General features: G+C 48.8%; 50 protein-coding genes and 3 pseudogenes (1 of these 53 running past the window's edge). 14 read left to right on the top strand and 39 right to left on the bottom strand.

Annotated features, from left to right (window positions below; genetic code table 11):
* Both B5F78_RS03185 and B5F78_RS17750 read left to right on the top strand, forming a co-directional pair.
* Nucleotides 1-23 (top strand): annotated as a pseudogene (locus B5F78_RS03185) (hypothetical protein) (its annotated part extends 1,153 nt beyond the left edge of the window); the annotation flags it as partial.
* 39 nt (nt 24-62) lie between these two features.
* Nucleotides 63-1,097, top strand: a pseudogene (locus tag B5F78_RS17750) (hypothetical protein); the annotation flags it as partial.
* A gap of 257 nt (nt 1,098-1,354) precedes the next feature.
* Here B5F78_RS17750 and B5F78_RS03180 read toward each other — a convergent pair.
* Nucleotides 1,355-1,705 (bottom strand): winged helix-turn-helix transcriptional regulator, encoded by a 351-nt coding sequence (locus tag B5F78_RS03180; RefSeq protein WP_021928858.1) that lies wholly within the window; start codon nt 1,703-1,705, stop codon nt 1,355-1,357.
* A 171-nt stretch (nt 1,706-1,876) separates the two neighbouring features.
* Between B5F78_RS03180 and B5F78_RS03175 the strand changes: the two genes are divergently transcribed.
* Genes B5F78_RS03175 through B5F78_RS03165 form a run of 3 tightly spaced genes read left to right on the top strand, consistent with a single transcriptional unit; the run spans nt 1,877 to nt 3,449 of the window.
* Entirely contained in the window at nt 1,877-2,260 is a 384-nt protein-coding gene (locus tag B5F78_RS03175; protein WP_021928857.1) for a nuclear transport factor 2 family protein, read from the top strand.
* A 12-nt stretch (nt 2,261-2,272) separates the two neighbouring features.
* Entirely contained in the window at nt 2,273-2,812 is a 540-nt protein-coding gene (locus B5F78_RS03170) for a flavodoxin family protein (protein ID WP_087405978.1), read from the top strand.
* Nucleotides 2,813-2,816: 4 nt separating this feature from the next.
* Nucleotides 2,817-3,449 carry a flavodoxin family protein gene (locus B5F78_RS03165; protein ID WP_021928855.1) on the top strand — a complete coding sequence of 211 codons (633 nt, stop codon included), beginning with the start codon at nt 2,817-2,819 and terminating at the stop codon, nt 3,447-3,449.
* A gap of 137 nt (nt 3,450-3,586) precedes the next feature.
* On the opposite strand, the gene mobV is transcribed toward B5F78_RS03165, so the two are convergent.
* The 26 genes and pseudogenes from mobV to metG all read right to left on the bottom strand — a co-directional run bounded on the left by mobV (nt 3,587) and on the right by metG (nt 33,215).
* Nucleotides 3,587-4,957 carry a MobV family relaxase gene (mobV, locus tag B5F78_RS03160; RefSeq protein WP_087207703.1) on the bottom strand — a complete coding sequence of 457 codons (1,371 nt, stop codon included), beginning with the start codon at nt 4,955-4,957 and terminating at the stop codon, nt 3,587-3,589.
* A gap of 160 nt (nt 4,958-5,117) precedes the next feature.
* Nucleotides 5,118-5,447, bottom strand: coding sequence for a hypothetical protein (locus B5F78_RS03155; RefSeq protein ID WP_140400013.1), 330 nt, complete (start codon nt 5,445-5,447; stop codon nt 5,118-5,120).
* A gap of 90 nt (nt 5,448-5,537) precedes the next feature.
* Nucleotides 5,538-6,731, bottom strand: coding sequence for a primase-helicase family protein (locus B5F78_RS03150; RefSeq protein ID WP_072530732.1), 1,194 nt, complete (start codon nt 6,729-6,731; stop codon nt 5,538-5,540).
* Nucleotides 6,732-7,026: 295 nt separating this feature from the next.
* Nucleotides 7,027-7,398: a hypothetical protein gene (locus tag B5F78_RS03145; protein WP_072530733.1), complete on the bottom strand. Its 372-nt coding sequence runs from the start codon at nt 7,396-7,398 to the stop codon at nt 7,027-7,029.
* 11 nt (nt 7,399-7,409) lie between these two features.
* Complete coding sequence (locus tag B5F78_RS03140) at nt 7,410-8,606, bottom strand: site-specific integrase (protein ID WP_087405976.1); 1,197 nt, start codon at nt 8,604-8,606, stop codon at nt 7,410-7,412.
* Nucleotides 8,607-8,919: 313 nt separating this feature from the next.
* A complete protein-coding gene (locus tag B5F78_RS03135) occupies nt 8,920-10,116 on the bottom strand; it encodes a multidrug effflux MFS transporter (RefSeq protein WP_087405975.1) in 1,197 nt (398 codons plus the stop codon).
* Nucleotides 10,117-10,323: 207 nt separating this feature from the next.
* Nucleotides 10,324-11,688, bottom strand: a complete 1,365-nt coding sequence (locus B5F78_RS03130; RefSeq protein ID WP_013618447.1) for an ammonium transporter — start codon at nt 11,686-11,688, stop codon at nt 10,324-10,326.
* 44 nt (nt 11,689-11,732) lie between these two features.
* Complete coding sequence (locus B5F78_RS03125) at nt 11,733-12,089, bottom strand: P-II family nitrogen regulator (protein ID WP_013618448.1); 357 nt, start codon at nt 12,087-12,089, stop codon at nt 11,733-11,735.
* Nucleotides 12,090-12,163: 74 nt separating this feature from the next.
* Entirely contained in the window at nt 12,164-12,868 is a 705-nt protein-coding gene (locus B5F78_RS03120) for a hypothetical protein (RefSeq protein WP_022040779.1), read from the bottom strand.
* A 457-nt stretch (nt 12,869-13,325) separates the two neighbouring features.
* Nucleotides 13,326-13,547, bottom strand: a complete 222-nt coding sequence (locus B5F78_RS03115; RefSeq protein ID WP_087405974.1) for a lipocalin family protein — start codon at nt 13,545-13,547, stop codon at nt 13,326-13,328.
* A gap of 210 nt (nt 13,548-13,757) precedes the next feature.
* The gene (locus B5F78_RS03110; RefSeq protein ID WP_022040777.1) at nt 13,758-14,474 is read right to left on the bottom strand and encodes an outer membrane beta-barrel protein; all 717 of its coding nucleotides are present in this window, start codon (nt 14,472-14,474) and stop codon (nt 13,758-13,760) included.
* A 21-nt stretch (nt 14,475-14,495) separates the two neighbouring features.
* On the bottom strand, nt 14,496-15,491 hold the full coding sequence (locus tag B5F78_RS03105) for a TolB family protein (protein ID WP_022040776.1): 996 nt from the start codon (nt 15,489-15,491) through the stop codon (nt 14,496-14,498).
* A 106-nt stretch (nt 15,492-15,597) separates the two neighbouring features.
* The gene (locus tag B5F78_RS03100) at nt 15,598-15,807 is read right to left on the bottom strand and encodes an XRE family transcriptional regulator (RefSeq protein WP_191763348.1); all 210 of its coding nucleotides are present in this window, start codon (nt 15,805-15,807) and stop codon (nt 15,598-15,600) included.
* A 657-nt stretch (nt 15,808-16,464) separates the two neighbouring features.
* A complete protein-coding gene (locus tag B5F78_RS03095) occupies nt 16,465-19,869 on the bottom strand; it encodes an ATP-binding protein (RefSeq protein WP_022040773.1) in 3,405 nt (1,134 codons plus the stop codon).
* Complete coding sequence (locus B5F78_RS03090) at nt 19,853-20,428, bottom strand: DUF4194 domain-containing protein (protein ID WP_022040772.1); 576 nt, start codon at nt 20,426-20,428, stop codon at nt 19,853-19,855. The genes B5F78_RS03095 and B5F78_RS03090 overlap by 17 nt, the downstream gene beginning before the upstream one ends.
* A gap of 93 nt (nt 20,429-20,521) precedes the next feature.
* A complete protein-coding gene (locus B5F78_RS03085) occupies nt 20,522-21,985 on the bottom strand; it encodes a DUF3375 domain-containing protein (protein ID WP_022040771.1) in 1,464 nt (487 codons plus the stop codon).
* A 183-nt stretch (nt 21,986-22,168) separates the two neighbouring features.
* Nucleotides 22,169-24,316 carry a ribonuclease R gene (gene rnr, locus B5F78_RS03080; protein ID WP_087405973.1) on the bottom strand — a complete coding sequence of 716 codons (2,148 nt, stop codon included), beginning with the start codon at nt 24,314-24,316 and terminating at the stop codon, nt 22,169-22,171.
* 353 nt (nt 24,317-24,669) lie between these two features.
* Nucleotides 24,670-25,578: a glycosyltransferase gene (locus tag B5F78_RS03075; protein WP_087405972.1), complete on the bottom strand. Its 909-nt coding sequence runs from the start codon at nt 25,576-25,578 to the stop codon at nt 24,670-24,672.
* Nucleotides 25,579-25,622: 44 nt separating this feature from the next.
* Nucleotides 25,623-26,519 carry a glycosyltransferase family 2 protein gene (locus B5F78_RS03070; protein ID WP_087405971.1) on the bottom strand — a complete coding sequence of 299 codons (897 nt, stop codon included), beginning with the start codon at nt 26,517-26,519 and terminating at the stop codon, nt 25,623-25,625.
* A gap of 267 nt (nt 26,520-26,786) precedes the next feature.
* Nucleotides 26,787-27,782: a hypothetical protein gene (locus B5F78_RS03065; protein ID WP_087405970.1), complete on the bottom strand. Its 996-nt coding sequence runs from the start codon at nt 27,780-27,782 to the stop codon at nt 26,787-26,789.
* A 196-nt stretch (nt 27,783-27,978) separates the two neighbouring features.
* Nucleotides 27,979-28,893 (bottom strand): hypothetical protein, encoded by a 915-nt coding sequence (locus B5F78_RS03060; RefSeq protein WP_087405969.1) that lies wholly within the window; start codon nt 28,891-28,893, stop codon nt 27,979-27,981.
* A 26-nt stretch (nt 28,894-28,919) separates the two neighbouring features.
* A complete protein-coding gene (locus B5F78_RS03055; protein ID WP_022039230.1) occupies nt 28,920-29,138 on the bottom strand; it encodes a hypothetical protein in 219 nt (72 codons plus the stop codon).
* A pseudogene (locus B5F78_RS17745) lies at nt 29,135-29,284 on the bottom strand (DUF3990 domain-containing protein); the annotation flags it as partial. The pseudogene B5F78_RS17745 and the gene B5F78_RS03055, both read right to left, overlap by 4 nt.
* A 31-nt stretch (nt 29,285-29,315) precedes the next feature.
* Nucleotides 29,316-29,546 carry a DUF3791 domain-containing protein gene (locus tag B5F78_RS03050; protein ID WP_022039229.1) on the bottom strand — a complete coding sequence of 77 codons (231 nt, stop codon included), beginning with the start codon at nt 29,544-29,546 and terminating at the stop codon, nt 29,316-29,318.
* A 62-nt stretch (nt 29,547-29,608) separates the two neighbouring features.
* Nucleotides 29,609-31,063 (bottom strand): lipopolysaccharide biosynthesis protein, encoded by a 1,455-nt coding sequence (locus tag B5F78_RS03045; RefSeq protein WP_087405968.1) that lies wholly within the window; start codon nt 31,061-31,063, stop codon nt 29,609-29,611.
* A 109-nt stretch (nt 31,064-31,172) separates the two neighbouring features.
* The gene (metG, locus tag B5F78_RS03040) at nt 31,173-33,215 is read right to left on the bottom strand and encodes a methionine--tRNA ligase (RefSeq protein WP_087207672.1); all 2,043 of its coding nucleotides are present in this window, start codon (nt 33,213-33,215) and stop codon (nt 31,173-31,175) included.
* A 148-nt stretch (nt 33,216-33,363) separates the two neighbouring features.
* Between metG and B5F78_RS03035 the strand changes: the two genes are divergently transcribed.
* The 5 genes from B5F78_RS03035 to B5F78_RS03010 all read left to right on the top strand — a co-directional run bounded on the left by B5F78_RS03035 (nt 33,364) and on the right by B5F78_RS03010 (nt 38,962).
* Entirely contained in the window at nt 33,364-33,882 is a 519-nt protein-coding gene (locus B5F78_RS03035; RefSeq protein WP_140400009.1) for a hypothetical protein, read from the top strand.
* Nucleotides 33,883-34,714: 832 nt separating this feature from the next.
* On the top strand, nt 34,715-34,867 hold the full coding sequence (locus B5F78_RS17030) for a hypothetical protein (RefSeq protein WP_162608469.1): 153 nt from the start codon (nt 34,715-34,717) through the stop codon (nt 34,865-34,867).
* Nucleotides 34,868-34,879: 12 nt separating this feature from the next.
* Nucleotides 34,880-36,190 (top strand): TolC family protein, encoded by a 1,311-nt coding sequence (locus B5F78_RS03020; RefSeq protein ID WP_087248668.1) that lies wholly within the window; start codon nt 34,880-34,882, stop codon nt 36,188-36,190.
* A 158-nt stretch (nt 36,191-36,348) separates the two neighbouring features.
* Nucleotides 36,349-37,380, top strand: a complete 1,032-nt coding sequence (locus B5F78_RS03015; RefSeq protein WP_087405965.1) for an HlyD family secretion protein — start codon at nt 36,349-36,351, stop codon at nt 37,378-37,380.
* 1 nt (nt 37,381) lies between these two features.
* Nucleotides 37,382-38,962, top strand: coding sequence for a hypothetical protein (locus B5F78_RS03010; protein WP_087207663.1), 1,581 nt, complete (start codon nt 37,382-37,384; stop codon nt 38,960-38,962).
* Nucleotides 38,963-39,123: 161 nt separating this feature from the next.
* On the opposite strand, the gene pafA is transcribed toward B5F78_RS03010, so the two are convergent.
* The gene (pafA, locus tag B5F78_RS03005; protein ID WP_162608468.1) at nt 39,124-40,764 is read right to left on the bottom strand and encodes an alkaline phosphatase PafA; all 1,641 of its coding nucleotides are present in this window, start codon (nt 40,762-40,764) and stop codon (nt 39,124-39,126) included.
* Between the two features lie 207 nt (nt 40,765-40,971).
* Between pafA and B5F78_RS03000 the strand changes: the two genes are divergently transcribed.
* From B5F78_RS03000 to B5F78_RS02985, 4 genes are all read left to right on the top strand, one after another.
* Complete coding sequence (locus B5F78_RS03000) at nt 40,972-41,874, top strand: cation diffusion facilitator family transporter (protein ID WP_022038624.1); 903 nt, start codon at nt 40,972-40,974, stop codon at nt 41,872-41,874.
* Nucleotides 41,875-41,884: 10 nt separating this feature from the next.
* On the top strand, nt 41,885-42,907 hold the full coding sequence (locus tag B5F78_RS02995; protein ID WP_239473452.1) for an NAD-dependent epimerase/dehydratase family protein: 1,023 nt from the start codon (nt 41,885-41,887) through the stop codon (nt 42,905-42,907).
* Nucleotides 42,898-43,872 carry a phosphatase PAP2 family protein gene (locus B5F78_RS02990; protein WP_022038622.1) on the top strand — a complete coding sequence of 325 codons (975 nt, stop codon included), beginning with the start codon at nt 42,898-42,900 and terminating at the stop codon, nt 43,870-43,872. The genes B5F78_RS02995 and B5F78_RS02990 overlap by 10 nt, the downstream gene beginning before the upstream one ends.
* Before the next feature lie 135 nt (nt 43,873-44,007).
* On the top strand, nt 44,008-44,928 hold the full coding sequence (locus B5F78_RS02985; RefSeq protein ID WP_087405963.1) for a GIN domain-containing protein: 921 nt from the start codon (nt 44,008-44,010) through the stop codon (nt 44,926-44,928).
* Nucleotides 44,929-44,937: 9 nt separating this feature from the next.
* Here B5F78_RS02985 and B5F78_RS02980 read toward each other — a convergent pair whose 3' ends face one another.
* The 11 genes from B5F78_RS02980 to B5F78_RS02930 all read right to left on the bottom strand — a co-directional run bounded on the left by B5F78_RS02980 (nt 44,938) and on the right by B5F78_RS02930 (nt 57,442).
* The gene (locus B5F78_RS02980) at nt 44,938-47,550 is read right to left on the bottom strand and encodes a carboxypeptidase-like regulatory domain-containing protein (RefSeq protein ID WP_087405962.1); all 2,613 of its coding nucleotides are present in this window, start codon (nt 47,548-47,550) and stop codon (nt 44,938-44,940) included.
* Nucleotides 47,551-47,704: 154 nt separating this feature from the next.
* Nucleotides 47,705-48,589 (bottom strand): cysteine peptidase family C39 domain-containing protein, encoded by an 885-nt coding sequence (locus B5F78_RS02975; RefSeq protein WP_239473451.1) that lies wholly within the window; start codon nt 48,587-48,589, stop codon nt 47,705-47,707.
* Nucleotides 48,590-48,627: 38 nt separating this feature from the next.
* On the bottom strand, nt 48,628-49,449 hold the full coding sequence (locus B5F78_RS02970) for a GLPGLI family protein (RefSeq protein WP_087248681.1): 822 nt from the start codon (nt 49,447-49,449) through the stop codon (nt 48,628-48,630).
* A 9-nt stretch (nt 49,450-49,458) separates the two neighbouring features.
* Nucleotides 49,459-50,292, bottom strand: a complete 834-nt coding sequence (locus B5F78_RS02965) for a GLPGLI family protein (protein WP_087405960.1) — start codon at nt 50,290-50,292, stop codon at nt 49,459-49,461.
* A 529-nt stretch (nt 50,293-50,821) separates the two neighbouring features.
* Nucleotides 50,822-52,159: an MATE family efflux transporter gene (locus B5F78_RS02960; protein WP_022038851.1), complete on the bottom strand. Its 1,338-nt coding sequence runs from the start codon at nt 52,157-52,159 to the stop codon at nt 50,822-50,824.
* Nucleotides 52,160-52,268: 109 nt separating this feature from the next.
* A complete protein-coding gene (gene folE, locus B5F78_RS02955) occupies nt 52,269-52,862 on the bottom strand; it encodes a GTP cyclohydrolase I FolE (protein WP_022038850.1) in 594 nt (197 codons plus the stop codon).
* Nucleotides 52,862-53,308 (bottom strand): SPOR domain-containing protein, encoded by a 447-nt coding sequence (locus tag B5F78_RS02950; RefSeq protein ID WP_022038849.1) that lies wholly within the window; start codon nt 53,306-53,308, stop codon nt 52,862-52,864. The genes folE and B5F78_RS02950 overlap by 1 nt, the downstream gene beginning before the upstream one ends.
* Before the next feature lie 119 nt (nt 53,309-53,427).
* Nucleotides 53,428-54,183 (bottom strand): triose-phosphate isomerase, encoded by a 756-nt coding sequence (tpiA, locus tag B5F78_RS02945; protein WP_022038848.1) that lies wholly within the window; start codon nt 54,181-54,183, stop codon nt 53,428-53,430.
* Nucleotides 54,184-54,280: 97 nt separating this feature from the next.
* On the bottom strand, nt 54,281-55,585 hold the full coding sequence (locus B5F78_RS02940) for a BT_3928 family protein (RefSeq protein WP_022038847.1): 1,305 nt from the start codon (nt 55,583-55,585) through the stop codon (nt 54,281-54,283).
* The gene (locus tag B5F78_RS02935; RefSeq protein WP_087207642.1) at nt 55,575-56,117 is read right to left on the bottom strand and encodes a DUF1599 domain-containing protein; all 543 of its coding nucleotides are present in this window, start codon (nt 56,115-56,117) and stop codon (nt 55,575-55,577) included. The genes B5F78_RS02940 and B5F78_RS02935 overlap by 11 nt, the downstream gene beginning before the upstream one ends.
* Before the next feature lie 152 nt (nt 56,118-56,269).
* Nucleotides 56,270-57,442 carry an iron-containing alcohol dehydrogenase gene (locus tag B5F78_RS02930; protein ID WP_022038845.1) on the bottom strand — a complete coding sequence of 391 codons (1,173 nt, stop codon included), beginning with the start codon at nt 57,440-57,442 and terminating at the stop codon, nt 56,270-56,272.
* Between the last annotated feature and the right edge of the window lie 229 nt (nt 57,443-57,671).

The following is a 57,671-nucleotide window of genomic DNA, read 5'->3' as shown; positions in this document are numbered from 1 at the left end:
TGTCATGGACAGGCTATCAGTTCCCGGGCGAAACCGAAGCTCCGGAACCTGCTACGGCAACCCTTTCAGGCGATATCGCTTCGGATATGACTCTCGATGCAAATACTGAATATACACTCGAAGGTGCTGTAGTAGTGAAAGAAGGTGCTACGCTGACCATCCCTGCCGGATTGACCATCAAGGCAAAAGAAGGTTTTGGCAATTACTTGCTGGTAGAACGTGGCGGTAAGATTATGGCAGAAGGAACTGCTGAGGCTCCCATCACCTTTACGGCAGAAGATGAAGCCAATGCCGGACCGGGTTACTGGGGAGGATTGATTATCAACGGTTATGCCCGTATCTCAGGCGTAGAGGGAACTGTAACCGAAGGTGCTACCGAGATTGATAACAACCAACCCTACGGAGGCGATGACAATGCCGACAATTCGGGCGTATTGCGTTATGTCAAGCTGCTTTATACCGGAGCGCGTTCGAGTGCCGATATCGAGCACAACGGACTTACACTGAATGCAGTAGGAAACGGAACGGTGATTGAAAACATTTATATTGCTGACGGTGCCGATGATGCCATCGAATTCTTCGGAGGCTCGGTAAACGTAACCGGACTGCTTGCCGTAAACTGCGATGACGATATGTTCGACTTCACTCAAGGCTATTGCGGTACGCTGAAGGACTGCTACGGACGTTGGGAAGCCGGATTCACCAGCACCGAAGAAGACCCGCGTGGTGTAGAAGCTGACGGAAATCTGGACGGAAACGGTGCAGACCACGCTCCGCAATCCGACTTCACCATCGAGAACATGACTATCGAAAACTTGTCTGAAGCAGCCGAAATGGTAGACGCTATCAAGATTCGCCGGGGTGCGAAGGCTACCATTACCAATGCGTTGGTCATCGGTACGGGTGCGGTAGATGACTTGGTTGACTTGACCGATAGCAAGGGCGATGCACAGGCGACTACAACTATCTCTGTAACCAATGAATTGACTTCGACGCTTACAGGCGATGAAATACACGGAACAGGTGAGGTTACCGTAGCCGATGGCAATACCGGAGCTTCTGCCGACCTCTTCGGATGGACAGGATACCAATTCTGAAAATTATCCACATTCTCGTAAGGAGGATTGTCACGTAAAAAAACGCGGAGAGCATACAACCAACAAGCTCTCCGCGTTTCTTTTGTCGTAAAAAACGATATTGAAATAGGAATATATTAAAAATAAGCTACTTATAAGCATTTCTCAAAAAACGAGGTAATGACTTGGAAACAGTCACAAATTCTGCAATATGCGGTAAATTTCTGTCAAACAACTCTTGTCTTAGCGCAAAGATACGGAAAAGCAACCAAATTCTATTACCGTTTCCCATATTTCTTTTCAAATAATTCTGTATTCTTCTCTCCCCATGCAATCATAGCATCGATGATGGGAATAAGCGTCATCCCCAACGGAGTGATAGCATACTCCGAACGAGGAGGCAGTTCAGGGTAGATGGTCTTCGATACGAGCCCGTCCTCTACCAGTTCCTTCAGTTGCAAGTCGAGCACACGAGGCGTGGCTTCGGGAAATATCTTGTGCAATTCACTGGGACGCAGGGCACGGTGGCGCAGTTCGTCCAAGATGCATGACTTCCACTTGGAATCAATCAGGCTCATGGTCAGCCGCAAGGGACAGTCCAAATCTACGGGTATCTTTCTTTCGTACATGGTTTTATCTTTATTGAATGTTACGCCTGCAAAGGTAAGGATAATATATCGTAACGGGTATATACCGAATAATTTTTCAGTATATGAATAATTTTTCGGTACTTGTGCAAACTGGAGGAATCACCTACCTTTGTAGCATCAAAACAAGATAATCAATTAAACATTAGCATCATGAGAGCAAATATCGAAGAGTACAAGGCAGTGGAAGAAGCTGCCATGAAGTTTGTGAAAAGTGTGGCAGAAGGCAACAGCAAGTATGCCCGCGAATTGTTTATTGACGAAGCCGTCTTATTCGGCTACTTGGACGGGAAGCTGGAGCACGGCAGCATCGAGCAGTTCTACCACAATGTGGACACCGTAGGCGCAGGCGATGACTTCAAGGCACGCATCGACGTGGTGGACGTAGAAGAGACCCTCGCCGTGGTGCGCGTGCTGGAAGAGAAATGGGGAGGCCGTATCGACTTCACCGACTACCTGCTGCTGATGAAGATGGACGGCGAGTGGCGGTGCGTGGCGAAGGCGTACAATCAGAATTCGAATACCATTCAAAAGTAAGGAGGAAGCGTCATGAAGATAACAGTTATTACGGGAAGTCCACGCAAGCATGGCAACAGCTTTGCCATGACGGACGCATTTATCAGGGAAGCGGAGACACTCGGCCACACGGTGCGACGATTTGATGCCGCACTGATGAAGATAGGCGGTTGCCGTGCCTGCCAGACCTGCTTCAAGACGGGCAAGGCTTGTTCGTTCGACGACGATTTCAACCTTATCGCACCTGCCATTATGGAAGCCGATGCTGTTGTATTCACCATGCCAACCTACTGGTATTCCATCCCGGCACAGATAAAGGGTGTGATTGACCGCCTGTTTTCATTCGTGGTGGGCAGAAAGGATATCGCCGGAAAGAAATGCGGACTGATAGCCTGCTGCGAAGAAAACGACGTGACGGTAATGGACGGCATCCGTATGCCGCTGGAACGTTCTGCCGCTCTGCTGAAATGGGAGATGGCTGGCGAAGTGCTTATTACCGGAGTATTGAACGAAGGTGACATCAACAAGACGGACGGCTGCAAGCAAGCGGCTGAACTGGCGCATAAATTCTGAACGTATGAAGGTATTGTTGATTAATGGCAGCCCGAATCAAACGGGCTGCACCTATACCGCCCTGCACGAAGTGGAAACCACCTTGCAGGCAAACGGCATTGAGACGGAATTGCTGTATTTAGGCAAGAAGCCCATAGCGGGCTGCATCGCCTGTGGAGCCTGCATGAATACAGGACATTGTTTCCGCGACGACCTCGTGCAAGAGATACAGAAACGGCTGGATGAATTTGATGCCATCGTCATCGGTTCTCCGGTTTATTACAGTGCACCAACGGGGCAACTCGTTTCGTTCCTGAACCGCCTGTTCTTCGCCACGGAGAACCGCATGGCGGGCAAGCTCGGCGCATCAGTAGTATCGTGCCGCCGTGGTGGAGCCTCTGCCACCTTCGAGCAATTGAATCAATATTTCACTATTGCGAATATGCCTATCGTAGCATCGCAATACTGGAACTCGGTACACGGCTTCACACCCGACGATGTGCGCAAGGACAAGGAAGGCTTGCAGACCATGCGCATCTTGGGGCAAAATATGGCGTGGTTGCTAAAGTGCATTGAAAGCGGACGGAAGAACGGCGTTCGCAAGCCGGAATATGAACCGAGAATGCGGACGCACTTCATCCAAGACAAATATGAATAACCAAACTTAACAAGAAAACTTATAGATTTTTGAGTAGAGGATGTTTCCTGTCCGATTTTGAATTTAACCAATGGGAGGATAGCAAGCGGTTTTGGTCTGCCCCAAACACAAACTTGCTACCCTCCCGTTGGCATCGTTTATAATCTCATGCCCTTGTCTCTCCTAAGCGGCTTAACAGTCCTTTTAATGGATGAGAACAGCCTGCCAAACTGTTCCTTGAACCATTCGCCAATCAGTTGCCCATTGATGGCAAGCGCAAGTTTGGATTTGTCTTTCGGGTCTTTCACCACTTGGAAGCCTGCTTCCTCGGTCGTGAACTTCCGCCTGTGCTCCTCCGAATAGAGTTCGCCCTCATAGAACAACGGCTTGCCGCTGATGAGCGTGGCGGTCTGCCGCTCGTTGAAGCCGACTTTAAGGCAGAATTTCTCCATGTACACCAACTCTTGGAACAGCGGAAACCATTTCTTGGCTTTTTGGATGATGGATTTCAGGAATGACACTTCCCTTTGGTGTTCCGCTTCCTTGTCCGCCATTTCTCTGCGGTGCTTGGCTTGCAGTTCCATCAGTTGACGGCTGTGTTCATCCTGCTGCCGCTGCATCTGTTGTTGCAACAACTCGATGCTTTCGTCACGGGCTGCAACCTCATTTTGCAGGGTGCGGTTGTCGGCTTCAAGTTCTTTCAGCTTGCCGCTTCCCAAAAGAGAACCGACCTTTGCCACAAGTGCCGTTTTCGCTTCGGTCTTGGCGGCTTCCAGCTTCTCCGACTTGATTTCCTTCCTGACTTCGGCAAGCAGCCGTTCCGCTTGTTTCTGTTCGGTCTGCAACTGCCTTACGTTGGTTTCAAGCTCTCCCGTCTGCCGTTTCAAGTCACGGTAGTATTGGGCTGTGGTGGTATGCCGTGCCTCTGACCCACGTATGCCACGATGCAAGCCGTACTTTGCCATCGCTTCAGCATAGCTATCGTGGTAGGCAACAAGCCGTTCACGGGTCAAGAGGTCATCTGCGCACAGGCGCACGGCGTTGGCTTTCTTGCGGTAGGTGCGTTTGCCCTCCGCTTGCTTCTTCCTCGCTTTCCTGCGCTCTCCCGTCACTATCGGAACGACCGTGGCATGGATATGTGGAGTGTGTTCGTCCATGTGCAGCACTGCCGAAACGGTGTTCTCCCTGCCGAACGTGCGGTGCAGCCATTGCAGGTTGTCATCGCACCATTCGGATAGTCTACCCTCGTCTTGTACTTTCACCATATCCTCATGCGTACCTGAAAGCACGATGCGGATTGCCCTCACTTGGTCGGACGTTATCTTACGCCTGATGCCAGCCGTGCGGATGCGGTGGCTTATCGCTTCGGTACGGTCTGCCACGCCATCGGGGAATTGCACCAGTTCACGGTTGAGATGGGTGCGTGTGGGGTCTGTGTTCTTGGGCGTGGTCTTGCGTTCTATGTGGTCGGATGCGCCCGTGTCAGCCGACCCTTTCGCCTTGTTGATTTGAATGCTTATGTATCCCATGTTCGTTTCTTGTTTTTGAGGTTCTACAAACTTGTTTGTCAATGTTCGTCCGCCTGCGGTCATGCCGCACAGGACAAACGGGGGTGTCCAGAGGGGTGCAACCCCATTGGCTCATCAGGGTGTTTTTAGCATGAGCGAAGCGGTGCGTGAAGAAAACGCCCTAATGAGCTATGGCTTTTTGTTTCCCAAAAGCCTGCGGTGGTGTCAGCGGTGATGTTGGCGGACATTGGTTGCTTTTTCTTTTCGCCAGCGACATCGGCTTTCCCTTGTCGGTCAGCAGGACGGAAGTCCGTCCGACCAGCCTACGGATGGCGATATTCACCTTTGTTGCTTTCCCGGCGGACTTGATGAGGGGTGAAAATCCGATGAATTGATGATTGGATAGTCTAATATACTGACAACTAATGCAATAACCTTTCATCAGCGTTTCATCAAACCGCTCGCCAAAAGAAAAGTGATGTGTGAGGCTGCATCCGCTTTCTCTTTTCATCAGCCAAATACTTTTGTTGAGGGTTTGATGAGCATGTAAGTCGCTGTTATTTTTTATGTTTACATATACTTTCATCATTTCATCAAAATATCAGAGTGTTTCCAACTGCACTTTGCTTACCGTATAGTAGCGTCCAATCCGTCTGACAGGTGAATAGTGACATTCGTGGTTGTAATCGTATTGGTAGGTGGTGTAAGAAAGCGAATTGGATACAGGAGCCAGCTTCCAGCATTCCTGCACCACTTTCCGAACCTGCGACTTCTCCACCTTGACTTGCGAGCAGACAAGCAACGGGATAATGTCATTGAGGCAAAAAGAAACAGAACTGACACCCGTGCTTGCCATGATGTCGAGCAGCAGTTCCGCCATCTCTATCTCCAAACGGTTGCGGTTGCTTCGGATAATCTTCCGCAAGGCATCTGTTTCCAGCTGCTTCGGGTTGAACCACATGCGGCTTTCTTTCTCGGTGGAGAGTTGCCTGTGTTGCAGGAAATGGAGAAAAGCTGGGATTTCCGCTTTCAGCTTTTGCAGGAAGTCTGTATCGTCATTCTTGAGCGGCACAATTTTCCGCACCCAATAGCGTGTCTCGCCAATGTCAATGATGACGGGCAGATGCTCGTTGTTGGAACACAACACGAACTTTGCGAAGAAGCCTATCTCGTCACGGTCTTTTCCTTTCGCCTCTACCTTGTAGGAAAGCGTGGTACTGAGATTCTTCAAACGCTCGCTGTCCTCACGGCGGTTGAGCAATACCTCGTCCACCATGATGAGCAGCTTGCCAGCCCAGTCGGAATTGAACTGGCTGCGGAAGTCCTCGTTGGTATTGAACGTCACGTTGTTTTGGAATACGGCTTTCAGGAAGTTCAGGAACGTACTTTTGCCCGTATTCCGTTCTTCGGACACGAGCAGGAGGATGGGGAGTTTCTGAACGGGATAGAGGTAGAGCAGCTGCAAGTAGTCCATGCCCAACTCGTACTGTTCGCCGAAGATGTGTTCCACCAACGAGCGGATGCAGGGAAAGTCGCCCTCCTGCGGCTGGTGGTTTATCGGCTCGTAGAGGTTGAGGAACTTGCCGACAACGGGCTGGTAGCCCACATGGTCGGGTACGGTGCAGAAGCCGTCATACTTCGGGACACTTGCCATGTAATCCTTGCCGTAGTCCTGCCGCAGGGTCTCGGAGTTCCATGCGATGCGCTTTCTCACATAGCCGCCGTCAATGCGGGGCTGGTCCACAATCTTGTAAAGCGTTGTGCCTACTCGGATGAATGTTTCTTTCTTTTCCATGTTTCAAATATAGGTTTTAGTGCCGCCGACACCCTGTCGGCAGGCGGATTAAACATGGCTGCAAAGCTACGGCATGACGGTTAAAACCTTGATACGTAAAACTATGCAGAACGGCGCAAAAGAAACCGACAAACAAGAAAATGCAGCGAAACGGGCAATGCCAGCCATCAAAAGGTGAAAAGAAAAAGCCCGAAGAAGCAAAACCGCACTTCTTCGGACTGATATGATAGTGGTATGGATGTGTAACCACACAGGCGTATTGACGAATGGATATATTGACGAATAATCGCACCCATTAACATTTACATGGCTGTCTGTCGCTTAACGAAAGCCACAGCATTTGTCTGTCTTTTCGCAAGCACATCCTTTCCAAAAGGGCATTGCGCACCCTTGCGGCATTGGGTGTGTTGATATGGAAGGCAAGTGCAACGACCATTGGCAGGGCATACGCTTCCGCATAATAGCCATTAGGCAGCCTGATACGCGTTTCCACCTCGCAAGATTTCAACACTCCGCTCTTATACACGGATCGGACGGTGGCACGGAGTGTAGGAACGATTACATTGAAAAGTTCCACCAGTTCCATTTCGCTCATCCATACGCTGGCGGCATCGGACGGTACAGCAACCCTGCCGTACTCGTCCATCGTGATTGTTGTCCGTTTCATACCCTGTGCGTTTATATGGCGAAACGTCCGCTTACCTTGCTCTCGAAATCGGATATGTCGTTTTCAAGTTTTTTGTTCGTCACTTTCGCGTAAATTTGCGTGGTGGTGATATTGGTATGTCCTAAAATCTTGCTCACGCTCTCTATCGGCATACCGTAATTCAATGCCAAAACAGCGAATGAATGGCGGCTCAGATGGAATGAAACCGTCTTTTCTATACCGCATCTTTTAGCTATTTTCTTGATGCGCTTGTTCACCATGTCAAGCGAGCCGATATTGAACAGCCGCTTGTCAGTCCTGAACGCTTCATGCCGCTTGATAATCTGCATCGGGATGTCCATCAACTTGATTTGGAACGGTACGCCCGTCTTTTGGCGTTTCGACACAATCCACGATGCACCATTCATTTCAATGATGTTGTCGGTGGTCAGGTTCTTGATGTCCGTGAACGAGATTCCCGTCCAACAACCGAACAGGAACAGGTCTCTTGCCAATGCAAAGTTGGGATTGTCCAGCTTGATTGCACTCAACGCCTGAATTTCATCCTCCGTGAGAAAGCCACGCTCCTTGTGGTTAGGGTCAAGATGGTACATCGCAAACGGGTTTCTCGCTATCTTCCCGTTATAGTGGGCTGCGGTGACGATGTGTTTCAACGGTATGGAGTATACACACACGGATGATTGTTCCAGCCCGACTTCGTTGCGCAGGTACAGGCAGTAGTCACGGATGAAGTCCTCGGTCAGTTCGTTCATCGCTATGTCCGTCCGCTTGTATTTCTTCTTGATAAACTCCGCAACATATCTCCTGACAATGACATATTTCAGATATGTGCGTTTGGAACGGTCTTTGCCCACCCGTTTGGCGAATGCCTCGTTCTCCTTATCAAAGGCACGCAACAATGTTTCATACTCCGTGCCTACACCTTGATAGGCATTGCGTACCATTTCTGCCGTGACAAACGCCTCACGGTCGGAAAGCCGCTGGTAGTGCTTCGTTATCTGCGCCTTGATGTTGTCAAGGGCATAATTGACCGCCACCGCCTCTCGGCTCTTGCCTTTCGCCCCATCCCAAAGTTCTTTTGAGATGCTCTGTTTGCAACTGAACTGTGCGATAGTCCCGTTGATTGTAACCCGTCCCATGATGGGGACAATTCCGTTCTTCTCTTTGCTTCCGTTTACATAAAAAACGGTCTTGAATGTACTCCTCATAATCCTTGCTTTTTGTTTGGTGCAAAATTAGTTTACGGGAGTTGTAAAGGCAGAATGTAAACCTACGCAGAACGCAGAAATAGAGACCGTTAGTGTTAAATGTGCATCAGGTGTCGGGTAATGATTTGGAAGTGCATCTATTTCTGCAATCTGCCTAAATCCGTTTTCCCGACCTTATGCCAATTTGTTCCATCCAAAGTCAAACTCTCTGACTGTCAGCGAGAATACTCAAATTTGCTTTATTCTGCGTTTTATCCTATTATTTTGTCGTAAAATCAGATACTTTTGTCATCCAGTACGATTTTTTTCGGTATTACTTGCCGCATGCTACAGCAACCTTACGTCTTATCAGTCTGCGCATGGGGATACGGGCACATGTGAAAGCCCCCAGTGAGCTTGCGGTAAATACGATACCCGTAGAAAGCATGATGTCGCCGATACCCACCAACGGAGAAACAATGCCGCCAAAAGCAAAGCCTAACGCACCCAATACCGCGGATGCCGTTCCGGCATGTTGGCGTTCGGCGTTCATGGCTAAGGTGTTGGACGATGTGAATGTCAGCCCCAGCATCACCAACAGGCAGAGCAACAATGTTTCGTAAATCCAAAAGCTGCACGAGGAACCCATCGCTGCCAGCAGGAGGATGGAAACGGCCAGCATGCCCTGGCTTCCGCGATAGAGTACCAGCTCCGGATGGCGGAACCTGACAGATAATGCCGCCGAGAAGACAATTGCCAGCGCATTGGCGCCGAAGCATACGCTGAACGTCATCGGCGAGAAGCCATAATGTTCTTGCATGATAAACGGGGCGGACGATATGTTGGCGAATAACACGCCCTGGGCAAACCCGAACTGCAGGATGTAGCATAAGTACTGGCGGTTACGCAAGACCGCGCCGAAACCGCGGAACACATCTGCCCAGTCTGTTTTTCTCCGGTTAGCTGCCGGAAGTGACTCGGTCAGGTGGAAGCTGCCTGCCAGAAGCAGGATGCCTATGCAGAACAAGCACCAGAAAATGCCTTGCCAGCCGATGCTTTCCGCCAGCATCCCTCCTCCCATCGGAGCAGCTACCGGAGCCACTCCGTTGATGGCGCCTATGATGCCTAACATCTTTGCCAGTTCGCGTCCGGCATATTTGTCGGCGGCTATCGAGCGCGATATCACAATCCCGCTTGCCCCGGCTATCCCCTGCACCAGCCGCCAGCCTACAAACTGCAGGGCGGTCTGCGAATATACGCATCCCAGCGTAGAAATCAGGAACAGAAACATGCCGGCAATCAGCAACGGGCGTCTCCCGTACTTGTCGCTCAGCGGTCCGAAGAACAATTGTCCCGCCGCCAGGCCTATCATGCTGGCGGTCAAGCCCAGTTGGACCATCGAAGAAGATGTGTGAAAAAAATCTGCCATCTCGGGGAAAGTAGGCAGATACATATCGGTGACAAACGGCCCGAAGGCGGTAAGCATACCCAAAAAGATTAAAATAAATACACGTGAGTTTTGTCTAGCCATAAATTATCCTTTCTTTTACCGCTGCAAAAGTACCAAAAATGTCGCGTGTACCTCTCTTGTTTGTCACACCCTTTGGCATAAAAAAACATTCTATAACAATATGAGGGGAACGGGCTTTCCCAAGCATGCAGAGGACACAGAACTCCGAGGCTTGTGCGAAGCCTTGGAATTCTGTGTGCCCTTAAAACCAATTCTCCTTGTCAGCTATCAATGATTGTAAGCCGACTCGCCGTGTTCGTAGATGTCAAGCCCTTCTTCTTCTACGCGCTTGTCTACGCGGAGCCCGATGGTAGAGTCTACTATCTTGAACAGGATGAAGGTAATGACCGCGCTGAACACGATAGATACCACGGTTGCTACAATCTGAACCCAAAGCTGGTGCCAGTCGCCGTAGAGAGCGCCTTGAACGCCGTCTTCGCCCGAGATGAAGCGGGTAGCGAATACACCGGTCAGGATAGAACCGATGATACCGCCTATGCCGTGTACGCCGAACGCATCGAGTGCATCGTCATACTTGAATTTCGGCTTGACCGCAGCTACCATGAAGAAGCATACTATCGGCGTGATGATACCGATGCAGAACGCGCCCAGCAGGTCTACCGTGCCTGCCGCCGGAGTGATTGCCACCAGTCCGGCTACGGCTCCCGTACAGGCGCCGATGGTGGTGGGTTTCTTGTTGCAGAGCCAGTCGATGACCATCCACGTGATAGCCGCCATAGCCGTTGCCACATGGGTTACGAGGAAGGCGTTTGCGGCAAGCCCGTCGGCGGCAAGCCCGCTTCCGGCATTGAAGCCGAACCATCCCAGCCACAGGAACGAAGTGCCCATGAAGACGAAGGTCACGTTATGCGGCGTAATGGGATGCCCTACCTTATAGTCCATGCGCTTGCCCAGCATAATCGCCATGATTAATGCCGAAATCCCGGCATTGATGTGCACCACCGTACCTCCGGCAAAGTCGATGGCTCCCATTTGCTGCAGGAAGCCTCCGCCCCATACCCAGTGTGCCATCGGGAAGTAGGCAAGGATTACCCACAACGTGATGAACACGATATAGCCCGAAAACTTGATACGTTCGGCAAAGGCACCCAATATCAGCGCGGGGGTGATGATGGCAAACATGCACTGGAACATCACGAATACCAGTTCGGGAATGTTGCCCGCGGTCAGCGTATCCAGGGTGATGCCGTGGAGGAACGCCTTGTCGAATCCGCCTATCACACACGCCAGCGGGTTTCCAGACTCGGCAAAGCTGGTATCGAACGCCCAGCTATACCCGAAGGCTATCCATAAGATGCTGACCACGCCTACGATGAAGAGGGTTTGCATAATGACACTCAATACATTCTTCTGGCGCACCAAGCCGCCATAGAACAGGGCAATGCCCGGAATGCTCATCAATAACACTAAGATGGAAGAGGTCAGAATCCACGCTGTATTGCCCGAATCGAGTGCGGGCATATCCGCTCCGCTTGCCTCCTGTGCCAGCAGGGAAGGCGTGGAAATCAAAAGCATAAGAATCGCCGCGGCATACCTCATCCAGCATCTGCCGCCTTTTGTATATGTATCCATAATAAAATCTCGTTTAGATATTGTATTTGTATGACTTATGTGGCTTATTTCTCTTGTTCGGCGTTATAGAGCGCAATGTCCCCCCGTTCGCCGGTACGGATGCGGATGGCGTCCTCTACCGGGATGACGAAGATGCGCCCGTCGCCTATCTCGCCCGTCTGGGCGGCTTTCAGTATCGCCTGGATGGTTTTCTCTACATTCTTTTCGCGCACCACGATGGAGAGCAGGATGCGCTCTATCGAGCTTGTGTCGTACACCACGCCGCGGTAAATACGGCCTTCGCGGGTCTTTCCTACGCCCCGCACGTCGTAATAGGAGAACCACTCGATGTCAGCATCCAGCAATGCTTGTTTCACATCGTCGAACCGTGTTCTCCGGATAATCGCTTCAATCTTTTTCATCTTGTATTTGTATTTTGTAGTTAGTACTTTGCCAGAAATGTTATCCCTCAATCTTTTACCTCTCGTTTATCCTATCAAAAACTTAAGCCTGCCACGAAATAGGCGCCTTCTGTTGCCGGGTTCCATATCGCCTGCGCAAAGACGGGAAGGGTCCACGAATCGGTGATTTTCAGTTCCTTGGTGGCTTTAATGCCTACCTCGCTCACGGCAAATCCGTTCTTGCCTCCGTTGTAGAAATCGTTCTCCCAGGGCGTGGCGCCTACCGTGGCTTCCCAGTCAAGCCCGCCCAGACGGAAAGGAGCCGAAAGGGCGATGTATGAAGCATACGCGCGGTCGCCGTCCGAATTATACCCTACATTGCCGGCGAAATTGGTGTACCAGTTTACGGCAAGCACGCCGAAATCATATCCCACTTGCGCCTCGAACGTGTGGTTCGTGTCGTGTGCTCCGTAATGGAAATACGCCGGCCCGTTGTTGAACCAATAGTCCGTTACAGATACGCTGAACCCGCCGATGCCATACCCCAGCGTAAGGTCGAACTCTTTCGTATCTGACTTCTCGAACCCTACCGACCCCCAAGCCGAGAGCGAGAACCCTTTGTAGGCGATGGAGAGCGAGGGTTGGATGCTGACATTCCCCAAATCTTGCCCGCGCCAGATATATCCGCTCACCAGGTCGGCTCCCACACTTGCTTCCACTTTGTCTTGTGCCATCAGCACTGCTGGAGATAGTATTGCAACTGCAATCCATGCTCCTCCTTTTTTAAGTAATCCTTTCATAGTTTCCTGATTTAATCATTCATACCATTTAAACTAACACATTTACAGTTGTTATCCCGGATAAACATCTTTTTGTTTTATTACACTGCAAATTTATGTCTTTTTGTTTTTGTTTTAAGCTGAATGAGTGCACTTTTTAAGCATAATAGCTTGTTGTGTTTTAAATTGAAAGGATTTTCTATATAATGTGTTGCAAAATGAAAAATATTTTGATGAATTGTGGACGAAATGAAATCAAATAAAGATTTAATGTAAGTAAAAAGATTCAGTATTCCTTGTTTTGTTTTCTTTTTGCTTCTTGTGGGTGAGATTTTGTGTGCAAAAAGAAATGTCAGAAACTGTTTTGAATTTATTGTGTACTGATTTGGAATATGTTTTTGAGAACCCTTCACGACCTTCCATTATGGGGGGAGGCTGGGAAGGGATGTAATGAGGAAGATAGCGGGTTGTTTGTTTTTTACCTGTTTCCCATATTTATTCGTCGGTAAGTTTCCGGGTCATCATGAGCTATCCCTTCTTCGTCCAATTCGTCAAGAATCATTGTGTCGGATGTTAATTCAACAATTAGAAAAGCTTCCTCATAATTACCGTATTCGTCTGTCCATGAAATATACAAACGGTCTCCATTTAGATAGTAAGTGCCATACTCATCTTCAGAAACAACCTGTCTATCGCTCATAAATATCCATATGCGGGAAGTATGAATTTCAGATTGCCATGCGCCTACAATCGAACTTTCAAGGTCATTATCATCATCCGATCAGCTTACTGCCATCAATGCCATAACAGTAAATAGCCAAAATAATCGAATTGTTTTCATAAGTATTAAGATTAAAGAAGGTGTGCCGAAATAGGATTTGGCACACCTTACTCTTTGTTTGGTTTATTATCAGAAGTTTAGTCCCAATGTAATGGAAGTGGTTGCGAATTTTGTTTTTTCGGCTATCTCGTTGAAGTCGGTTCCATATTCTACTCCTACATGTAGTACACGGTAATCAAATCCTACACCAAGATGCCAGCCGGCTTGGAAGCGTCCCCAAGCTTCGTTGTCCATATCGTCATCGTCAAACAAATTCCAATCTTCCGAATCTGTATTACCGTCATAACTTATCTCGTATTTGTTTTTACCAAGCAAATTAATGCGAAAATCCAATCCGAAATAAGGACTGATAGAAAAATCATCTGTGATGTTGAACCGATACAATAAATTTACAGGAATATTCAGCGACAACATGTTGTATTTGTCAGAATAGCTGGCTTCATATCCGCCATAAGAATCAGATTCTTCGTCCTTATAGCTTCTGTACTGAACGCCTGCACCTACCTCCATGTACAAGGGTAACTTTTGGGTAAGCCCGAAGCCTCTTAACCAACCAACGGTCAATCCTTTGAATTTTATATCATCCGCATCGTCATAATCAAATTTCAACTTTGAAGGATTGTACGATACATAGATGCGATTCCATCCGCTAGTCTTTACGGAAGTGACATCAAATGAACTGCTGTTTGATGTGCTACTGGATGTGCCTGAATTAACGAACTGTGCAGAAGCACTGGTTGCCAAGCCTATAAAAGCCAACAACACAAATAACTTAAACTTTTTCATGATACATAAATTTAAAAGGTATTAGTAATTAAAGTTCATTCGCCAGATATTGGCTGTACCTGAGGTACTTCCACGTTGGGAAATAAAATAGATGTATTTCCCGTCTCTGCTCCATACGGGGCTGAGGTCATCGGCGGCATGGTAGGTGAGTTGTGTCATGTCCGTGCCGTCTGTTCTTGCTACAAATATGTCGGTATTCAAATAAGTGAATGTCCCTGATGTTATTTTGCTGCTTCCTACAAACAACAGCCATTTCCCATCGGGTGAAATTATTGGAGAAGTGAAACTTCGTTCGGGGTCAGAGATAATGCATTCCTCTGTGCCTGTATGATAATTTATTTTCCATATTTCGCTTTTTCCTGCTGCATTGGGACGGGTACATACAAATGCTTGTTCTGATTTTACAGGATACGGATTCATGCCACTGGTGAATGTTGAAAGGAAATTGTTTTGTACATTATAACTCCAGATACTGACACTTTTCAGCTCTTGTCTGGCAAAGAATATTTGTGTCATGTTTGTTGAATAAACGGGGGAATAATCTTGACTTCCACTGGTGATTTGCCGACACACATATCCCTCTTTGGCATCGGTGCGGAATATCTGGTTTGTTCCCCCGCGAGTTTCTGAAAAACAAATGTATTTTCCATCGGGTGAATAAGAAAAGTCCAGCACAGCCGAACGATTGGTTCGTTGTACAGAACCTCCTTGTTTGTTTAAATCTTTTATAAAGATGTTGGTCGTGTTGTTGCGTGCTGAAAGATAGGCGATATGTTGCCCGTCGGTTGAAGTGTCTAATATGCGATTGGAGAGCCAGTCAATGCGTTTGTTCCCGTTCCGTTTTACGATGGGCATACATACACAATCGGCATCTGATGTGATACGGATGAATTGGTTACTGGATTCTTCTGGAACTGAAACTACGGAGTAGTCTACTTGTTGTGCTTGGATATATCCGCCGAATCCGGTGAAAATGCATATGCCTGTCAATATAATTTGCTTTACTTTGTTGTTCATATTTTGTGTGTTTGACTGTTTAGATATACAAAGAAAAAAATATATATTAACAAAATGAAGTAAAAGTGTCCCCAATAAGTGTATATGTTTATATATTGGGGACATTTTACTTTAATTCATTCGAATAGCAGGCAAAGAAATCGTGCTTTAATAAAATGGAAATGCGCAATAACAAATCAGTGTCGATGGATTTCTTGTCGTATATTTTGTATACATTTGTTCTGCAATACGACAATTCTCTGGCCAGCCAAGATACTGTTTTTCCTTGTTTGTCCATTTCTTGTTTGATGAGTTGACCGATATGCATTGTTTTCATATATAATTAAGGTATAACAAAAATATAGGTAAACATTAAAAAAGATATGGGAATCTGTTTTCCGGTTTGTCTTGTTTCTTGAGAGTTTGCGTTATTCCCTTAGGAAAAGACAAGTATGAATGTCTTCATTCCGGAAAGATTGACATATCTTCATTTTGTTATCTTTTATCAGTTATGTTTTGCAATTATACTCTGCGCGGTATGGATTTGTGCATTTTTGTTGATGTTGTCACAGAACACAAGGGCTCATAGGCAACACTGCAAAGACAATTCCTTTTTTGTTTTTACAATATTCAGGAAGTAAAAGATAAACGCATGAAAAATATCTTTCTTTACATGTAATACCGTCTGCCATTATTCATAGTAATTGGTTAGACATAACAAAGATATAAGTAATCATGGAAAATTCAAAATTTTCATACATGCAATTTGTCAAAAACGGAATTTTTTTCATACATTTTTCCTATATGCTGGAGGAAATGTATGATAAGATGGTGTGCTGAAATAGGATTGAACTATCAAAAAGTATGTCTGGAGGAGCATAGCGAAGGATTTCGTATGCATCGGTTTATGTTTTCGAAATCCTTCACTGTGCTGGCAGTGATAAAATGAAAGCAGACTTTTATTTTGGTGCGGCTTCATGTCAGTAGTTCGGTTTCAGGTCCTACTTGGTTGTTCGTGGGTCTCGCGTTTCCATTGTTCTATCGGCATGCTATAGAGCCAGGAGGTTTTCTCCTCTTTGCGTTCTACGAAATAGACGTACGAGATATCGTTTTCCACAATATGGATGTTGTCGTTGGGCGTCACTACAAGGAGTTGGAGATGGAGTTGCTTGCACAGGGTGATGAGGTAGCGTGCCTTGTCTTCGTCCTGTGCCTTGAATGCCTCGTCGATTGCCACGAACCGGAACGAATCACTTTGCAATCCACTTTTGGTAAGTCCGAACTGGTAGGCAATGGCGGAACCGAGGATGGTATACGTCAGCTGCGCTTTTTCTCCTCCCGAAAGGTGTCCCATATTCTCATAGGTGGTTTCCTTGTGTCCGTTCTGGCGGTTGAATTCTTCTGCTTTGTAGGTGAACCAGAAGCGTACGTCCATAACTTTGGCTCGCCATTCCTCGTCTGCCAGACGGCTCATAAACGGTTCTACGTGTTCGTAGAAGTGTATTCGCCTGCCGTCGGATGTGGCATTGATTTTCTGTACATTCGGAACCGCTTCGTCCATAAGCCGTCTGAACTCGCTGGCTTCTTCACTGATTTGTGTAAGGGCGGTAAGCTGGATGTAGGTAACGGGACGCATCCGGTAATCGATGGCTTTCAATGAGTCATTGAGCATATCGATGTTGCTCTTGATGGTATGCATCCAGTTGATGAAGAACATCCGGAACTCGCCCACTTTATCGGTGAGTGTCTTTTGCAGATAGCCGTCGAATTGCTTTTCGTACTTGGGCAGGTTTTCTTTTTCCAGCCTTTCCAGCATTTGCCGGTAGGCGTCTATCAGTTCGATATGAGTGGCATCAGGCAAAGTGTCTACATCGGCACGCCAGTCTTTAAAACGAGTGAGGATATCCTCATCGGGATGCTTGAAGGCGGTAATTTTCACTTTTGCCTCGTCTTCGTATCCGCGTTTTTCCGTTTCCAGTTTTTTGCGCTCACGTTCGTTCTTTGCCTGGAACTTGCCGCGCTCTTGTTTCAATTGGTCGTAAGAAAGTTCGCACAAGTAGGCATAATTCTTTTCGAAATCAGTGAAGAGTAATGACCGGATGGACGAAATTACCCGTTGGTTTTCGTCTATTTCCCGTTGCAACTGTTCGATGCGGTATTCGGCATGAATCATTTTCCGGGTGTGTTCCGGAATGTCAGTCACCGAGAGGCGGTGCTGTTCTTCGTGTACATTTTCCAGTTGTGTCTGGAGGGTGTGCAGATGGTCATTCCCTTTTTCCAAGGCTTCTTTTTCTTCCTGTTTGCGTTGGATTTCGCCTACGAAGCTTTGCCAGTCTATTTTCTTGAAGTCAGGGAATAAGTCTACCAATCGGCGGTGCAAGGCACACCGGGCTTCTCCTTCTGCAGCTTCTTGCCGGATGCGGTCTATCTCTCGTGCAAGCGTGGCGTCCTGTTCCTGAAGTTGGAGCAATTCTTGTTGCAAGAGACGTATCTTTTCTTTATTCTCCCAGCCTAGGACAAAATTCTCACGGCGCAAGATGTGTGGACGATCGTCTTTCTCGTGGCGTTCGCCGGCAAATTTGACCAGTCCTTCGCGGGTAACCACTTTTTCTCGGTAACGCTCGAATGCGGACAGTGTATCGGCACATGTGTAGTTGTATTTTTCCAGAATCATGTCGCGCACCCATTCTTCGTATTCGCTATCGGGACGGATTTCAATCTTGTCGATGACTTGTCCTTCTTCGCCAGCGGAAAGCTGGTACGTCTGCATACCGGCAAGCGAACCTGAGGGCGTATAGCGGTAGAACATCACCCGTCCTTTCAAGTTGGTGGTATTTACGTATTCGTTGACCTGATGGTAATATTTGTCGGGCACAATAAGGTGGAGTGCGAAGTGGTGCAGGATTTTTTCCAGTGCTATTTCCCATTCTTTTTCGTCTTCAGCCACCCGGCATAATTCGCCAACGAAAGGAATTTCTTCTTTCGAAGCTCCTGTATGCGCTAAAATGGCGTCACGGATTTCGGTTTCGCGTAAGGGAATGTTGTTCTTGTTTTTCTGGAGCATTTCTACTGTGTGTACCAGCTCTTCTACCTGCTGTGCCAGTTTTTTTTGTTCATTTTCTGTCTGGACTTGTTTTCGGATACATGTTTCCTTGGTTTCCGTCCATTCTTCAATCTGTTGTGCAGCCTGAGCCCGCTGGGCATTGAAGGTCTTTTCGTCGGGGTTGGGTGAGAATCCGGATTTGCTGGCAAGTTCGTTGTAAGTGTCCATTGATGCCATTCGCTCGTTGCGCACTTTTGAGAGGCGTTCGATGTCGGTTTCCAATTCTTTCAGTTTACGTCCGACTTCGTCTTTCTCGATGGCAAGCGAGAGTGTGCGTTCTTCCTGCTTCAGTTTTTCTTCACGCTGGCGCAGGTGTGCGATTTCGGTTTCCAGTTTTTCTTTTTCCTTCATTGCCACATCGAGTTTCTCCTTGGCAAGGTCTATCAGTTGTTTGGCAAACCAATAGACAGCTGTGTCTTTGTCGGTCATCAGCTGGTGAAGCCGTTCGTCGGCACTTTCTATTTGGGATGCCAGGCTGGCTATCGGCTGGAGCATCTCTATTTGGGTGCGTGCTTTCTCAATGTTGACTTTGGCGTCTATCAGGGTAGTAAAACTATCTTTCAGTTGTAGGTACTGGGATTCGGCATCGTGTTCTTCCAGCATATTGATGCGGATAAATTCATCGAGGTCGTCAAGCACTTTCACGCCCACAATCTGGTTGAACAGGCTCAGTGCCTTGACCGAACGCATACCGAACAGTTGGGTGATGCGCTCGGCATAGCCTACTGGTCCGTCGAAGAACTCAACCAGCGTGCGTGCTCCTTTGTAGGATGCCTCCAGCCTGCGCCGCCATACACCTTTGCCATCGAAGGGCTGAAAGTCTTTTTGTATTTCCAGGGGGACATGGGCAAGCCCGAAACTACGTCTCAGTTCTCCACCCGAGAACCAGCGCACCTGGAAGATGGTAACTACCCGCTGGTCTGTATTCGAAAACGAGGCGAGCAGCACCGAGTAGGCGCTTTTGTCACGCAAGGCTTGCGTGGTGACTCCCCGTTCGCCTTCCTTCTGTATATTACCGTAATGTCCCAGTACATAGGTTTCTTCGGTACGGTTCCCTTTCTTTTCCACGCCCGAAGACTGATTATAGAAACGGTCTTTCTTAGCTGGCACCAGTAAAGTGAGCAACGCATCGATGATGGTGCTTTTGCCTGAAGCATTGGCTCCGGTAAGCAAGGCATTGTTGCCTTGTGGGGCAAGTCGGAAGATGCGTTCGTGGAATGTGCCCCAGTTATAGATTTCCATATAGTCGAGGCGGAACCCCGCCGTATCCGAAGATGTACTAAACAGATTCAACATAGCTTTCGAGTTTCTTTTTAAATTCTACCAATTGGTCGAGTGTGACCTTTTCTTTGATAATGCGGTGGATTTGATAAAAGGTACGCCCTTCTTGCTCTCTTTCTATCAGGAACCCCAGTTGCACCATACGGGCGATGTACGAGTCAAGTTCGTTTAAGAGCTTGACACGGTTGAAGCGTTCGGGGAGGAACAGTTCGATGCGTTCTTTCAGTTCCTTGCCGGTGATGTAGCATGCGGTGGTATATAGCTCGTCAAGGTTGCTGTCGAATTCTTCGAGCACCTCGCGGAGGATGATGGCGAGCACTGAACATTCGAACCCCAGCGGCTTGCGGGGCACCAGTCCCAGGGTATTGCCACTCTCGTCGGTCATCTGTTTCAGGTAAGCGAATCCTTCGTCGCGTTTTACAATCAGTTCCAGCCCGATTTGTGAAATATATTTCTGGATTTCTGTCTGGTAATGTAACAGGTCGTTCCAGCATCGGTCGGTGGTATTTACCGGACCTTTCAACAGGCAGACCACTGCCCGTGCGTATGGGGAGATGTAAGATTCTAAGTTCATTCGTTTTTGAGTTTTAAGTTCTTGGGTTTTGGAGTTTGGGCTTGCCACAGAGGAAATAATTGAAATACTCAGTGTCCTCTGTAAACATGCACTTCATCGCACGACAATGATTTCGGGAATAACAATTGCTTTGTGCTGTGTTTCGTCGAACGTTACGGTCTGTGTCCGCTCGGCATGGATGATATGCCGGAAATCGCGTATTACACTGATGTAGCCGAATAATTCCGACAAGCCCTGCTGCAAGCCACCATTTTCCTGGATGACATCGCCTAATGTAGTCTGACGCTTGTGTCGCAAGGCATGCTGAATGTGTTGTTTCAATGTGCGTCGGTCTATACGGTTTTGCACGAACAGGTTCTCTGCCGAATGGGCTTCGCTGATGTCCGAACTTGCCATTTCCAATGCTTGTCGATAGATGACTTCTACGTTTCGTTCCAAGGTAAGTTTCCGTTCCAGAGGCATATTGATGTCAGGTAGTGTTTCTACTTCCAGCGATACATCGGGCGTGATGCCTTTTTGTGCCAATGCTAACAGGGACGACTGGATGTCGGTTATCACCCGTTGGGTGGCAATGGTAGGTATCGTTCCGTTTTCGCAGATGATGCGGCTTAGTTTCTCTGCCATCTTGTCATTTGCCTGATATACTTTTTTCCCGGCGGAATAGAGGTATTGCTTCATATTTTTCAGGAAGGTGTCGTTCACCTCCAACCGCTTGTCGTCCAGCGTGTCGTAGAGGTGTTCCACCAGTTCATCCCATGTGTGTTGTAATGAAGGGGTCAGCAGGAAATCCCAAAAGGCATAAAAGCTTTTGCCTTGCGGACTCTGTTGTAGGTTTGCCAAGGCATCGAAGGTAAAGCCCAGGATGTCACCTTTTGAATATGCTCCATCGGCATGTCGGCGGTAGATGTCCTTGGTAATGCTTTTAAAGTTTTCTTCTACCTCTTTGAAGTCGGAAAGCAATTCTTTTGCCGACTGGCTGATTTGCTTGAAGCGAGGCAATATCTGGTATTCCTCGAATATCTGTGCGTCACCTCCTGCACGGATGGACTGAATTTGGTGTTCTATCTCGCGCTTTTTCTCTTCCAGCATCCGTATGCGCTCTTCCTTGTCTTCGTTGGTAAACTCTACCAGTTCCTTCAGTTGTCCGAAGAGATTCATGAATTTCGATTCCGTGCCCACGAATTCCTCACGTTTCAGGCTCAGCAGCCAGTCGATGGTTTTGCTGGTATAGAGTGATAGCTCGTAAAATACTTCGCCTGTTTCTTCCTGATAGTTGCGCAAGAATCCTTTGTCGGTCCACCGTTGGATGTATTTGCCTGCCTTTTCCTCGAATGAATCGAATTCTGTGATGCCGCTTTCTTCGTCCTGTTCTAGTCGTACAGCGCTCAGGTAGTCGGCCAGTTGCATGCGTAAGGATTCGAAAGGTACGGCGGTCTGCCTATGATAGAACATTTTGAAAAGAAATAGGATAATCAGTTGCCGGTTGCGCAAGCGGAGCAGTTCCACGCAAGGCGAAGTTCGCAGGATTTCGGATAACACTTCAGTTTGTAACGCCATTCTTATTTTCAATTAGTGTGCAAAATTACAAACTTCTTGTGGAAATCAATAGCAGTGCTTGTGGAAAATTTTAAGGACTTCCGGAGAATATCCTATTCATATATCACCACAGAGGCCATGGGTAAAATGATTTCAGTGTGTCCTCTGTGGTGAATCGGTGTATCAGATACAGTTGAGGCAGGGTTATTCCGCCAGCGTGAAGTCGAGCTGCTTCTTCTCCAGGTTGGCGCGTGCCACCTTGATTTTCACCGGGTCGCCCAGGCTGAACTTGCGGTGATGGCGGCGTCCGATGAGGCAGTAGTTTTTCTCGTCGAACTCGTAGTAATCATCGCCCAGGTCGCGCATCGGCACCATGCCTTCACACTTGTTCTCGTTGATTTCCACGTAGATGCCCCATTCGGTGACGCCCGAGATGACACCGTCGTACACGTTGCCGATACGTTCGCCCATAAACTCTACTTGCTTGTACTTCACGGAGGCGCGTTCGGCGCTTGCCGCGGTCTGTTCCATGGCAGAGCTGTGGTCGCACAATTCCTCGTACTTGTCGGCTTGGGCGGTGCGCCCTCCGGCTTCGTAGCGGGTGAGAAGGCGGTGCACCATCAGGTCGGGATAGCGGCGGATGGGCGAAGTGAAGTGGGTGTAATAGTCGAACGCCAGCCCGTAGTGCCCGATGTTATGGATGGAGTAGCGGGCTTTCTGCATGGCGCGGAGCGATACCGTCTCGATGAGGTTCTGCTCTTTCTTGCCCGACACGTCGCTGAGCAGGCGGTTGAGCGAGCGCGACACTTCGGTCTTGCTTCCCCCCGTGCGTATCTTGTAGCCGAAGCGGGCGATGAACTGGCTCAGGTTTTCCAGCTTCATCGGGTCGGGTAGGTCGTGGATACGGTAGGGGAATACTTTCGGCTTCTTGTTTTTGGGCACTTTGCCGATGTGTTCCGCCACGGTGCGGTTTGCCAGCAGCATGAATTCCTCTATCAGCTTGTTGGCTTCTTTCGATTGTTTGAAGTACACGCTCAGCGGCTTGCCTTTTTCGTCGATTTCGAATTTCACTTCCACGCGGTCGAAGTCGATGGAACCTGCTGCCATGCGCCGTGCGCGGAGCTGCTGGGCGAGGCGGTTCAGTTCCAGTATTTCGTAGGTATAGTCGCCCGTTCCGGTCTCGATGATGGCTTGCGCCTCTTCGTAGGTGAAGCGGCGGTCCGACTTGATGACCGTGTGGCGGATGCGGTAATCCTTCACTTCGGCGTTGTCGTTGAGGGTGAAGATGACCGAGTAGGCGAGCTTCTCCTCGTTGGGGCGGAGCGAGCAGATGAAGTTGCACAGGCGTTCGGGAAGCATCGGGATGGTGCGGTCGACCAAGTATACCGAGGTGGCGCGCTTCACGGCCTCCTTGTCGATGGCGCCGCCTTCCTTCACGTAGTGCGACACGTCGGCGATATGCACGCCCACTTCCCACAGCCCCGGCTTCAGCGGGCGGATGGAGAGGGCGTCGTCGAAGTCTTTCGCGTCCTTGGGGTCGATGGTGAAGGTGGTCACGGTGCGGAAGTCCTCACGCTCGGCATAGTCCTCGGGGGTGATTTCCGCCGAGAGCTTCTCCGCCGCGGCTTCCACCGATGCCGGATAGGTATAGGGCAGCCCGTATTCCGCCAGGATGGCATGCATCTCGGTATTGTTGTCGCCTGCCTTGCCCAGCACGTCCACTACTTCGCCGAAAGGATTCTTCGCCTCATCGGGCCACTCGGTGATGCGCACCACCGCCTTGTCGCCGTTCTTTCCGCCTTTCAGCTTTTCCTTCGGGATGAAGATGTCGTTTGCCAGCGTGCTCGATTCGGTGAGCAGGAAAGCGTAGTTCTTGGTCACTTTCAGCGTGCCTACGAAGGTGGTCTTGGCGTGTTCCAGGATTTCGATGACCTGCCCTTCGGGTTCTTTGCGCTTGCGGCGTGCACAAAGGCTCACTTTTACCCTGTCACCGTTCATGGCGTGTGCCGCGTTGCGTTCGGCGATGAAGATGGGTTCTCCTCCGTCATCGGGCGTAAACGAGTTCTTACCGTTGCTTTTGCGCTGGAAGATACCGGTCAGCACTTGTCCTTTATCGTTCAGTTTATATTGTCCGTCTTCGGTTTTGATGAGGAATCCGTCCTCAGCCATTTCTTGCAGGATATCCGTGCAGAGCATTTTCAAGGGGTGTGTAGTGAGTTTCAACCCCCTGAACAATTGTTTCAGCCCGAAGGCCTGTCCTGCCCGCAGTTGGAAATAACTGATGAGCAGTTCGGCGAGTTCTTTTTTCTTCATGCGTTTCCCGCCTTTTTTTTCTTTCTTCTTCTTAGCCATAGTCGGTAGTTTTTTTTCTTCCTACAAAGTAAAGAAAATAAATGGAATCTTGTTTGTTTTGAGGCATTTTTATTTAGATAGTCTTCAATCGTGGCAGATATTCATGAAGGCTAATTGTAATTGTAATGATTGTAACGGAGGCAGAAGCGTTACAATTGTTACAATTACAATTAATTGAAAACGGCTTTTTCTGTGTGTGGCATAAAAAGGAAGAGTGTATTGATTATTATATATATTATAATATAATATATAATATAAATTTTATGTTCACTTTTTCTCCTCCCATTGAAATCGCTAAAAAATAATTGTAATTGTAACAATTGTAACGCCTTTTGTGTAATCTGTGGTGAGAACTAAGCTCCGAAGTCTCCCCGCAACGTCCGCTTGATGCGCCGGATGGCTTTCGCCCAAAAGCCGTTGGTGCGGTGATAATAGCGGGCGAAGGCACGGCGGGCTTCTTGGTTCTCCGCGATGGGGGAAATAGGGACGACGGGGAGCGGATGCATCCACAGGTCGGAAGCATAGAGGCCTCCGCCTCCGCAATTCGTGCCCGTGCCGTCGAATCCGGTGTTCTGCACCAGCGATTTGCCCACGTTCAGCGAAAGGATACCGGCGAGGAACAGGCTGGCGTTCCAGCGTATTGCCCACGAATTGTTCTTGCCGGCTATCTGGCGGCGCAGCATGCGGGTGAAGGGATAATTCCCGTTGAAATCAAAGGTGTGGGTCAGGCGGCGTTCTTCCAGCTGGGCGAGCAAGGCTTTCCCGTCGGGATTGAAATGCCGCCAGGCACGTGCCCACGTTGCCCAGCCCCAGCTTCCGGTCCACTTGATAAGGAAGGTGTCGGGCAGCGAAGGGTCTTTCGTGAAGTCGCACGCCTGGATATGTCCTACCCGCTCTTCGTCCTTGTACGTTTCCAGCGCATCGTTCATAAAGCGCAGGAAGTAGGGCGACACCACCAGGTCGTCTTCCAGCACAATCACACGCCCGTAGGCATTGACCTGCGTGCTTACGCCATCGATGATGTTGCGGGCAAGACCCCAGTTCTCGGAGCGTTCGATAAGTGTAACCTGTTTAAAGCCTCCGATGCTCCGGATGTACCGGCGCACTTCGTCCACATTCGGACGGTCTGCCTCGTTTCGGGCTTGGTCGGCATAGATAAAGAGGCGGCTCTCTATTGCCTCAGCATTGGTTTGCAAAGATTCGATAACCCGGTGTGTATGTTCGGGGCGGTTGTAGACGAAAAGGAGAATCGGAGCGTACATGCTTTAATGAATAATTAATAGTTAATAATTAATAGCGGGTTGTTTCATTCAAGTAAGAAGTGCGGCGCTTCCATGCGGGTTCGCCGGCGGATGCATATAACTTCGTGCGTCTTTCCACTTAGCTTCAAGGCGAGATGCAGATAGGTGCATCCGTCTTTCCACTTATGATGCATGAAGGCGAGCAGGCTTTTCTTCACGCAGGCAAGGACGCTATAGGCGAAAGCGTTTCCGAAAGTGCGGTTCAGGTTGGTGTATTCGGAGAGCAGATACACGTACTCGGTGCGGAAAAACACCTCACGCGTAACGGGGCGCGACTGGCGGTCATGGCAACCGAATGCCGTAGGTACGTAGCCCACTTTCAATCCGTGGCGGTGCAGGCGGTTCACGTAGTCCTTGTCTTCGCCATAATGGTAGAAGAGGGGCGAAAATCCGCCCAGCCTTTTCAGCGTGCGGACGGGGATGAACCAGAATGCCGCGTTGATGAAAGGGGCTTCTATCACGTCCTGGTCGTGCGGAATGCGTGCAGGGTCGGTCTGATGCACATAGCTGGCGAATCCATGGTCCAGCCGGTTGCCCGTTCCGTTCAAGTGTACAGGCGAGAGGATGCCGTATTCGGGGTGTTTCTCTGCCTGGGCAGCCAGGAATCCGATGCTGTCCGGTGCCATCCATGCGTCTTGGTTCAGCAGGAATACGGCATCATAGCCTTCTTCCAGCGCAAGGCGCATGCCGATGTTGTTCGCCTGTCCGAAACCTAAGTTCTCTCCGTTGGCGATGAGGCGCACATGCGGGTAAGCGTCCCGGATGGTTGGCACGGTATCGTCTTGCGACCCGTTGTCGATAACCAGCACATCGGTGGGATAATCCGAGTGGGACAGGCTCTCCAGACAAGGTTTTATCCATCGGGTGAAGTTATAAGATACAATGATAGTCAGTATTTTCATGGTTTTATTTTTATATTTTACAATTTACGATTTACTATTTCTCCATGCGGCATTGTAAATAATGCCAATCAGGAGTTAAAAGGGAGTTATAGGTAGTTATCGCCCGCCAATGCGGCTGGGAGTTAGAAGCCAATACCTTTTGCACCGCTTTCAGAAGTAAAGCTATTGGCTTTTAACTCCTGAACGAAGTGATAACTCCTGTGAAACATAACTACGTTTAACTTCTGATTCGCATAAATAGTAAATCGTAAATAGTAAAATCGTAAATCAATCGAATCGCATCCGCAAGGTTGTCCACCGGTCGCGCAGACGCTTGACGAGGCTCACGGCAGGCACGCCCGTCCACGCTTTTGCCTTTTCCCAAAAGCGGGTCTCATCGCCCAGTCCTTTTTGCTTTTCGAGGAGTCGGAATAGGCGGTACAGCCCCCGCTTTTTCTCGTAAGGCAGATGCCATACGGCAAGATGCTCGTCTCCGGGACGGACGTTGTTGAATTGCGGAGAAGTCCACATCCGCTTTACATAACGGTTTGCTATGGCATTGCGTAAGTCCAGCCGTTCGGCAAACATGCTGAGCACATGCGCTTCTTCGTTCAGTTTGGGAGCTTGGAGGCCGGCTCGGGCAAGGTTGAACGCCCAAAGTTCAGGATATGCCTCATTGATACGGCGTACGTTGTCGCCTCTCAGCCCGATGAATTCCCCTCCGTAGTAAGCAAGTGGCAAACGGGGAGGTTTGCTGTAGCAGGCTTCGTAGAACGCTTCCATCTGCGGCAGGGTGATGCCGTTAATAGTAGCGGAACGGTCGGTGATAAACTCATAGAGTGCACTCCCATTGTTGCGGATTTCATCGAAAAGTGGGTCAAGCGGCATACGGCACAAACAATCAGCATCGCACACCAGCAACGTATCATCCGCCTGCATCCGTCCGTCCATCCCGCTAAGAATATCGTATAGATAGAATTGGTTCTGCCATGCTTCGTACCATCCCTTCGGCGGACGCCGTGTATAAGGAAGTGTGACGGTCTCCACGCTTAATTCATCGAACAATTCCAGCAGGAAACGGGGCAATCCTTCACGCTTCAGATTCGTGAAGAACAGCAGCCGTGCCGCAGGGTTATAGTGCCGGAAGGTGCGGAAGAAAGGCACCTGTATCTGCATATACACCGAGTGCACCAGTGCTGAGTCGCCCTTCTGCCCCATCTGCGGGTAGAAGCTCGCCTCGTCCGCCGATTCGCGGTAGAACCAAGTAGCTATGTAATCGGTCATAATTGAGTTGTCTTAAATTCACGTCCAAAGTTAGTTTTATTTTCCGATAATCCACCTTCGAAGCAGAGGAAAGTGTCTTCCGGTCCCCAAAAACCGTGTCCCGAAAACATCCGTGTGGATAAGTTGGCACATTCGGACGTATGCAATATGCCTCTACATGGGATGTTTGCGGTATTCTTTTTTATGATTGTAAAAATCACGGCAGGTAATGCCTTATCCACTCGTTTACGTCGTAGGCGGCGCGGACGGTTTCGGGCACTTCGGCAAGGGGGCTTTCGATGAAGGCGCGGAGCTGTTCTTCCGGGTCCTTGCCAAGGATAAAGACGTTTTGCGGACGGTAGAAGTCATAGCGTGCTATCTCCGGATTATCGGTCAAGAGCTTTTTGCCGTAGAAGAGGGCTTCGAGGGGGCGGCGCGTCAGGCCGGTCTGTCCCTTCTGGCTGATGTCAATAACGCAGCGCGTGCGGGCAAGGCGATCGAGGTACTGGGGATAGGTGAGCTTCTCCGCCGGCGTGCGGGGGATAACGAAATCGCACGTGAGGCCTTCGGCTTCAAGGCGTGTGCGGAGGCGTTGCAGCGTGCCAGCGCGGTCTTTGGGCAGGCCGCAGAAGAAGCAATCGGAGTCGATGTTGTCGGGCTGGTGTTCGGGATAACGGAAGTATTGTCCTGTACATGCCATTCCGTAGCGTTCCGCTTCGCAGGGGTCGAAGCTCGTCAGGCGGTATCCGAGGGCGCGGATGGCTTGCAGTTCTTCGGCAGGACGGCGGAAGGTGGTGCCGACAGGGTTGCAATAGTAAATGTAGCAGGGCACTCCCTCGGGCAGGTAAGGGCGGATGGCGCGAAGCACCCGCACGTTGCACGCTTCGTAAATCAAGATGGCATCGCCTGCCTCGGCATGGATAATCCGGTCGAAGTATTTCTTCGGGAACCAATAATATAAGATTCGCTTGGGCAAGGGGATGCGTCCGGCAAGCAGGCTTCGGGTGATTCCTTTGAACCGTCCGGAGGGATAGCGCAGGAAATCGGGCAGGGGCACGATGCGTTGCCTTACTTCGGGCTTCAAGCCTTCGAAGATTTCAAGCGGGGGGCTGATGACGTAGAGGGTGGACATGGAGTAATTTGAAACGCAGATTGTTTTTATGCCATTTTCCCTGTTGCCAGTTCGTGCTCAAGGTATTCGTACACGTATGCGGTGCTTTGCGAAAACAGCCCCGTGCGGAGGTTTGTCAGCTTGGCATAGGTGTCCGAAGTATAGAGTGTGCGGAGGGCTTCTTTCAAATCCATTCCGTGCTCTTCCATTAAGAGGAGCACGATTTCCTTAGATAGTTCTTCTATCATGAATGTTTCTTTGGTCATAGGGTTTCGAGTTTTTTCAGATAACGGATTGCTTTTTCTGTGCCGAAAAAATATTGGATGGTGACTCCTTTCATATATTTCAGTTCTTCGATGAACTGGTTTTTGTTTATCAGTCCTGCCGTGAATCGCCGTATTTGAAGACCGACGTGATGTCAATATTTGAACCGTGATAAAGTATCATACTAACGCTCCTCCTTTCCGGTGGCAATAAGAAGTGAGGTCTGCTATCACATCCTCAAAGGAAAAGGTGTGTTCGACATCATAAAAACGAGTAACAAAGTCGATGCCTTTAAACCTGTCTAAATAGCGATAGGCTTGTGATGGGGTAAGCGAATGGGCTGTGGCAAATTCGCTGATTACGGCGATGATATAAGCCACTTTATCTTTGATGTTAGGTTCTGTTTTCATAATGGGTTGGTATTTTGATTGTTTCCGCAAATGTAGCAAAGTTCCGTTAGTTTGCAAACGGTTTACGCCCGTTTCTTCTTGAAGAGGTAATCGATGCATTCTTGCATGATTTCGGCACGAGCGATCCTCATGACGAGGAAATAGCACCCTGCCGCTACAATGACTTTCGTAAGAAAAGTGACGGCGAGCGGGCCTCCTGCCATATAGGCACTCAGCCACCCTGCCGAGCAGGCAAGCAATGCGGAACAAAGAAAAGGAAGCAGGTCGAGTAGTAAGGCTTTTACTTTTAGTCCGATGAACCGCCGGGCAAAGCCTTGCCACACGAACAGCCATACGATGTTGAGGCACACGTTCACGACCACCATTGCGTAGATGCTTCCGCCCAGTTGTATTAATACTAAGACGGTGATGAGCTGGAGCACGACCTGTGCGATGATATTTCCCATATAGATGTCCGATTTCCCCTGGCTGATGATGAGGCTGGAGAAGAGGGTGTTGAGGGGAACGAAGGCACCTCCGATGCAGAGCAATTGCATCAAGGGGATACTGCCTGTCCACTTTTCGCCTACGGTCAGGAGAATCAGCTCGTGTGTCACGATAGAGAGTCCGAACATCGCCGGAAAAGCAAGGAAGGCACAGAAGCGGAGTATCTTGCGGAACACGCGCAGGGAGCGTTCGCGGTCGTCGCTGATGCTTGCCAGCACGGGTTGTGCCACGCTGCCCATCATTCCTGTAATAAATTGATGCCCCGTGGCGTTCCATTTATTGGCTTGGTTATAATTGCCCACCGCTTGTGGGTTGAAGTATTTTCCCAGTATGACCGAAAGCAGGTTGTTGTTCAGCTGGTTGGCAATATTGGTGATGAGCAGCTTGCTGCTGAAGGCGAAGAGTGGCTTCAGCGGGCGGAAATCAATCCGGAACGTAGGGCGCCACGGCGAGAAGTACCAGCTGCATATTGTCACGACAATCAGGTACGTAAGGCTTTGTGTGGCGATGCCCCAGTAGGAAAATCCGTGGTAGGCAAGCGTGATGCCCAGGCATCCCGATAGGATGTGGGCGATGATGCCCGAAAGTGCCTGCTGGCGTACTTTCAGGTTGCGGAAAAGATAAGCTCCTTGCGCCGTGCCCAGGCTGGCAATGGGAATGGCAAGAAAGCAATAACGCGCCAACGGGATAAGGGCAGGTTCATGATAGAAACGGGCTATCAGCGGGGCGCAGAAGAACAATACGAGGTAGGCACACACGCCGATGCCGAGACTACACCAGAATACGGCGTTATAGTCTTCGTGCCGGATGTGCTTTACGTTTGCCAGTGCGGCACGGAAGCCGCTTTCCTGCAATGAGTTCCCGATAAGTGTAAAGACGGTGAGCATCCCCACCATGCCGTACTCCACCGGTCCGAGCATCCGCCCCAGGATGATGCCGAATACGAGCACGAGCAATTGCTGGGCACCGTTGTTAACGGCTCCCCAAAATAGTCCTTTCGCGGTCTTTTCCTTTAATGATTGTTCGGGCATAGGGTTGGTGTTTTTTTCACCACAGATTACACAGATTTATTTATTAGGATTGCCTCTGTGTTTTTATTTTAATTACTTAATCTGTGTAATCTGTGGTGAAAATAAAAAGCTACTTCACTTCGCTACCCGGCTTCACTTCGCGCAAGACCGAAGTGACCGCCAGTGAACCGTCGAAGTTTTCGGCACTCAATATCATGCCTTCGCTCACTAAGCCGTTCTTGAACTGGCGCGGGGCGAGGTTGGCGATGAACAATACCTGCTTGCCCACCAATTCTTCGGGCTTGTAGTGCTGGGCGATGCCGCTCACGATGGTGCGGTTTTCCAGCCCGTCGGCTATCTTGAATTTCAAGAGCTTTTTCATCTTGGGCACGTTTTCGCATTCCAGCACCGTGCCTACGCGGATGTCCAGCTTGTCGAAGTCCTCGATGCTGATGGTCGGCTTCACAGGGTTTGCCTTGTAGGCGGCAGCTTCGTTTGCCTTCTTGGTGGCAAGCAGCTTGTCCACTTGTGCCTGGATGACGTCGTCTTCTATCTTTTCGAAGAGCAGTTCCGCCTTGTTCAGGGCGTGTCCGGCTTCCAGCAGGTCGGTGCGTCCCAGTTGTTCCCAGCTGAAGGTTTCCATGTTCAGCATCTTGCGGAGCTTTTCGGAGCTGAAAGGCAAGAACGGTTCGAAGGCGATAGAAAGGTTTGCTACCAGTTGCAGGGCGATGTTGAGGATAGTTGCCACGCGGTCCATATCCGTCTTTGCCAGCTTCCACGGTTCGGTGTCGGCAAGGTATTTGTTGCCGATGCGGGCAAGGTTCATTGCCTCCTTCTGTGCATCGCGGAACTTGAATACGTCAAGCAGTTTCTCTACTTGTGCCTTCACGTCTGCAAATTCCTGCAGGGTTGCCCGGTCGTAATCGTTCAGTTCGCCGCAGGCGGGTACCTTGCCTTCAAAGTATTTGTGGGTCAGCACGAGGGCACGGTTCACGAAGTTTCCGTATACGGCTACCAGTTCATTATTATTACGTGCCTGGAAGTCTTTCCATGTAAAGTCGTTGTCCTTCGTTTCCGGAGCGTTGGCGGTGAGCACGTAGCGCAATACGTCCTGTTTGCCGGGGAAGTCCTGCAGGTATTCGTGGAGCCATACCGCCCAGTTGCGTGAGGTAGAAATCTTATCTCCTTCCAGGTTCAGGAACTCGTTTGCCGGCACGTTGTCGGGCAGGATATAGCTGCCTTCCGCCTTCAGCATGGCGGGGAACACGATGCAGTGGAACACGATGTTGTCCTTGCCGATAAAGTGTACGAGGCGTGTTTCGGGGTCTTTCCACCATTTCTCCCACGAGTCGGGCAGCAATTCCTTGGTGTTCGAGATGTAACCGATAGGTGCGTCAAACCATACGTAGAGCACCTTGCCTTCGGCTCCCTCTACCGGAACGGGGATACCCCAGTCGAGGTCACGGCTTACGGCACGCGGCTGAAGTCCCATGTCGAGCCACGACTTGCACTGGCCGTACACGTTGGGGCGCCATTCCTTGTGGTCTTCCAGAATCCACTGGCGCAGCCATGCCTCGTGCTTGTCGAGCGGCAGGTACCAGTGCTTGGTTTCCTTCATTACCGGCTGGCTTCCACTGATGGCACTCTTCGGGTTGATAAGTTCGGTAGGTGAGAGCGTGGAACCGCACTTCTCGCACTGGTCGCCGTAAGCGCCCTCGGCGTGGCAACGCGGACATTCGCCCGTGATGTAGCGGTCGGCAAGGAAAGTCTTTGCTTCCTCGTCGTAGTATTGCATTGAGGTCTTTTCTACGAACTCGCCTTTGTCGTAAAGGGTACGGAAGAATGCCGATGCCGTGTCGTGGTGCACCTTCGAAGTGGTACGCCCGTACACATCGAACGAGATGCCGAACTCCTTGAACGAGTCGCGGATGAGCGTGTGATAGCGGTCCACGATGTCCTGCGGCGTGCATCCTTCCTTCTTGGCGCGGATGGTGATGGGCACGCCGTGCTCGTCCGAGCCTCCGATAAATAATACCTCTTCTTTCTTCAGGCGCAGGTAGCGCACGTAGATGTCGGCAGGCACATATACGCCCGCCAGGTGTCCGATGTGGACAGGTCCGTTGGCGTAAGGCAGTGCCGAGGTGACTGTAGTCCGTTTGAATTTCTTTTCCATATAGCGTATGTTTTTTCTTTGATACTAAATAACTTTTGCAAAGATAGCGAATTTAAATGAAGAATGAAGAACGAAGAATGAAGAATCTTGCGGTTGCGCTTTTCCCTTCTTTTCCCTAAATTTGCAGAGACCAAAACCTTATGTGCGTATGAAACCGATGATATGTTTCTTATTGCTTGCCTTAGGAGCCTGCGGAGGACAGCAGAAGACAGGAACTCCGCTTGCGGCTGAAACCGATACGATACAGGTAAAGGAACCGGACAAAGAACCGATAACCTTGGAGCGTGAGACCGGAAAGCCGGTTTATGACATGATAGAAGGAGATACGGTCTACAGATATGCGGACAGCGGGCCGGAGTTTTCCATTCCTAAGCCTTACGGCTCGGAATATAATACGGGCTTGGAACACTACATACAGGAAGCCGTGAAGGACATCCACATCGGCGAAGGCATCTCTGTGGTCTCTTTTGTGGTCAATAAAATGGGATTACCTTGTCACGTCACCCTCGCAAGGTCGGCAAAGGTATTTGCGCCTGATGCCCGTTCATACCGCCAAATGGATTCCATTGCTTGCGAGGTGGTCCGCAACCTGCCTTACTTCATCCCTGCCAGCCTTAACGGGGAGCCGGTCAACCATCTGATAGGAGTAGCGGTAAGGTTTAAATAAATGGGTAGTATTCAGATTATTTAAAAGGTTGTTATTATCTTCTTTTCTCAGCGCAGATAACTTCGTCTGGTGTAAGATTAATAATCTTCCGCTTGTAAGATTAATAATCTTGCAGCCTGAAGATTATTAATCTTACAGCGGATAGACCTATATGCGTTGAAAGCTATGAATACCATTCCTGCAAACTCTTTAGGGCTGTAACAGGCATGAAACCATAGGCAAAAGCGTAATGTCCAAACGTATGGACATAAAAAAAGGAGTACCGCTGTACTCCAACCTTTGTTAACCTTAAATCTAATACTATGAAAAACACGTTGCAAAGGTACGGACTTCTGGGGAATATGCAAATGTTTTGACTAAAATAAAATGTTTTATAACAAGAATTAAGGGATGACAACCTCTGTTTTCAGTACGGCTCTTTTTTAAGCGGTGTTTTTGTGTTTTCTTTTGAAATCTGGAAAGAAACATGGTGAACTGTTTTGAATTTATCGTGTGCTGATTTGGAATGAGTTTTTGATGTATATTCGCTTGTGTGATATATGTAGCTTTTTTGTTAAAGAAATGCAAAATGCAGCGCTTGTAAGGTTACAACTTGCGGATTGTTTTTCTAACTTCGCGCCGGATTTAGAAAGAGTCCGCCCTACGAATATGACACAGAAGAAAACTTACATCGTCCGTTTTAGTAACAAAATTCATGATTTCCACGCATGGGGCGTGGCGGCTTTGATTTGATGGCCGGCTTCGGTATACGACAACGGGGATTTCTATTTTTTCATTCAACCATTTTTAGAAGCTGTTTTGAATTTATCGTGCGATGATTTGAGATGAGTTTTTGAGGCATTTTCGCTTCTGTGATGAGGAAGATAGCGGGCTATCTGACGAAGAACAGGAGCGAAAAGGACCAAAAAATCGCCCAAAGCACACACGAAAACAGATACATCAAGCCAAGAAAAACTTTTTGGAGAAATTCAAAACAGCTTCTTAAATCAGTTACATTATGAGCAAAAACTTTAGGCTCATAGTGCCTTGCTTGGTGGCACTATGCAGCCTGCATCTTTGTGCCCAACCGCGAGTGATGGGCATCGATGAACTGTTCCGCCTTGCCGATGCGAACAGTACAAGCATACAGGCGTATGCGACAGGAAAAGAAGCTGCCGCCGAAGCGCTGAAGGCGGCAAAAGCGCAACGTCTGCCTGACATCAGCGCCTCGCTTTCGGGCAGCTATTGGGGCGACGGGAAGCTGTGGAACCGCGATTTTGGCAATGCCACCCACATTGACATGCCCCACTGGGGGAACAATTTCGCCCTCGAAGCCCAACAGGTTATCTATGCCGGAGGGGCGGTGAACAGCGGTATCGAGCTGGCAAGGCTTGATAAGCAAAAGGCGGAACTGGACTGGGAGAAGAACAGGCAGGATGTCCGCTTCCAGCTCGTGGGATATTACCTCGACTTGTACAAGCTGAACAACCAGGCGCAGGTGCTGGAAAAAAACCTCGCCCTCGCCCTGCAGGTGATAGCCGACATGCAGGCACGGCGCGAGCAGGGCACCGCTTTGCAAAACGACATCACCCGCTATGAGTTTCAGAAAGAAAATCTGAAACTGCAATTGGCGAAGGTGAACGATGCGTGCAAGATAGTAAACCACCGGTTGGTGACTATCCTGCACTTGCCCGAAGAGACGGTCGTCGTGCCTGACACAACCCTGCTTGCCACCGAAGTGCAGACACTAAGCGAAAATGACTGGCAGGAGCTTGCCACACAGACCAACATCGACTTGCGGCAGGCGGCGACGGGCATCGAGACGAGCAAGCAACTGGTGAAACGCGAACGCTCGGAACGCTTGCCTAAGGTGTCGCTCTTTGCCGCCGAACATCTGGATGGACCTATCACTATCGAAGTACCCGTTTTGGACAACAACTTCAACTACTGGTACGTGGGCGTAAGTGTGAGCTACAACTTCTCGTCGCTCTTCAAGAATACCCGCAAGCTGAAGCAGGCACGGCTGAACGTGCGCCGGGCGCAAGAGACACACGGGCTGGCACAAGAGCAGGTGGAAAATGCCGTGCAGGCAAGCTATACTTCTCTGCTGACTGCTTTTACCGAACTGCGGACTCAGGAGAAGAACGTGCAGCTTGCTAATGAGAACTACAGCGTGACCAGCAACCGTTATCGCAACGAGCTTGCTCTGCTGACCGACATGTTGGATGCCGGCAACACCAAACTGAGCGCCGATCTTGCACTGGTGAACGCCCGCATCGACTTGGTTTACCATTATTATCAGATGAGATATGTGACACATACGTTGTAATTTTAAGGAGTTAAAAGAGTTAGAGGAGTTATCACTCCGCTTCGCTTCGTTAGAAGTTAAGCCAATAGTTTTTACTCCTTAACTTCTTAACTCCTTAACTCCTTAATTTCTTAACTCCTTAATTTCTTAACTTCTTAACTACCAAACTCAATAGACTTATGCTTACAAGAAAAACTAAAAAACAGATTTATAATACCGTAGTGATTGCCCTGCTTGCCGTGGGACTGGTTTACGTTTGCTCGCGCTTCATTCATTTGGGCGTGGAATATACCGATAATGCGCAGGTGCGCCAACATATTACGCCCGTCAATACCCGTGTGCAGGGTTTTATCAAGAAGATTTGTTTCGAAGAATACCAGCCGGTGCGCAAGGGAGACACCTTGCTCGTGATAGAAGACACCGAATTCCGCCTGCGCCTTGCTCAGGCAGAAGCTGACCTTGCCAACGCCCTTTCGGGACGCCGTGCCACATCGACCGGTATCGCTACTACACAAAACAACCTGCGTGTAAGCGATGCGGGCATCGAAGAAGTGCGGGTGCAGATGCAGAACGCCGAGCGTGAATGGCACCGCTACGAGAAACTTCTGAAGCAAGATGCCGTGACACCTCAACAATACGACCAAGTGCACACGGCATACGAAGCTATTAAGGCACGTTATGAACAGCTCTTGCGTGCCAAGCAATCGACCGCCCTCACCCGTGATGAGCAGACGCACCGGCTGGAGCAGAACGAAGCGGGCATCCGGCTGGCGGAAGCAGCCGTGGATTTGGCAAAGCTGAACCTGTCGTACACCGTGATTGTCGCCACTTGCGACGGCGTGACGGGGCGCAAGGATATTCATGAAGGGCAGCTGGTGCAGCCCGGACAAACAATGGTGGATATCGTAGACGGGCAGGACTTGTGGGTCATTGCCAACTACCGTGAGACCCAACTTCCGCACATTCATGTAGGTTCGGAAGTGATGCTTACCGCCGATGCCGTTCCGGGTGTGACCTATACCGGCACGGTGGAATCTATCTCGGATGCCACGGGAGCCGCCTTCTCGCTCATCCCACAAGACAATGCTACAGGCAACTTTGTAAAGGTGGAACAGCGCGTGCCTGTCCGTATCAGCCTGAAAGGTAACGATGTGGAGAAGCTGAGTCTTCTGCGTGCTGGGCTGAATGTGGAATGTAAAGTGAAGCGTTGAGATGGGAGCGCCTGTACTTAACGGACCGTTCACGATGCCGATGGTCCGCGGCTTTGTGCCCCGTCTCATGCAGCCCTGGCTTTATGTCTTTATGGCAGTCACGTTCCAGCTTTCGGGAGGGCTTTATCTGGGTACGCTGGCAGAGATGATGGGTGAAACCACCCTGATGCGCGAGGACTTGCTAATGTGTCTTTATGCCAACCTGGCGGGAATGGCGATTTATTTCCCTCTGCTGTTCCGGATGAAGTTCCGTTTCACCAACAAGACGTTGCTGGCGGTATCTGCTACGGGTGTGTTGGTGTGCAACTTGGCTGCACCACACGTTACGTTCCTGCCCTTGCTTTGGGTAATCTGTTTCGTGGAGGGCATCTGCAAGATACAGGGTACTTTCGAATGTATGTCCACCATCCAGCTTTGGATGACGCCAAAGCGTGATTTCACGGTGTTCTTCCCCATGCTGCACATTATTATATTAGGGAGCATGCAGGTGTCCGACCTTCTTGCCACTTATCTGATGCATTACTATCATTGGTCGTACATGCATTGGTTCATGGCGGGGGTGATGATGGTTGACTTGTTGATAATCACCCTTTGTACACGGCATTTCCGCATCGTCAAGAAGTTCCCGCTTTTCGGCATCGACTGGCTGGGAGCCTTGTTGTGGGCGCTGCTCTTGCTGGAAGTGGCTTATTTCTTCTGTTACGGAGAGTTTTACGACTGGTGGAACAGTCCTGTTATTCGCGTGCTGGCAGTGATGATTGTGTCCACGCTGGCGGTGTGTGTCGGACGGATGCTTCATGTGCGCCATCCTTTCCTCGAACCGAAGATGTGGACATACAGGCATCTTTTCCCCATCTTGCTGCTCATTATGCTGGTCGAAATGTACCTTGCCGCCGAACGTTCGCTGGAAGAAGTGTTCTACGAGAGCGTGATGCATTATGAGGCGTTGGTCAGCGTCCGGCTCGACTGGCTGGTGCTGGCGGGTGTGGTGGCAGGCTGTCTTTTCGCTTACTGGTGGATGCACGTAAGACGGTTCAGTTATTTGCGCCTTCTGGCGGTAGGCATAGCTGTGCTGGCGTGTTATCTTGTAGGCTTTTATTTCACGCTTTCGTCAGAAATTCATATTTCTCAGCTTTATCTGCCTGTAGCGTGCCGTGGATTCGCCTATGCCGTACTGAGTGCTACGTTTATGGTCTGTCTGGAAGAAATTATGACGTTTCAGCACTTCTTCCAGGCGTTGAGTGTGTTCAATATGCTGCACATGGTGGTAGGCGGTGTACTGGGGGCAGCCGTCTATACCGAAGGTCTGTCTTACTACATGGCGGATAATCTGGCGCGTTACGGCACTGCTATTGATAACGTAGCAGTCAGCTCCTCGCCTTTCGATTTAGGCGGATATATGCCGGGGTTCATCGAACGGATGATGGAAGTGAGCATCAAGCAAATCTATGGCTGGGTGATTTACGCCTGCCTTCTGCTGTTCCTTCTCTTCTTGCTTTACGATGCTCCTATCCGTCGCGAACTGAAACAGATGCCCGGCTGGCGTGCTTTGAGGCGTGAGGCGGAAAAAGCTTTCAGGTAAACGGGTTTGGAGATAACATACAGACGGACACAGATTTTTCTCGATACCTTTTATTATATAAGGTGTTTATGTAAATTCTGTGTCCGTCTTGTGTTTCATTGATGCGCTATGAAGTTAAGGGGCTGAGCAAAATTTAAACAGGTTAAAGGATGCTGGTTGTTTTATTCCACTACTGTTTCTACAGGTGTTCCGATACAGCCGTTGGGCATCTGTATGCGAAGCAGGGCACAGACGGTGGCGGCAATGTCAGTCATGTGTACAGGGTGGAAAGTATTACCCGATTCGATGTGCCAACCCATGAAAAACAGCGGGATATGTGCATCATAAGGATTCCATACGCCGTGGTCGGTACCACCTGTTTTATCAGGTCGGTCAATGTTGTACCAGCCGGGTTGCATGATGAGCTGAATGTCGCCGCTGCGCAGTCGGTTGTAACCATTGATGGCACGTTCGCGCACATCGGCAGGTAGGGTGGCGTTACTCAGGTCTTCCATGTCTGCCACGTAGGCAAATTGTGGGTAACTTTTCAGGAAATCAATGGCGCAAGCTTTTGCGGCGCGTAAATCAATGTTTGCTTGGCGGATGTATGCATGGTCGAAGAATACTTGATAGTTAAGGATGTCTTTCACCAGTGGATGGCCAGAGCCGAACTGTTTGTCAAGCACAGCATTGAGCGAATCTTTGACAGTGCCCGCATACCAGCCCCCGGCAGGAATTCCACAGTCTTGCATCAGGCGGAAATTGTGGGCGGCTGCATGGTCGGCAGTAAGGAAGAGAAGGTAGTTATTCTTACCTATCGTCTCGTCCAGCGTACGGAAAAAGTCGGCAAGGTCACGGTCAAGACGGAGATAAGTATCTTCTGTTTCGATGGCATAAGTTCCGAACTGGTGTCCTACGTAGTCGGTTGACGAAAGACTGACGGTGAGCATATCAGTTTCGGGACCTTGACCCAGTTGTTCACCTTTCAGTACAGCCTTGGCTAGTTCCAGCGTGAGCGAGTTGCCATAAGGAGTGGTGCGGATGACGCTGTAGCCTTTCTGTTCGAACAGGTGTGAGGTGGGCACGGGTAGTATAGGAGTGTCGGCAAGGGGTAATTCGTAAGCAGTGCTGTCGGCTGTGCTTGCAGTGTAGGTCTCCATGGGGTAGAGGGTGTCCCAGTCTTGCAAGAGATATTGTCGGGCAAGGTCACGTTGATTGAAGTCGTTCAGCCATTGGGGAAGTGATTTCCGGTAATAAGTGCTGGTGATGAAGTGTCCGGTCTCGTCATCGAACCAATAGGCTGCATCGGGTGTATGTCCGGCAGGAAGAATCGAAGCGCGGTCTTTCAAGGCTACGCCGATGACGCGCGAACGGAAGTTGGTAGCAAGTTTCAGTTCATCGCCGATAGTGGTGACCAATAAGTTGCGTGGTGACATTTTGCCGGCAGGACTGTTGCTTCCCACACCTGTTACGGTAGGATCGTCGGTACAATATACCAGTGTATCATTCTTGTAGAAATTGTTTCCTGCAATGCCATGGATAGAGGGTACGGAACCGGTATAGATAGACGAGTGCCCGATGGCGGTCACGGTGGGTATGTAGTTGAGATGAGTGTTGTCGCAACTGAAGCCTTCGTTCATCAGGCGCCGGAAGCCTCCTTCTCCGAAACGCGGATAGAAACGGTAGAGGTAATCCCAACGCATCTGGTCGACTACAATGCCGATTACTAATCGGGGACGCTCTACGTGTGGCGAATTGGTTTGTGCCTTTATCACGAAGCTGCAACACAAGCATAATAACAGGGTGATGAAACTCTTTTTCATAATTTCTTGTCTTTTTTGATTCGGGTGCAAAGGTGTAGTTTTTGTGTTACAGGGGCGTGAAACAGGTATTACAAAAGTGATACGAATCAGATTGTCGGGATTCTTGTCCTGTCTGTCAAAAATATGAAGATTCCTTATGCTTCGTTCTTTATTCTTCATTAGAATTGCGTATCTTTGCCCCATGCTTATGTAAAAAATGAATGTGATATGAATGAGACTGATGCTGCTGTCCGCCGGCGTGCCATATACGGGGTGACGCTGGCAGGCAGCGTGGTAAATGTCGTGCTGGTGCTGTGTAAGTTTGCTGCAGGCATATTGGGACGCAGTGCCGCGATGATAGCTGATGCGGTACACTCATTATCCGATTTGGCTACAGATGTGATTGTATTGGTGTTTGTGCGTATTTCAGACAAGCCGGAAGACAAAGGACACGATTATGGACACGGAAAATATGAAACCTTTGCCACCTTGCTGATTGGCGTGGCATTACTGGTGGTAGGTATTGGTATCCTATGGAGCGGAGGCGAACAGATTTACGCTTTTTTACAGGGGGAAACGTTGCCTTCGCCGGGTTGGATTGCCTTGTGGGCAGCATTGTTTTCAATTGTGTCGAAAGAGGTTCTGTTTCATTACACACGTCTGGTAGGAAGGAAATACGATAGTCCGGCGGTGATAGCTAACGCCTGGCATCACCGGAGTGATTCGTTTTCGTCTATAGGGACAGCAGTAGGTATCGGCGGCGCCATTTTGTTGGGCGAAGACTGGCGGGTACTCGACCCTTTGGCGGCAGTTATCGTAAGTTTTTTTATTATTCATGTGGCGATAAAGCAATTGGGACCTTGTCTGGACGAACTGTTGGAACGTTCGTTGCCCGATGATGTGGAACGTCATATCACCGACTTGGTGCTTTCGGTACCTGGTGTATCACAGCCGCACCATTTGCGCACGAGGCGTATAGGCAACCGTTATGCGATAGATGTGCATATCCGGATGGATGGCAATATGCCTTTGAGTGAGGCGCATGACCGTGCCACGCAAGTAGAGCAGAAATTGCGTGACACATATGGGAAGGATACATACATCAACATCCATGTAGAGCCGATGAAATGAAGAATTAAGAATGAAGAATATAGGAAACATGAAGATATTAGTGACAGGCGCAAGCGGATTCATCGGCAGTTTTTTGGTCGAAGGAGGATTGGAACGTGGCATGCACGTATGGGCAGGTGTAAGGCAGAGTAGCAGCCGGAAATATCTGCAGGATGAGCGTATCCGTTTTGCCGAACTCGATTTTACAGATTCCGATCATTTGGAAGAACTGCTGAAGCGACATAAAAAAGAGCATGACGGGTGGGATTGCATTATCCATTGTGCGGGTGTGACAAAATGCCTGCATCAGGCAGACTTCGAAATAGGCAATTATTGGGCTACGCGTCATTTTGTCGAAGTGTTGATAAGATTGGACATGGTGCCACGTCAGTTCGTTTACCTTAGTTCGCTGAGTGTGTTCGGTCCCATACACGAACGTGACTATCTGCCCATAGGTGAGTGCGACACGCCACAACCCAATACGGCATACGGGGTGAGCAAGCTTCATACCGAAGCATACATACGTTCACTGGAAAACTTGCCGTGGGTGATATTCCGCCCTACGGGAGTATACGGTCCTCGTGAGCGTGATTATTTCCTGATGGCTCAATCCATATCGCGCCATTTGGACATCGTTGCTGGTTTCCGCCGGCAAGATCTTACGTTTGTGTATGTGACTGATTTGGTGCAGGCCATTTATTTGGCTGTGGAAAAGCAGGTGACGGGACGCGCTTATTTCGTAAGCGATGGCGAAGTGTATAGTAGCCGCACGTTCTCCGACTTGATACGGACCGAATTGGGACATCCTTGGCTGGTACGTTTTACGTGTCCGCTTGGGTTGTTGAAGATTATTTCGTCTGTGGCAGGAAACGTGGCGAAACTGATGCATAAACCCAGTACGCTTAATCCCGACAAATATAAGATTATGAAACAGCGTAATTGGCGGTGCGACATAGCTCCGTTGGAAAACGAACTGGGTTACCAGCCTGCATATCCGCTGGAGAGAGGAGTAAAAGAAACAATCAGATGGTATAAGAAAGAGGGATGGCTATAAAATTATTCGAACGGGTAGAAAGCGGTAAGGAACTGTTTGCCGTAGAGACAATCAGCTTGATTTATAATGCACTGACCAGTTTTTTGGTTTTGTTGCTGTATCAGCGTATGGACCATCCGGGCACAATGTTACTGGAACGTTTGGGTATTGTGATTCTGACATTTGTGCTGATATTCCTGTATCAGGCGTTTCCGTGCAGGCTGACAGCATTTGTCCGTATGGTGGTGCAGATGAGTCTGCTTGCTTATTGGTATCCCGATACGTTTGAATTCAATCGTTTGTTCCCGAACCTTGATTATTTGTTTGCACGCAATGAGCAGGCATTGTTCGGGTGCCAGCCTTCGGTAGAGTTCAGCGAGCATTGTCCATCCATCTGGTTCAGCGAGCCGTTTAATATGGGCTATTTTTTTTATTATCCGATGATGCTCATTGTGGTACTTTATTACTTCGTGAAGCGTTTCGAGTGGTTCGAGAAGATTTGCTTTGTGCTGGTCACTTCGTTCTTCATTTATTATTTGGTTTATATTATGTTACCTGTGGCAGGACCGCAGTTCTATTTCCCGGCTATTGGGATGGACAGGGTGAATGCGTGCGATTTTCCTCCTATTGGCGATTATTTCAATACGAATGATTACTTGATACCGGGACCGGGGTTCGACCATGGTTTTTTCTTTAATTTAGTGGAGGCTTCACAAGAAGTGGGCGAACGGCCTACGGCGGCTTTCCCCAGTTCGCACGTAGGTATATCTACCATTGTGATGATTATGGCGTGGCGGGTCAATCGGAGGCTGGCATATTTCCTGGCACCTTTTTATGTGTTGTTGTGTTGTGCAACGGTTTATATTCAGGCGCATTATCTGGTCGATTCCATAGCCGGTTTCTTTACCGCCTTTTTCGTTTACCAGCTTGCCACCCTGATGTATAAGCGCTGGTTTATCTCGCCGGCGTTCAAGTACTTTAAGTAATTAAGAATGAAGAATTGCTTCGCCCGCATGGAAATTCTTCATTCTTCATTCAAAAAGATTCTTTATTTTTCCGTAACTTTTTTCGCGACTTTGCGTCTAACAAGTAGAACATAAACAATTAAACGAACAGAAACTATGAAATATTTTTCAATGATTGTGGCATCATGTGTCTTGGCAATGATGCTTACCGTTTCCGGATGCTACGCCGGAAGCAGAAACGTGGTAAAACCCAGCAAGAATTATGTGACCCAGAAAGTATCGCTTACCGGCATTGATGCTATTCGTTCGTCTTCATCGGTAGATGTAGTCTATACGCAGGCTTCGGGTACACCCTATGCCGAAATCTATGCACCTGATAACATTGTGCCTTTGATAAAAGTAGAACAGGAAGGAAGTAAGTTGCAGGTAGGTTTCAAGAGCGGTACATCCATTACTGGAAGATATAAATGCGAAGTGCGTGTGTATGCTCCCGAAGTGACTTCGTTCTCCACATCCAGTTCGTCCGACATTATCTTGGCAAACGGCTTGAAGACCCAAAAGGCTGTATCGTTCCGTGCATCGAGTAGCGGCGACATCAAGGCAGGGGCTGTAGCTTGTGCCAATGTGGAAATGATTACGCAGAGCAGCGGCGACATCGTGGTAGATGCTGTCCGGTGCGGGCAGCTGAGTCTGGATACGCAGAGTAGCGGCGATATCAAGGTGAATACCGCCCAATGCAGTGGAGCCGTTATCGAATCCAGTTCGGCAGGCGACTGCACGGTAAAGAACCTGACCTGTGAAGGTGATGTGAAAGCATCTACCAGCTCATCGAGCGACATCAAGCTTGCCGGCACATGCCGTAACGCTACGTTCAGTGCCAGTTCGGCAGGCGGCATCTATGCCAAGGACCTGCTGGCGAAAGATGTAAAGGCGACCGCCTCTTCGGCAGGCGATATCGAGTGTAACGCCAGCGGCGTGCTTTCCACTTCGGTGTCAAGTGCCGGCGATATCCGTTATAAAGGTACCCCCACCCGTGTAGAAGGCAAGATAAAAGGGGTTTCTAAAATGAAGGATTAAAGTGTGGCATCAGTACGTCATCCGCAGGGTGAACAGCAGATTGCGGGGGCGGATGCGGTAGCTGCGTGATACGGTGCTGGCTTCATCGGTGAAAGAGGTATAGGTGTATTCTCTTTCGTCCAGCAAGTTGGTGGCGGCAAGCTCCATGTCCATCCGTTTGGAGAGTTTGTATGACACCACGGCATCGGCAAGGAAGAAATCCCGCTTGCGGCTATCTGTTTCCCGGTTGCGGTAATGCCCGCCTTTCAGCAAGATGCTGAGCTTTGCGGCGGGTGTTATCCGCAGGCTGAGGCTTTGCTCTAATGAGGCGGTATTCGTCTCGCTTCCTTCTTCTTCCAGCCTTAACTTGCTTTTCCCATAGTTTAACTCATAGTGCAGGGTAATTTTTTCCGTCAGGTCCGCTTCGATGCGTGGGCCGATGCTCCACATTGTGCGCACGTTCGGTATCCGTTCTTCGTTGCGCACCAGCACCGCATGGCGGTTGGTGTACATCCCTTTCAGGTAGATGTAGCAGTTCAGGAAATCGAATCCTTTTGATACATTGCCGTTCACGTCCAGCTGGCGTGCCGTGTTTTCTCCCTGCTGGTATGAAGTGACGATGAAATCTCCTTCGAATTGCTGATGGGTCAGGTAGGGCAGGCTCATCCAGTTGTGCGACACCGACACATCGGCAAACAGTTCGTCCAAGGGACGCTTGTAGTAGATGCCACCTTCGATGTATTTGCTGGTGCTCAGCCCGTATACGGGATAACCTTTCATCAGCGTGCGGTAAGAATCCATCAGGTAGCCCGGATAGAAAGAGGCATCACCGAGCGGACGGCTGGTAATTCCGCCCGAAAGGTCGATGTCCCAACGTGCGCTTAGGGTATACGACAGGTACAGGTCTGGATTGAACAACACACGGGTCGAGGGGCTTTTCAGCCCGTTTGCCTTTTCCTTATATAGATAATGGTAGAAGTTGACGGGCAGCGCAAGTCGGGTCTTCAGCCTGCGCCACGTATATTCCAGTTTGGGGGTGAGGTAGAGCTGCGTGTAGTTCATGCCCGAACCTTCCTCGTCATTATCGGTCAGCGTTACGCCCTCCAGTTCCGATGCCATGTCGCGCCACATCACTTTGGCTCCGGCTCCTAGGCTTACCGTGACTTGCCCTATGGCGAATCCATAATCCACTTTGTTGTCCGAGAACAGTTTTCGCTGCTCTATCCGCTGGCTGCGTGTTTCGTCTCCGTACGTCACGTCCATCCGTTGCGGATGGTCTTGCACGAAGGTGTACGAGGTGAAGATGATGAACTTGTTGCCGAACCGCTTCAGGAGGTAGAGGTCGTTGGTCAGCTGTTTGTCGGGCGACCAGGCATCTTGGGTGTTGGGGATGGTTCCGCTCACGCCGTCATTCTTGTCCAGCCATGCGAAGTCTGCCATCAGGCGTTCGGTCAGGTTGTAGGTGTCTTCGTTCGCTTCCAGCCGTATCTCGGCGGAAAGCTGCTGTTGCTCGAAGAGCGAACTCTCTTTTTCGCGGATGGTGGTGGTATCGGCATTCGCTTGGAAATATTGCGTTACGGTCTGCTTGTCCGATTCGGTCCGGTGGTTCATGTAGCCGATGCCTACGGTCACGTTCATTCCGTTCTTCAGTTGGAACAGGTTGTTCGAAGTCGCCTGATGGGTGCGGTTGAACAGCTCGCGCTCTTTGTTCAGTGCCTGTACTGCCGGAGGCACGATGCGGATGTAGTCGGTCAGCTTTTCGCGCCGGTAGCGTGTGGCGTTGATGTCAAACGATTTGAACTCGCGGGTTACGTCCCTGCCCGTGTTGTTGGTCTTGTAGGTGTTGAGCGACTGGAATTTCTTGTTGAATTGCATGGCTATCAGTTCCTCGTCCCATAGTGCCGATGCAGGCGCGGCAAGCCCGATTCCTCCTTTCACGCTTCCTATCCACCGTTGCTTCACGTTCTCTTTCAGGCGCAGGTTGATGGCTGCCTGGTCCGAAAGGCTCAGTCCGTTCAGTGCCTTGATGGGCTGGTGGTTCTCCATCACCTCCACGCTGTTCACGTCTTGGTTGGAGATACTGTTGGTGGCGATGCCGTACTTTCCGCCCAGCAGGTCTTTGCCCTCGATGTAGAATTTGTTGATGGGCGTGCCTTGGTACGAAATCTTCCCGTCATCCGCTACCTGTATGCCGGGCAGCTTTTTCAGGATGTCCCCGATGGTGCGGTCGCCCTCTTTCGAGAAGCGTGCTACATTATAGATGATCGTATCTCCTTGCGCCCGTATCTTCGGTGCTTTCACGATGACCTCCCGGATGCTGATTTCTTCGGGTTGCAAGCCGATGCGGTACGTCTTGTCTTGCGGCTGGACAGGGCGGGTCACGGCTGCATAGCCCAGGCAAGAGAAGCGTATCACCGCCTGTGCTGCTTTCGTGCTGTCTGCGTTGAGGCGGAACGTCCCGTCCTCGTCCGTAATGGCGAAGGCAAGGATGCTTTTCCCGTCTGCCCGGCAGACTGTTACACTTACTCCTTGTAAGGAGACTTGCTTGGCGGCATCGGTCACTTTGCCCGTTAATGTCCATTGCTGGGCGCAGAGGGAAGAAGCGAGGCAGAGCAAGAATAGGTATACGATAAGGTGTTTCATGAATTGCAATTATTAGCTGTTGGGTTCTTTACTGTTTGAGTAAAGGTAGGCAAATCTGCCAGGTCGGGAACTATAAAATCGTTCGGTTTTTGTTCGATGTTTCCTCCTTGCAGTTCGTTTTTTGTTCGTCAGGTATATTTCTCCCATAAATATTTCAATGGGTCCAGCAGCCTTGCCGGAGGCTGGCTTCTTGGATGCGTGCCGAAGACAGGTCGCTCATCATCTGTTCCATGCCCCTTTGTTGGTTCAGGAAGGTACGGCGTGCTTCTTCGTGTTCTTCAGACGAGATAAGTGAGATGTTGATGCGTGTGCCCAAGTGCAGCAATATCCAGCCGCGGATAAAGCCCACGCCGGCATTGCTGATAGATAAAGTGAGCTGTGCCAGCAAGACCAGGTACACATAGTTCAGATTCTGGTTGTTGATGCCGAAGTCTACGATAGACTGGGTGAGGAAAGGCAGTATCAGTTGTATCAGGCTGCCTAATAGCAAGCCGAGGAACAGTTGCCCCACCAGTTGCTTGTAAGGCTTGATGTACGAAAGCATGAAGCCCATCCCTTGAAAGCCGTTGTCCGTTTCATCGTCTTCTTCTTTGTAAAACTCCGGCGAAGGTTCCAGTAGCAGGGCAATGCCTGTGTCCTGTCCCTTTTTGCGGTTGCTTGTCCAGCAGCGGCAGAACTCTTCTGCCGTATATTTCAGTTTGCTGGTAGCCGGGTCTGCCACCCACACTTGTTTTTCCGTGCAGCGGTACACCACGACGAAGTGTTCTTGGTTCCAGTGTACGATGCAAGGCAAAGGGGCGTCTTCCTTCAATTGCTTGAAGCTGATTTCCACCCCCATGCTGCGCATCCCTATCTTTTCCGCCGCTTCGCTGATACCTAACATCGATACCCCTAACCGGCTGATGTGGCACTGCTCGCGCAAGCGTTCCAGTGAGTAGCGTTTGCCGTAATAGGCGGCTATCATACGCAGGCAGGTCGGTCCGCAGTCCATTTGTTCATGTTGCCGATAGTGGGGGAAACGTTGCATGAAGTTTTTCAATAGTTTGTTTTATTGTATTAGGTTCGTTTTATCTAAAATTAATAGTTATGATAATCGGTTTCCATGTAATCGTAAGCGACCGTGTTTCCTTTTGAGTCTTTTTTCTTCTCATGCATATACGGATTGTTTTCCGCTGACTGTTTTAAATAAGAAATACGGTCTATCCTTTCTCCTTGAGATTGTGACGAATTCTTGATATCATAAAAACATACAGGGGGAAGATTCTCTCGTTTTACACTAACTAAGGTGAAATGATAATGGTCTTTCGTGTCGTAAACCTCTATGATTAATCCGGGTAAACCATGAAACTTCCACGGTCCTTCTTGATAAAGAAGTTCAGTGGTGTACCAGGCTTTATATTCCCTACCATGAAATTTGCATACAGCTAAACGACATTGATACTTATTTATGGTTTTAATGCTGTCTTCTATCAATATCCATGGCTGTTTTTCATATTTTTCTTCTATCTGATAGGCTATTGATTTTGTCACCCACGTTGTGAGTTTGCCTTTCGGATAATTTTTATAATAGTATTCATTGATGATTTTTGTTCCTAATGCAGGACCTTCTCCATTAAATGATGCCATCATTTGTTGTAATAAGGTTTCACTCCCTTTGGGATCATTAGCGAGAGAATCTATTTTAAACGTGGAATACGGATAACATTGGCTTACATTTTTCCCAATGCGTAAAATCATTGTATCAATTACTACATTATTTTTTAGTGTATCTTGCTTTTGTATCCATTGGTATTTACATTCCAATAGCGATGGTTCAATAATTTGCGTGATGTGGTCTATTTGTGCTTGTGCGTGTGGTAAAATGCACAAGAGTATATAAAATAGGAGATTTCGTTTCATGATGTTATTTTATGGCTGGTAATCTAATTCTAAGAAATCATATTGGGTATATTTTAAGTGTTCACTATATTGGGTTATGAACTTATGCGCTCTTTTTAAATAGTTAAGTCGTGTAGTCTGTTCAAATACCGAATTCCAATAATTATAAAAAATGATTGGCTCCACGTCTTTTGTACGTATGCTTGTTAATGTATAATGGTAATAATTTTGCTTATCGTATGCTTCCATAATCAGTCCTGGCAATCCGCAAAGTTTCCATGGTCCATTATCAATGGGAATATCAAGAGAAAACCAAGCATACCATAGTCTGCCTCTAAATTGAGTAACGGCAAGTTGGCAGGAATAACCTGCTATTTGCTTTATGGAGTCTTGCACTTCCCACGTTTGTTTAGGCGTATCTTCTGAGAAATATAGGCAAGCGGGTTTCTTTTGAAGTGTCAAATCTGGTTCTACCTGTATAACGTATGTAGTGGTTACCCCTTTTTGGGGATATGATTTATAGATATATCCGGGTGTGCGTTCGCCCGGTTTGTTTTCGAAGTTTTTTGTACGAATGGCTTCGAATGTTCTTTTTATGGCTATTTGTTGTCCTGTAGGGCTTGACCATAATGAATCTCCATAGTGGGTGTACCAGCTATAGAATTGGCTGACATTCTTCCCTATCCGTAAAATCATCCGGTCTTTCATTACTTGACTACAATCAAATGTGTCTCGTATAGCGGTATGGTCATACTGGCATTCCATGATGGCTGGTTCTATTACTTGTGTGGTGGTTCCGATTTGTGCCTGTGCCGGAAGCAGGAAGCCGAGCATCATCAAGGCGATAAATGTGTGTTTTGCCATATCTGTAAAGTTTTAAATTCGATATCGGCAAAAGTAGGGAAACCGCTTGAACCGGAAGCTATAAAACAGTTCAGTTTTTGTTCGATGCTACGGTTTTAGGATTCGGTTTTTGTTCGATGAAAATTTTTATACTTTGCGCGGTATGAAAGTGTGCATTTTCTTACCACAGAATTACACAGATTATATCTGCATTTTTCTTAATTGCCTATAAGAGGGTGTGCCGAAATTGGAATCAACTTTCATTTTGATACACCTTTTCTACAAAAAATCATCCCCAATCATCGCACGATAAATTCAAAACAGTTTGTAAGTTTTTGAGTTTGTAAGTTTTTGAGTTTGTAAGTTTTTAAGTTTGTAAGTTTTTAAGTTTGTAAGTTTTTAAGTTTGTAAGTTTTTGAGTTTGTAAGTTTTTAAGTTTATGAGTGTTTTTGAGTTGAAACTTTTAAGTTGAAACATACAAACTCAAGAACTTAAGAACTCAAAAACTTAAGAACTCAAGAACTCAAAAACTCACAAACTCACAAACTCACTAAACGAATCCTTTCTTTGCCCATTTCATGCTGTTCCAGCGGCGGACGAAGATAATGGCACGGATATTCTCGTCGAGCAGGAAGGCACACCACATGCCTATCAGTCCCCATCCCCAATGGATGCCGAGCAGGTAGCTGACGCCTACCGACACGCTCCACTGCACCACCAGCCCTACATAGAAAGGGAAGTTGACATCGCCCGCAGAACGGAGGGCGTTGGTGGCATAGATGTTCACGGCACGTCCGATTTCCACAATCACATCGATAATCATCACAGTGACACCCAGCCGGATGATTTCCTGGTTGTCGGTCAGGAGGCTGAAGATGAAATGCCCCGAAGCTGCCCAGATGCACGAGAGTATGAGCGACACCAGAATGGAAAGCCGCATTACGTACTTGCCTAAAAGGTAGGCGGCACGGACCTTTTTCTGTCCTACCAGGTGTCCGATGGTGATGGCACCTCCTTGCGCCATGGCGATGGCAAAGAGGTAGACAAACATCACGATGTTGACCGTATAGGTACGGGTGGCAAGGGCATTGTTGCCTAATATATTAATAAGGTAGGTGATGACCACTTGCGAGAAACTGTACGAGATGTTTTCGCCGGCAGAAGGAAGCCCGATTTTCAACAGGTTTTTCAGCTCTATCCATGGGAAAGGGCGGAAATAGGCAAGGGGGAACTTGGGGATGTGTTTGCGGAAGAGGATGACAAACAATACAACCATGCTTACGCCACGGGCGAAAGCGGTAGAGATGGCAGCACCTTCGGCTCCCAGTGCCGGCATGCCCCACTTGCCGAAAATCAGCGAATAATTGCCGATGATGTTCATGATGTTGACCAGTACGGTAACCAGCATCGGGTAAATGGCTTTGTTGGCACTGCGTAACGAGGCGGAAATGGTGAGCGAGATGGCCTGGAAGAAAGCGAATGCTCCCACAATCTCCATATAGCCGATACCATATTGTAACAACTCGGGGCGTAGTCCCATCCAGCCCAACAGTGTAGTGGCACCAAAATGCAGGATGGCACTGACTGCCAGTCCTACTACCAAATTGAGCAATAAGGCTACCCCCACTACCTGTATCATGTTTTTTTCTAATTTAGCTCCCAAGTACTGCGAGCAGAGTACCGATGTGCCGATGTTGATGACCTCGAATACCAGAAAGGCAAAGGTCACAATCTGGTTGACCACGCCTACGGCAGCCACGCTCTCATCGGAGTATTGGCTCAGCATGATGGTATCTACTGCTCCCAGCATCATGATGAGCAAAGTTTCGATAAAAATGGGTATAACGAGTTTGACCAGTCCTTTGCGGATGCCTGTTTGTTGAGTCATAGTCTGTTTTTATTTTAGGGAACGAGGCGACCCGTTGACAAGGGGGCGAGGTCCAGCATACTCAAGACTATCTAAAGCCTTGTCACCTTGTCAACTGGTGCCTTGTCAACTATCTTTCTCTTCGGATAAGATTCATGAATTCCTCGCGTGTCTTTGCCTGGTTGAATGCTCCAGTGAAATCGGAGGTGGTTGTGATGGCGTTTTGTTTTTCTACTCCTCTCATTTGCATGCACATGTGTTTGGCTTCAATTACTACCATTACGCCTAATGGGTGCAGCGTTTCCTGAATGCATTCTTTGATTTGCAGGGTCATGCGCTCCTGTACCTGGAGGCGGTGCGAGAATACATCTACTACGCGGGCTATCTTGCTCAGTCCCGTGATGTATCCGTTGGGGATATAAGCTACGTGGGCTTTCCCGTAGAAGGGAAGCATGTGATGTTCACACATGGAGAAGAAATCGATGTCTTTCACCACTACCATCTGGCTGTATGCCTCCTTGAACTTGGCACCTAACAAAATTTCTTTCGGGTCTACCTCATATCCCCGTGTAAGCGTCAGCATGGCTTTGGCTACTCTTTCAGGGGTTTTCACCAGTCCTTCCCGTTCAGGGTCTTCACCCAGCAGGGAAAGTATTTCTTTGTAGTGTGCCATCAGTTTCTGTACTTTCTCTTCCGGGAACTTCAACAAGTTTGTATCAATCATTATTCAATGGGAATGTTAATTTGTTCACGTACAATCGCTACTTCTTTGAATTCGCCGCTTGCTCTTAGTTGGCGCATGGCTACGTGTGCCTCTTCTATGCTCTTGAAATCTCCTACACGGCACAGCCAGCGTGGAGGTTGGAAATACGTATATACCGGCATTTCCGGAAATGTTTCTTTTATCTTCCCGGCTATCCGATTTGCTTCGTTGCGTGCTACGCGCGAATTGTTTCCGGCATATACCTGTACGCGGAAACCTCTTGCCTTCAATGTTTTCGGGGCTGAAGCGGCATAACGTGTACCTATTAGCGAAGTGATGTAGGATTCTGCATGTACCGTTACTACTCCTTCGCCTGCACGGTGTGTCTCCAGGCTTTCCACAATGGTGCGCTGGGCATGCATTGCCGAAACCCACAAGAGTAAAAAGAGGGATAGTAAGTATTTCATGATGTGTGTGTTTTAGGGACTAGACAATCAGGTACGGGGGAACTACGTTCTAAATAGTTTTACTAAATCTATCTAAAACCTAGTCAACCAGTACCTGGTTCCTAGTCAACTATAAAGAATTATTTGAACGCATCGATGATGCCTTTGAAGTCGGCAGCTTTCAAAGCAGCACCACCAATCAATCCGCCGTCTACATCGGGTTTAGCGAACAGTTCTTTGGCATTCGACGGCTTGCAGCTTCCTCCGTACAGGATAGAAGTGTTTTCTGCTACTTCCTGACCGTATTTGGCAGCTACCAGCGAACGGATGTGTGCATGGATTTCTTCTGCTTGTTCGGGAGTAGCGGTTTTACCGGTACCGATAGCCCAAACCGGTTCGTATGCCAGGATAACCTTGCCGAAGTCTTCTGCTGAGAGTGAGAATACAGAAGCCAATTGAGCTTCTACCACTTCGTTTTGCTTGTTTGCTTCGCGTTCTTCCAACACTTCACCGATGCAGAAAATAGGTTTCAGGTTGTTGGCAAGTGCCAATTTCACCTTTTCTGTCAGGATTTCAACGGTTTCGTGATAATAAGCACGACGTTCAGAGTGACCCAGGATAACGTATTGGGCACCTGTAGAAGCTACCATTTCTGCCGAAACTTCGCCAGTATAGGCACCTGAAACTTTGTCTGCGCAGTTTTCTGCACCTACGCCGATGATGTTTTTATCGACAATCGGAGTAACAGAAGCCAGGTGGATAAACGGAGTACAGATGATAACGTCGCAGTTCGGTTTGTCTGCGGTCAACACTTCATTCAGTTCTTTTGCCAAAGCAATACCTTCTTGCAGGTTCTTGTTCATTTTCCAGTTTCCTGCTACAATGTTTTTTCTCATTTTGTTTTAAGTTTTAAAAGGGTTAATATACTATTTTGTCGTTAAGGGGTTAAGAAGTTAAGCCTGTGGCCTGATTCGTATGTATTGACTTAACTTCTTAACTTCTTGACTCTTTCTTCTTTTTCTTCTTGCTCCATTCCAGCCAGCCTAAATCGCATAGGGTCAGGAAGATGAGTGGACCGAAGAACCAGCCGAACACCAATATGATTTTATGCCATGTGTTGGGAGGTTCCAACCGGCCGATGGGAAGTTGGTCTAAAGGTGCATTCAACTGATATTCGTCGGGGATGTTGTTTACGCTCCACTTGTTCAGAATGGTTCCGTCCTTCAGAAGCAACAGGCCCGGATTGGAGCGGATAATGGTTTTCAGGGTAATTTCGTCCATGATGGCAAAAGGATATTCAGCACCGGTATTGTCTTGCCACATCGCGATGTCTTCGTCGGATGAAGCGGTGACACACAAGAAGCTGTATCCATATTCTGAACAGTAGTCGTACACTTCGTTGAATAAATCCATCCCGCTCTCATCGGCGTGCCGCAGGTTGGGCGAGATAAGTAAGAACGTGTAATTGTCATCGTTCAGGATTTCTTCGGTCAGGTCGGTGCCGTCCTCTTGTGAGGTGAGGTGAAAATCGTGAGTAGGCGGTTCGTAGCCTTTCTCTTTTACCCGCGTTTGGGCTTCGACGAATGTCCATGTCGAGTCGGAGGGAAAATTGTCGATGGTAAATTCTTGCTCTTTCCCGTCTTTAGCATAGATGAATGTTGTCTCGTAAGTTGTGAGTTTCACCCCTTCGGGGATTTCCATTCCTTGGCGGATGTTCATGCCGATGTGATAAGGACGGAAATCGAATACGGGCAGTTCGCGGACACAGTAGATGGAGAATACGATGATGAACACTACGGTGTAGAGGGCTATCAGCCAGTCTACCTTTTCGGTGACCAGTTTCCTGATGTAGGTTTTCCGATAGCGGAATACAGTGATGGCGGCAAGTAACAGCACGATGTTCTTGCCAAAGGTTTCCCAGTTGGTCAGGATAATAGCATCGCCGAAACAGCCGCAATCTGCTATCGGATTGTCAATGGCAAGCCATAGGGTGAGTGGAGTCATGAATGCCATGACCAGCAGGAGCAATGTGGAGGTCGCTTTGCGGTGGATGCCAAACAGCAGATAGACACCCAATGTAAACTCGAATGCTCCCATTGCCATGGAACCTACGTATGGGACGAACTGTGGAACAACCTGAAGCAGGCCCCACGCTTCCAGATAATCTTGTATCTTATAGGCGGTGCCGAAAGGGTCGTTCGCCTTCACGAATCCGGAGAAGATGAATACGGCTGCCAGCAGGAAACGGCAAACGTTTACTCCGACGACAAGGGCTCTATGTAAGCATTTATTCTCCAAATTCCAGTTTGATTAAAGCGAATACTGCATAATTAATCATATCCATGTAGTTGGCGTCTACGCCTTCCGAAACCAATGTGTTCCCACTCAATGCTTCAATCTGCTTGGTGCGGTACAGCTTCATCAAAATCAAGTCGGTATACGACGTAATGCGCATGCTGCGCCACGCTTCGTCATAATCGTGATTCTTTCTCAGCATCAGTTCCATGGCATCTTTGGCATATTTGTCGTATAGTTCCAAGGCTTGTGCTTCGGTGATATCTTCCTTTTCTGCATAGCCCAGTTCCAGTTGGATCAGTCCGATGATACCATAGTTGACTATTGCCATAAATTCGGGGCGTATGCCCTCGTTTACCAGACTGACACCTTTGATTTCGATGCTTCGGATACGGTTCGCCTTGATAAACAGCTGGTCGGTTACTGAAGAAGAACGCATAATGCGCCATGCGGCTCCGTAATCGTGCAGCTTTTTGGCGAACAAATCCCGACAGGTGGTGATGACGTGCTCAAATTGTTCTTTCGTATCTTTCATACGCTTGTATCATGAATTTATGTCGCAAAGTTACGATTTTCCTGGTAAAGCGCGTAATAAATCGGTAAGATTTGTCGGATTTATGTAGGAAGTTAAAAAAGTGAAGGAGTTAAGAAGCAATATCCTATCAGGCTCTTAACTCCTTAAACCACTTATTTGTACGATTGTTTATAGATATTCAGTACTTCATCGTCGGTCAGCGGACGAGGATCGAGGGTAAAGAGGCTGCCCATGGTATCTCGTGCATTTTGTACCATCTTGGGAAAGTCTTCTTCTTTGATACCCCAGTCGCTCAATTTGATGTTGTCTACGTGACATTCGCGTTGCATGCGTACCAGTGCATCAATGAAATCGCTCGGACGGTTGCTCTTTTGTTGGGTCATGACATCTGCCATTTTCATAAAACGTTTCATGCAGTCGTTGCGGAAAGTTTCGAAGTAGGCTGTACTGATGGCAATCAGTCCGGCTCCATGAGGCAGTTCGGGATAATAGGCACTCATGGCATGTTCCATAGAATGTTCGGAAATGCAACAAGATGTAGCTTCTACCAGCCCGGCCAGTGTGCTGGCCCATGCTACTTTGGCGCGTGCTTTGATGTCGCGTCCGTCATTGACGGCTACCGGCAGGTATTTATAGAGCAGGCGGATAGCTTCCAGTGCGTACAGGTCGCTTATAGGAGTAGCACAATTGGCAAGGAAGCCTTCTGCTGCATGGAAGAAGGCATCGAAGCCCTGATATGCCGTGAGATGGGGAGGTATGGTAACCATCAGCGTCGGGTCGACAATGGAGAGTACAGGAAAGGTAAGTGGGCATCCGAATCCGATTTTTTCCTGTTTCTCTTCGTTGGTAATCACTGTCCATGGATCGGCTTCCGTACCGGTTCCGGCTGTGGTCGGTATGGCTACAATGGGAAGTGCTTTTGTGACCGGACGCCCTTTGCCCGTACCTCCGTTTACGTAGTTCCAGTAATCACCATCATTGCATGCCATGACGGCGATGGCTTTTGCAGAGTCGATGCTGCTTCCTCCTCCCAACCCGATGATAAAGTCGCATTTCTGCTCGCGGCAGATGGCTGCGGCTTCCATAACATGTGTCTTGATGGGATTAGGAAGAATCTTATCGTATACAATGGCACTGACATCGTTTTCAGTAAGGTATCCCAATACTTTATCCAGGTATCCATATTTTTTCATGGACGTTCCGCCGGATATGACTATCATGGCTTTTCTGCCGGGAAGTGTTTCGGTAGCTAATTTCTTTATTTCACCGCACCCGAACAATATCTTGGTGGGTACGTACAAACTAAAAACTGGATTTGAGTTCATATCTGTTTGCTTTTAAAAGTTCATCATTTTCAAAGATACGAATAAAACCATTGCTTGTTGCCGGCAGAGTGTTAATTTTTTCAATTTAGAAGCTGTTTTGAATTTATCGTGCGATGATTTGGATGAGTTTTTGAGGCATTTTCGCTTCTGTGATGAGGAAGATAGCGGGCTATCTGACGAAGAACAGGAGCGAAAAGGACCAAAAAATCGCCCAAAGCACACACGAAAA

This window comes from Bacteroides sp. An279 (assembly GCF_002159615.1).
Classification (GTDB): Bacteria; Bacteroidota; Bacteroidia; order Bacteroidales; family Bacteroidaceae; genus Phocaeicola; species Phocaeicola intestinalis.
This window is presented reverse-complemented; position numbering and strand designations above follow the sequence as displayed.

Excerpts from the sequence above, each read along its gene's own strand:
- B5F78_RS03110 (WP_022040777.1), bottom strand. The coding sequence starts at position 14,474 with ATGAAAAAGTTTAAGTTATTTGTGTTGTTGGCTTTTATAGGCTTGGCA.
- B5F78_RS02970 (WP_087248681.1), bottom strand. The coding sequence starts at position 49,449 with ATGAAACGAAATCTCCTATTTTATATACTCTTGTGCATTTTACCACAC.
- B5F78_RS03165 (WP_021928855.1), top strand. The coding sequence starts at position 2,817 with ATGAAGGTATTGTTGATTAATGGCAGCCCGAATCAAACGGGCTGCACC.
- B5F78_RS02930 (WP_022038845.1), bottom strand. The coding sequence starts at position 57,442 with ATGAACTCAAATCCAGTTTTTAGTTTGTACGTACCCACCAAGATATTG.
- B5F78_RS03090 (WP_022040772.1), bottom strand. The coding sequence starts at position 20,428 with ATGAACTTAGAATCTTACATCTCCCCATACGCACGGGCAGTGGTCTGC.
- B5F78_RS02985 (WP_087405963.1), top strand. The coding sequence starts at position 44,008 with ATGAAATATTTTTCAATGATTGTGGCATCATGTGTCTTGGCAATGATG.
- B5F78_RS03035 (WP_140400009.1), top strand. The coding sequence starts at position 33,364 with ATGAAACCGATGATATGTTTCTTATTGCTTGCCTTAGGAGCCTGCGGA.
- tpiA (WP_022038848.1), bottom strand. The coding sequence starts at position 54,183 with ATGAGAAAAAACATTGTAGCAGGAAACTGGAAAATGAACAAGAACCTG.
- B5F78_RS03060 (WP_087405969.1), bottom strand. The coding sequence starts at position 28,893 with ATGTCCACCCTCTACGTCATCAGCCCCCCGCTTGAAATCTTCGAAGGC.
- B5F78_RS03000 (WP_022038624.1), top strand. The coding sequence starts at position 40,972 with ATGAATGAGACTGATGCTGCTGTCCGCCGGCGTGCCATATACGGGGTG.
- B5F78_RS03095 (WP_022040773.1), bottom strand. The coding sequence starts at position 19,869 with ATGTTGAATCTGTTTAGTACATCTTCGGATACGGCGGGGTTCCGCCTC.
- B5F78_RS03145 (WP_072530733.1), bottom strand. The coding sequence starts at position 7,398 with ATGAAACGGACAACAATCACGATGGACGAGTACGGCAGGGTTGCTGTA.
- B5F78_RS02950 (WP_022038849.1), bottom strand. The coding sequence starts at position 53,308 with ATGAAATACTTACTATCCCTCTTTTTACTCTTGTGGGTTTCGGCAATG.
- B5F78_RS03020 (WP_087248668.1), top strand. The coding sequence starts at position 34,880 with ATGAGCAAAAACTTTAGGCTCATAGTGCCTTGCTTGGTGGCACTATGC.
- B5F78_RS03125 (WP_013618448.1), bottom strand. The coding sequence starts at position 12,089 with ATGAAAAAGATTGAAGCGATTATCCGGAGAACACGGTTCGACGATGTG.
- B5F78_RS03045 (WP_087405968.1), bottom strand. The coding sequence starts at position 31,063 with ATGCCCGAACAATCATTAAAGGAAAAGACCGCGAAAGGACTATTTTGG.
- B5F78_RS02935 (WP_087207642.1), bottom strand. The coding sequence starts at position 56,117 with ATGAAAGATACGAAAGAACAATTTGAGCACGTCATCACCACCTGTCGG.
- folE (WP_022038850.1), bottom strand. The coding sequence starts at position 52,862 with ATGATTGATACAAACTTGTTGAAGTTCCCGGAAGAGAAAGTACAGAAA.
- B5F78_RS03085 (WP_022040771.1), bottom strand. The coding sequence starts at position 21,985 with ATGGCGTTACAAACTGAAGTGTTATCCGAAATCCTGCGAACTTCGCCT.
- B5F78_RS03105 (WP_022040776.1), bottom strand. The coding sequence starts at position 15,491 with ATGAACAACAAAGTAAAGCAAATTATATTGACAGGCATATGCATTTTC.
- B5F78_RS02960 (WP_022038851.1), bottom strand. The coding sequence starts at position 52,159 with ATGACTCAACAAACAGGCATCCGCAAAGGACTGGTCAAACTCGTTATA.
- mobV (WP_087207703.1), bottom strand. The coding sequence starts at position 4,957 with ATGGGATACATAAGCATTCAAATCAACAAGGCGAAAGGGTCGGCTGAC.
- B5F78_RS03115 (WP_087405974.1), bottom strand. The coding sequence starts at position 13,547 with ATGAGCGATAGACAGGTTGTTTCTGAAGATGAGTATGGCACTTACTAT.
- rnr (WP_087405973.1), bottom strand. The coding sequence starts at position 24,316 with ATGGCTAAGAAGAAGAAAGAAAAAAAAGGCGGGAAACGCATGAAGAAA.
- B5F78_RS03170 (WP_087405978.1), top strand. The coding sequence starts at position 2,273 with ATGAAGATAACAGTTATTACGGGAAGTCCACGCAAGCATGGCAACAGC.
- B5F78_RS02995 (WP_239473452.1), top strand. The coding sequence starts at position 41,885 with ATGAAGAATATAGGAAACATGAAGATATTAGTGACAGGCGCAAGCGGA.
- B5F78_RS03130 (WP_013618447.1), bottom strand. The coding sequence starts at position 11,688 with ATGGATACATATACAAAAGGCGGCAGATGCTGGATGAGGTATGCCGCG.
- B5F78_RS03150 (WP_072530732.1), bottom strand. The coding sequence starts at position 6,731 with ATGGAAAAGAAAGAAACATTCATCCGAGTAGGCACAACGCTTTACAAG.
- pafA (WP_162608468.1), bottom strand. The coding sequence starts at position 40,764 with ATGAAAAAGAGTTTCATCACCCTGTTATTATGCTTGTGTTGCAGCTTC.
- B5F78_RS03065 (WP_087405970.1), bottom strand. The coding sequence starts at position 27,782 with ATGACCGATTACATAGCTACTTGGTTCTACCGCGAATCGGCGGACGAG.
- B5F78_RS03070 (WP_087405971.1), bottom strand. The coding sequence starts at position 26,519 with ATGAAAATACTGACTATCATTGTATCTTATAACTTCACCCGATGGATA.
- B5F78_RS02980 (WP_087405962.1), bottom strand. The coding sequence starts at position 47,550 with ATGAAACACCTTATCGTATACCTATTCTTGCTCTGCCTCGCTTCTTCC.
- B5F78_RS03180 (WP_021928858.1), bottom strand. The coding sequence starts at position 1,705 with ATGTACGAAAGAAAGATACCCGTAGATTTGGACTGTCCCTTGCGGCTG.
- B5F78_RS02990 (WP_022038622.1), top strand. The coding sequence starts at position 42,898 with ATGGCTATAAAATTATTCGAACGGGTAGAAAGCGGTAAGGAACTGTTT.
- B5F78_RS03120 (WP_022040779.1), bottom strand. The coding sequence starts at position 12,868 with ATGAAAGGATTACTTAAAAAAGGAGGAGCATGGATTGCAGTTGCAATA.
- B5F78_RS03050 (WP_022039229.1), bottom strand. The coding sequence starts at position 29,546 with ATGAAAACAGAACCTAACATCAAAGATAAAGTGGCTTATATCATCGCC.
- B5F78_RS03155 (WP_140400013.1), bottom strand. The coding sequence starts at position 5,447 with ATGAAAAGAGAAAGCGGATGCAGCCTCACACATCACTTTTCTTTTGGC.
- B5F78_RS03100 (WP_191763348.1), bottom strand. The coding sequence starts at position 15,807 with ATGAAAACAATGCATATCGGTCAACTCATCAAACAAGAAATGGACAAA.
- B5F78_RS02965 (WP_087405960.1), bottom strand. The coding sequence starts at position 50,292 with ATGGCAAAACACACATTTATCGCCTTGATGATGCTCGGCTTCCTGCTT.
- B5F78_RS03015 (WP_087405965.1), top strand. The coding sequence starts at position 36,349 with ATGCTTACAAGAAAAACTAAAAAACAGATTTATAATACCGTAGTGATT.
- B5F78_RS03135 (WP_087405975.1), bottom strand. The coding sequence starts at position 10,116 with ATGGCTAGACAAAACTCACGTGTATTTATTTTAATCTTTTTGGGTATG.
- B5F78_RS03010 (WP_087207663.1), top strand. The coding sequence starts at position 37,382 with ATGGGAGCGCCTGTACTTAACGGACCGTTCACGATGCCGATGGTCCGC.
- B5F78_RS03075 (WP_087405972.1), bottom strand. The coding sequence starts at position 25,578 with ATGTACGCTCCGATTCTCCTTTTCGTCTACAACCGCCCCGAACATACA.
- B5F78_RS03055 (WP_022039230.1), bottom strand. The coding sequence starts at position 29,138 with ATGACCAAAGAAACATTCATGATAGAAGAACTATCTAAGGAAATCGTG.
- B5F78_RS03175 (WP_021928857.1), top strand. The coding sequence starts at position 1,877 with ATGAGAGCAAATATCGAAGAGTACAAGGCAGTGGAAGAAGCTGCCATG.
- B5F78_RS03140 (WP_087405976.1), bottom strand. The coding sequence starts at position 8,606 with ATGAGGAGTACATTCAAGACCGTTTTTTATGTAAACGGAAGCAAAGAG.
- metG (WP_087207672.1), bottom strand. The coding sequence starts at position 33,215 with ATGGAAAAGAAATTCAAACGGACTACAGTCACCTCGGCACTGCCTTAC.